Source organism: Rhodococcus jostii NBRC 16295, assembly GCF_001894825.1.
GTDB lineage: Bacteria > Actinomycetota > Actinomycetes > Mycobacteriales > Mycobacteriaceae > Rhodococcus_F > Rhodococcus_F jostii.
The window spans coordinates 57,672-113,141 of the sequence record NZ_BCWY01000029.1; the positions used below are offsets into that span (position 1 = coordinate 57,672).

Consider the following 55,470-nt stretch of genomic DNA (forward strand, 5'->3'; position numbering starts at 1 on the left):
GTGAGGATCGCGATTTCTCTGACCCGGGACGTCATCTCCGTCCGATACCGCACCGCACTTCCGAGCTCTTGCAGGGCCGAACCGAGGCCGGGCACGTGCAGCATCAGTCCGAAGGGCCCGTTGAGCCGGCCTTCACCGTCCCGAAGGGCGAACAGCTGTGGTCCCTCCGCGCGGGGGCCCGTCACGATGCTGTCGTACAACGCATTTTGCTCGGCGTCCAGCTCGGCGGGCGCCAGGGTCTTGATCCGTGAATCTGGCATGGAATTACCATCTTTCAGAAAAGTGGCCGGGTAGGCGCGATGATGAGACACAGAGTATGCCGCACCAGGCTCTGCACTCCTCGGTCGACACCGAATCACATCCCGAACCGAAGCTATTCGTCTGATGGATGCCGCGCATACGGGACTGGGGGTTCCCGAATATTCCCTGATTCGCCACTCTTGAGCCACGGCCCACGGTGGTAGTGGGCTCCGATACCAGACGAAGAGGTGACGTCGACGTGACAGCCCCGGTGGGGAACTCTGCCCGATGCGAGGTCCAGTCCTGCCCCGACATCGAGTTCGGTCGCTTCGACGGCCACATCCTCCGACTCGATTTGTCTCTCCCGATCGGCGTTGATGCCCCCGCTGTCGTGCTTTACCTGCACGGCGGCGGCTGGATGATCGGATCTCGCAAGAGTCGTGCCGTGCGGGCGGAACGACTCGCTCGGCACGGGTTCGCTGTCGCGAGCATCGACTACCGTCCCTCCACCGCGGCACCCTTCCCTGCCCAGATCGTCGATGTGGGCGCCGCGATCGAGTGGCTGAAAGGCCCTGGACAAGCCTTCGGACTCGACTCGAATCGTCTCGCCCTCTGGGGCGCGTCGGCGGGCGCCCACTTGGCGCTACTGGCCGCCGCCACTCCCACCATTCCGCGCGTGCAGCATCGCCTTCCGAGTCCGGCCGCGAACGTGCGGGCCGCCGTCGGCTTCTTCGGATGCTATGACCTCACCTCCCGGGGCGACGACGATCGCCCGGACGCCGGTTCCGGGATACCGCGCGAGATCCTCGAACAGGAATGGCCGCCGGGGGTCCCCGCACCGCCTTCGTCTCGGTACCTGAGAGCTCGACTGCTGGGGGTCGACGAATCGACGTTGAGCGATCGTGACCTGGCCACCATCAGCCCGTTCGCGAAGGCGCATCACATCCGCGTGCCGATCTTTCTCCTCCACGGAACACGCGACTCGATCACGTCCGTGCAGCAGAGCCGACGGATGGCTCGTGAACTGCGACGCCTCGGCGGGACGGCGCGCCTGAGTCTTCTCGAGGGTGCCAATCACGAGGACGCCGCGTTCGACACGGACGCCACCATCGCCAAGGTCGCCGCCTTCCTCCGCGAACACCTGGGCCCGTTCTGCACCCCGCCACTTACTTCCAAACATGTTATCCAACAAGGAGATTGATTCGATATGACCGCTCGCGTAGTTGTCGTCGGTGGTGGACCGTCGGGCCTGACGGTTGCGACCGAACTGTCACGGGCCGGGGTCGAGGTCGTTGTTCTCGAACGTCGAACGCAGCCGGTTCAGTCACGAGCCGGGACCATTCTGCCGAGAGTGCTGGAGCTACTCGATTCCCGGGGCCTGGCGCAGAAATTCATCGACCGGGCCGCGACCATTCGCTCCAACCCCCTGATACCCGTTCACATCTGGGCCGGGATGCAACCGGTCGACTGGCGGCATCTCGAATCGCGGTTCGGGTTTCGGCTGGTTCTTCCGCAGAACCACACCGAGGACCTGCTACTGGAGGAAGCACTCCGACTCGGAGTCGTCGTCAAGCACGGCGTGACTGTCGAATCCGTAGTCCAGCACTCCGACACGGTGACCGTGAACGCAGCGACCGAGGACGGACCCGTCAGCCTGTCCGCCGACTATCTGGTCGGCGCCGACGGCGGACGCAGTACGGTGCGGTCCCAACTCGGACTCGGTTTCGAGGGACACGGGCCGACATTCACCGGAATCGTGGCAGACCTGAGGATGGAAAGGCCGTGGCCCGAAGCGCGGCGGATGATCGACAACGACAAGGGCTGGATCACCTCGTTTCCGTTCGGCGAGAACGAGTCGATCACCCGGTTCAACATCGTGCACGCCGAACGCAGGCATGCCGCTCCGGGGGAACTGGTGACCGCCGACGAAGTTCGCCGATGCCTCACCGATGTTCTGGAGAAGGACCTGCCGTTCGACGAATTGGTGTGGGCGTCTCGCTTCACCGACTCCCTGAGAATCGCAACCAGATTCCAGCAGGGCCGAGTGTTCCTCGTCGGCGAATCTGCCCGCATCCACTACCCCGCGAGCGGCGTCGGGATGAACTTCTGCATCCAGGATGCATTCAACCTCGGGTGGAAGCTCGCCGCCGTCATCAACGGACACGCAGGACCGGCACTCCTGGCGACCTATGAGACCGAACGCCGGCCGGTCGCGGAGGCACTGCTGCGCAGTGTCGCGGCACAGTGCTCGGTCCAGTTCGACTTCACACCGGAGGGGGTGGCGTTCAAGCGAATGTTCGAACGCGACCTGTTACCGATTCCGGAGGTCAATCGCCGAATCGGACTCGAACTCAACGGGCTGTCCTTCCCCTATCCGACCGATTCACACCACCATCCGATGGTCGGGCACCGCTGCCCCGATCTGGATCTCGTCACCGGGAACGGTCCGACGAGGATGGGGGAAATGCTGCGCGAGAATGCCCTCGTCCTCATCGACGCCACCGGGGCAGGCACCTACTCGGCCCTCGCACTGGAGGGCCTGCCGGTTCGCGCCCACACCGGCCACGTCGTCCTCGCTCCCACCGGGCTCGACGACGTCAAGAGCCTGCTGGTCAGGCCCGACGGCTACATCGCGTGGGCCGGTGCCGACGCCCCCGCGACGGAGGATGCGCAGCTGGCGATCAAGCGCTGCCTCGCCGTCGAGTGAGCTGCCCGGGGGTGAGGGCACTCACCTGAGTGAGCGAACGAGTTGCGCTCTGAGCCAGCGATGTTCGGGATCCGCGTTGTACATCGGGTGCCACCACAGTGCATGGTTCAGCGGGGCGAGATTCAGAGGGAAGTCCACCGGCCGAATTCCCATTCCGCTCATCCGAGTCGCCAGTCGCTCCGGCAGGAGGGCGATGCGATCGGTGTGGGCGACGAAATACGGTAGAGCCAGATAGTTTTCGCCGACGACCTGCACGTACGGCTCGACTCCCTGCGCCCTTACCTGATGCAGCGGTGTCGTCGCGGCGTGGGGATGCGTCTGAAACACCGCCCACGGGTACTCGGTCAGCTGATCCAGCCGTACTGCGTCCCCGATGTGCTCGTTGTCCTCGGCCACCATACAGACCCACCGGTCGGAGAAGAGATCGACCGACGGCAGGTCGCTGACGAAGCCACGGGGCACGACCAGTGCATCGGCAGTCCGCAGGCTGTCCGATGCACGGTCGACGATCTCGGGTCTCAACTGCACGAAGTTGATGCGTAGGTGCGGGGCCTGCGCCAACAGATCACGGGTGATCGTGTCACCGACGGCAGCGAGCATGTAGTCGGACATGATCAGGGTGAACTCGCGGCTGGACCGTTCGATCTCGATGCCCGGCTCGGCGTCGAGCACCCGGTCGACTGCGGAGATCGCGACCGTCGTGCGCTCGACCAAGCTGCGGGCGAGCGGGGTGAGTTGATAGGAGTTGCCCACCCGAGCGAGTAGCGGATCCCCGAAGTACCTGCGAAGCCGCGCGAGCGCCGCACTCATCGCCGGCTGGCTCAGTCCGACTTCGATCGCTGCTCGGCTCACGCTTCGCTCGCGCAAGAGCGCGTCCAAGGACACGATGAGGTTGAGGTCGAGCTTGGCACGGTTGCCGGAGATCCGCTGTATCGAGCTCATGGATGCAGACTATATGCGACCCGGCATTCCCAAATAACCTCGGGAAAATGAGACTGATGGAAGTCAATCTTCCTCTCTCCGAACAGGACACTCATGGACCCGAGTCATGCCCGACCACGCCGCACACTCCTACGGGGAGCGACGGTCGTCAGCGTCGATCCGGATATCGGAGACTTCGACCGAGCCGACATCCTGATCAGTGATGATCTGATCGCAGGAATCGATTCGCGGATCGACGTCGAGCCGGAGGTCGAGGTCGTCGACATCGACGGAATGATCGCCCTTCCCGGATTTGTCGACACGCACCGCCACACCTGGCAGAGCGTCATGAGGCACGGATACGCCGAACTCGACCCCCTCCAATATTTCGACGAAATGCTCCGGGGAATCGGAGCGGCGTATGTGCCCGAAGACGTCAGGATCGGAAACCTCCTCGGTGCAGTATCGGCGTTGAGTGCAGGCACGACCACCGTCTTCGATTGGTCCCACATCCAGAACTCGCCCGAGCATTCCGACGCTGCGGTGGCCGGCCTGCAGGAGTCGGGCATCCGTGCCGTCTTCGGACACGGATGGCCGCTGCTCGACGACGGCCAGTGGACCGAGAACAGCACACTTACCCACCCGGCCGACATCGAGCGGCTACAGAAGCAGTACTTCACCGATCCGAACGGACTCGTGACTTTGGCGATGGCGGCCAGGGGCCCGGAAATGACCGCGCCCGGGGTGTGGCAGGCCGATCTCGCCTTCGCACGCGAGCTGGGCATCCGCACGTCGGTGCATGCCGGCGCCTACAGCCACAACGAGCCGGTACACGCAGTGGACCAGTACGGCAGGGCCGGTCTTCTTGCCGACGATCTGACCTTCGTGCACTGTTGCCGCTCCTCCGACGCCGAACTCGAGATGATCGCCGAGGCCGACGCCACCGTGTCGATCGGCGTGCACTGCGAGCTCAACTCGCAAGGAATCGGTGACGTTCCCCTCGACCGCATGCTCGCCGCAGGCATCCGACCGAGCCTCAGTGGGGATACCGAAACCAAATGCAGCGGAGACATGTTCACCCAGATGCGCATGCTCTTCGGCTACCACCGTTCGTGGATGGGCGGCGGTCACAGCTCCGTCTCCCCGGCCCACGCGCAACTGTTTCTCAGAGATGTGCTCGCATTCGCCACCATCGAGGGCGCGAGAGCACTCGGGCAGGACGATCGCATCGGCTCGCTCACTCCGGGTAAGCAGGCCGACATCATCCTTGTCCGTGCAACGGACCTGAACCTGACGCCTGTGCTCGATCCCGTGGCGTCTGTGGTTCTCGCCGCTCACGAGGGCAATGTCGATTCGGTTCTCGTCGGTGGGCGATTCGTCAAACGCGCCGGAGTCTTGCTCGGGTGCGATCGGTCCGCTCTCGTGCGCTCGGCGGCGGCATCGCAACAACGGATCCTTGCGAGACGAGCAGGCAGATAGCACGTGCACGCTTACGAACAGGACATATTCATCACACGAATTCCCTCCATCACGACTGACTGCTTCCCGGATAACCCGAGAACAGGAACAGTGATGGTCATCACCGACGCAACAAAGGAGCAAGGCATTGACCATGTCACGCGTGGACGAATTCCGGCGCGGGTGGCCGACGCTGTCAGCAGCCGCCGTGGGTGTCGGGACCGGGGTGTCCGGGCTCGCCATCTACTCGGCAGGGCTGTTCACCAGTGATCTCGGTAGGGAGATCGGCCTCAGCGCTGCGATGTACGGGCTGTCCATCACCTTGCTCACCTTCGGGATGGCGCTCGCCGCACCGATCGTCGGGTACGCCGTCGACAAGTTCGGAGTCAAGGCACCGACAATCGCCGGAGCACTGTGTCTGGCAGCCGGATTCGCCGCACTGGGAACTGTCGTGCACTCGGTGCCGGCATACCTGACAGCGATGGCAGCGATCGGATTCTTCGGCGCAAGTTCCGGACCGATTGCATTCACCCGGGTAGTCAGCAGCTGGTTCGACCGCGCCAGAGGCCTCGCACTCGGCATCACGATGATGGGAATGGGACTGTCCGGCGCCATCATTCCAGTCGCCATCGGCCGCATCATCGACGTCGAAGGATGGCGGCTCGGTTACCTCACGTTGGCCTGCATCGCGCTCGCCGGAACGCTGCCCACCCTCTTCCTCCTGAAGGTTGCGCCCCGAACCGGAAGTACACCTGGCACGCCCGAACAGTCCGCCGACGACGGCGAGGACTTCTCGACCATCCGAAAGGACCCCCTCTACTGGCGGCTGATCCTCACATTCGGCCTGATGTCGGTCGCATTCACCGGGCTCGTTCCCTATCTCGTGCCCATGCTGCGGCAGTACGGGATGAGCGTCGGCGGTGCGGCATCGATCGCATCGATCATGGGACTCGCCGTCATCCTCAGTCGACTGGTGATCGGACTGCTCATCGACATTCTCCGGCCTACCGCGGTCGCAGCCTCACTCTGTCTGCTGTGCGCCACCGGCGTCGTGCTGTTCGCAGTGGGCGGAGTCGGATTCGCCCCTGTCCTGGCCTTTACGCTGGGGTGCATGCTCGGTGCCGAGCTGGACATGGTGGGCTACTTCACGTCCCGGTACTTCGGACTCGCCGCCTTCGGAAAGGCCTACGCGGGCCCCTACATGGCATTCGTCCTCGGCGGTGGCATCGCGCCCCTGTGGGTCGGCGCCGTGGTGGGCCGAACGGGGAGCTACACCGCAGTCCTCTACGGGGTCGCCGCGCTGACGGTGCTCTGCGCCGTCGCCTTCGTGGCCCTGCCCTCCCCGCGGGGCGCGAGGTACGTCGCCCCCGACCCTTCCGAGGCGAGTACGCCATCCGCCTCGGTTCCCGCGGACCGCTAGCGGCTACATCGTCTCGACGACGGTCCCCAGGTCGTGCACGTGCTCTTCGTCCGGCGACGTGGGGCTCGGGGTGATGTCACCGCGTGCGGTGTGTGCCATCGAGATCGCCTCACCTGCGGCGAAGGCCACGGGTACGGCCACGACAACGGACAGCAGGGCTGCTCCTGCGTCGAACACCAGGCGTGCGACTCCGAACGCGCAGTTCGCTGTCTGTCGGATCGTCATCGTCCGCCTTCCTTCACCCGAGCCCACAGGACGTAGCGGACCACTCCCCTTTGCAAGATCATTACCCGTTCGACGTTACGAGGGGCCTGGACTACTCGCGAGTACCAAACCGACCATCTCGAACGGTTTTCCTCGTCGGCCGTCGAATCCGGGTCCGGAGGCAGGGAAAGACAGGCACACATCCAGGTAATTCGGCCGGTGCGCCCGGCCCGCACGGGAGGCCACGCTGTAACCAGCGACACACACGACGAGCGTACTGGAGTAACGACGGCATGGACCCACACACCGGACACCGGGGATATCACCTGGTTCAGACGCTCCGTCCGCATCCGGCACGGCCGGGGCAACTCGCATTGGATGCCGCTTCGACCAGGATCGGAATCCCGTGCACCCTCGGCGCGGGCGACCACTCCGCCTTCGACAGCTCCGGCCTCGTCCAATGGGCGTACCGACAGGCGGGAGTGCCAGTTCCCCGCACCACCTACGAGCAACTCCGGCACGGGACAGCCGTCGACGAGAACAGCCTGCAGCCCGGTGACGTCATCCTCTTCTACGGGGGCGGCCACGCGGGACTGTATGCAGGCAACGACACCGTCGTCCATGCACCCGCCCCGGGACGGCCGGTCGCGCGAGTAGCCATGAATTCCATGTCGTTTCACGCAGCGCGCCGATACTGACGACGGGAACGCCCCCGGCCGACCCGAACAGGGTGGCCGGGGCGTTGTCGACTACACGCTGACCCGGGGTCAGTGAGCTGCGTTGTACGCTTCCTCGATCTGCGCAGGGATACGCCCACGTGCGGACAACTCGTAGCCCTCCGCCGTCGCCCATTCCCGAATTTCCTTGGCCTTCTGACGCCCCTGCGGCGGAACCACTGCAGGAGTGGACCGACGCTTCCTTCCCCCGACCCGAGTTGCATGCTCGATGTAGTAGTCGAGAGTCTTGTGGAATTCCCTGGCGTTCTTGAGCTTCAGATCGATCTCGTAGTCGACGCCGTCGACAGAGAACGGAATGGTCTCCCCCTTGCCGTTCTTGATCGGAGTCCCGTCGATGTCGTCGATGCGTTCGACAACAACTTTGCGCGCCACAGTTCCACTCCTTCATCGTCGATAACCCGGGGAACACTACGTCGAAGTATTGTTCACCTGCCAATCCCCGACAGAGTTTTCCGATTGGAGCACCCTGTCATCCGGGTATCCGAGGGACATGACACCGAAGGACACATCCGGACCGAACACCACGAGCACCGACAGCGGCGCCCCGGGCGCGGACAAGGACGTGATGTCCGATCCCGCCGAGGACGACAAGGGTGCGGGCGCCGACTGGAGCGGCGAAGGTGGCGCGACCCCTGAGGGGCCCGCCACCGACACCGACGGCGAGCCGTCGACTGAAGACTGACACGGACACGGACGACTAGGTCACCAGGGGATCTGTCCCAGGACGACACCGATCACCAGCATCGACAGCGACACCAGCGCCGCCCGCCACAGCACCTTCTTGTGATGGTCCGCCAGCGGAACACCGGCAAGGGTCACGAGCAGGAGGATGGCCGGGACGAGGGGGCTCTGCATGTGGAACGTCTGGCCGGTGATGGAGGCACGGGCCATCTCGACCGGCTCGATGCCGTACGTGGCCGCCGTCTCGGCGAGGACGGGCATCACGCCGAAGTAGAAGGCGTCGTTGCTCATGAAGAACGTGAACGGCAGGCTCAGGATGCCGGTGATGACGGCCAGGTGCGGTCCGAGCGCGGACGGGATGATCTCGAGCAGCCACTGCGCCATCGCCTCGACCATTCCGGTGCCCTGGAACACGCCGGTGAGAACGGCTGCGGCGAACACCATCGCGACCACGGAGACGATGCTCGACGAGTGGCGGGTGATCGCTTCCTGCTGTTCCTTGACCCGCGGGAAGTTCACCGTCAGCGCGATGGAGGCGGCCACCATGAACAGCACCGGAATCGGCAGCACGTCCATCACCAGCACGACGAGCAGCGCCACCGTCACGAGCGCGTTGAACCACAACAGCTTCGGTCGCAGCGTGGGCCGCTGGGGGTCGAGCCCGTCGACGAAGCCCTGGCCGTCGTCCGAGCCGGCGTCGCCGGAACCGCCGCCCGTGCCGGGTGCGTCACCGTTGCCGCCGGACTTGGCGAGGCTGCGGCCGGAGCCGGCCGAGACGAGGAGGCGCTCGTCGGTGAGCACGAGCGTGCCGATGCGGCGGCGTTCGCTGTAGCCGAGCTGGATGGCGAACAGCAGCACCACGACCAGTCCGACCACGAGTGACGGGATCATCGGGACGAACACGTCGGACGGTGAGATATTCAGCGCCGCGGCCGCCCGGACCGTCGGGCCACCCCACGGAACGATGTTCATCGCGCCGTTCGCCAGGCCCGCGACCACCGTGAGCACCACGGGGCTGACCTTCAGCTTCATGTACAGCGGCAGCAGTGCGGACGTCACGATGATGAACGTCGTCGACCCGTCACCGTCCAGCGACACCACCATCGCGAGCACCGCGGTACCGACCACGAGCCGCATCGGGTCGTTGCGCACGAGCCGGAGGATGAGTTTCACCAGCGGATCGAACAGGCCGACGTCGATCATGATCCCGAAGAAGATGATCGCGAAGAACAGCAACGCGGCGGTCGGCGCGAGCGCCTTGATCCCGTCGGTGATCATGTCGCCGATGCCGAGACCCGCCCCGGCCGCGATACCGAATGCGACCGGGACGGCGATCAACCCGACCACGGGAGTGGCCCGTTTGGACATGATCAAGAACATGAACACGGCCACCATCAGAAAGCCGAGTGCTACCAGCATTGCCACTCCTCGTCCGAGCTTGCGTCGCGATGTGATCGCGATTACAGCAAGTGTCGGGGGGAAGGGCGCTCACAGTCACTGTTGCGTTCTTAGAGAAGGTTGTGTTCTTTGTGGTGGCAACTACCGGTGACCCCGGAGATGATCGCGCAGCGTCTCTGTCTCATACTGCGCGCGGAACAGCCCCCGCTTCTGCAGGACGGGGATCACCTCGTCGACGAACTCGCCGAGGCTGCTCGGGTAGAGCGGAGGCATCAGATTGAACCCGTCCGCCCCGCCGCGGCGGAACCACACCTCGATCTCGTCGGCGACCGACTCCGGGGTGCCGATCATGGTGCAGTGCCCGCCCCCGGCCGCCAGAGTGCCGAGCAGCGACCGCACGGTGGGCCGATCCTTCTCGATGATCCGCAGGATCGTGTCGTATCGGCCCTGCGGTCCGGTGAACTCCGACAGCGGCGGCAATGCCGGAACGGGTGCGTCCAATTCCCAGGCGCTGCAGTCCTGCTGGACGAACATCGACAGCTGTGCCAGCGACTGCTCGACGGGCAGGAGCGCGTCGAGTTCCGCCTTCTTGCGGTGCGCCTCCTCGGTGGTCGATCCCACGTACGTCACGAGACCGGGCATCACCGTCACCGAGTCGGCGTCACGGCCGGCCGCGCGGATGCGCCGCTTCACGTCCGCGTAGTAGCTCTGCGCGGCCGTGAGGTCGTAGGCGACGGCGTAAATGCCCTCGGCGCAGCGGGCGGCCAGGTCACGCCCCTGATCGGACGCGCCCGCCTGGAACAGCACCGGACGGCCCTGCGGTGAGCGCGGCACGTTCAGCGGACCGTCTACCAGAAAGTGCTTGCCCCGATGCTCGACCGGCTTCACCTTGGCCGGATCCGCGAAGATGCCCTCCCGGTCGAGCACGAGCGCGTCCGGCTCCCACGAATCCCACAGAGCGAGTGCCACATCGACGAATTCCGCGGCACGCGAATAGCGATCGTCGTGCGGCGGCATCTCCTCGAGTCCGTGATTGCGCGCCTCGGCGTCGAACATGGACGTCACCACGTTCCAGCCGGCACGGCCGCCGCTGATGTGGTCGAGCGACGCCAGCATCCGGGCGGCGTGGAACGGCGTGTAGAACGTGGTGGACACCGTCGTCACCAGCCCGACCCGCTGCGTTGCCCGCGCCATCGCGGACAGCGCGGTGAGCGGTTCGAGGAACCACATGCCTCCGGACGCGGGGTCGCGCACCGAATGTCCGTCGGCGAAGAACACCGCGTCGAGGCAGCCCCGCTCCGCGGTCTGCGCCAACTCCTCGTAGTAGGCGATGTCGCAGAGCCGCTCCACCTGGGACGACGGGTGCCGCCACGCGGCGCCGTGGTGCCCGCAGCTGAAGAGGAACGCGTTGAAATGCAGTTGCCGGGTGCCGGTCATGTCAGTCCTTGACCAGTCCGCCGTCGACGACGAGGTTCTGGCCGGTCACCGCACGCGACCACGGGGACGCGAAGAACAGCACCGCGTCGGCGAACTCGTCCGGGGTGGTGACCCGCTGCAACGGGGTGCTCGCCGCAATGAGGTCGAACACCTCGTCGGGGGTGGCGGCGCTGGCGTCGGTGGTGCGGAGCAGCCCGCCCGAGACCATGTTGACGGTGATGCCGTCGGGTCCGAGGTCGGCGGCAAGGGTGCGGGTCAGCGACAGCGCCGCGGCCTTGGCGGCCGTGTAGTCGTGGTACGGGACGACGGGGTTCTGGAAGAGGTTGGTCCCGATGTTCACGATCCGGCCGAACCCGAGCGCACGCATGCCCGGCAGCGCAGCCTGCGTGGTGTGCAGGGTCGCCTTCACGCTGCCGCGCAACTGCGCGTCGAACGCGTCCCACGTGATGACGTCCGCCTTGTCCCGGGCGTCGCCGTTGAAGGAGAAGTCGGCGAGGGCATTGTTGATCACCGTGGTCACCGGTGATCCGAAGTGCTCCTCCGCGGCAGCGAACAGCGTCGCCACCTCCGCGGAATCGGTGACATCGGCACGGAGGGCGACCGCGCGGTCCGGGCCGAGTGACGCCGCGAGTTCCTCCGCCGCATCCCGGCTGTTCCGGTAGTTCACGACCACGCGCGCGTTCTGCGCCGCGAACGACCGCACGATGGCGGCGCCCAGGCCGCGCCCACCGCCGGTCACCAGGACGATCTGCTTGTCGAGCTGCATTGCTGTCACCTTCCGTTCGGTCGGCGACGAGACATCGGATGAGCGCATACGGCCGTCTCCGCGACATCCCTTCGCCGGCATTACCCAGTTCAGGTTCGACGGGTGTGTTCTCAGCCGCTCGGATCGTCTCCGGGCAGCACCCCGTGTCACTCGCGAACAGTGTAAGCCCAATCACCGTTTCCATTTCTTGATTGTGCACAACCTGGTTGTGTGCAACTATTCAGTGGTGACCGACAACCTCGCCCTCGACCGCCAGGTGTGCTTCGCCCTGTACTCGGCTTCCCGAGCCATGACGGCGAGATACCGGTCGATGCTCGACACGTTGGGAGTGACCTACCCGCAGTACCTGGTGCTGCTGGTGCTCTGGGAACGGGACGGTCGCGGAGTCCGTGAGATCTGCGACGCCCTCGACCTCGACACCGGCACTCTGTCGCCGCTGCTCAAGAGGCTCGACACCCTGGGCCTGGTCGAACGGCGGCGCGACTCGGCGGACGAGCGCCGCGTCGGAATCCACCTCACCGAGAAGGGTGCGGCTCTCCGCGCCGCCGCGGAGGGCATTCCCGCGGAACTCGCCCTCTCGACGGGCATGGACGTCGACGAACTCGTCGCCCTCCGCGACACCCTGTCGCGGCTCACCGAATCGCTCCACAGCGTCAACACCCCTACAGGAGAGAAGTAACCATGAACATCGTCTACACCGCCGAAGCCCTCGCCACCGGAGAAGGCCGCAACGGACACGCCCGCACGTCGGACGGCCGGCTCGACCTGAACCTCGCCATCCCCACCGAGATGGGCGGATCCGGCGACGGCACCAACCCCGAGCAGCTGTTCGCCGCCGGATACGCGGCGTGCTTCCACTCCGCACTCCAGCTGGTCGGCCGTCAGGCCAAGGCGAATGTCGCCGACTCGGCCGTCGGCGCCCGCGTCGGCATCGGCGCCACGGACGGCGGCGGATTCGGTCTCGCCGTCACCCTCGAGGTCTCGCTCCCCCACCTGCCGCGCGAAGAGGCGCTCGAGCTGACGGAGAAGGCGCACCAGGTGTGCCCGTATTCCAACGCCACCCGCGGCAACATCGACGTCACCCTCGAGGTCACGGAAGACTGAGAATCCCGCGCGGGCGTCGGGTCACCCGAACTTGTACTCGACGCCCGTCAGGTTCTCCGACAACGACCAGAGCGCGCCGGCGGTCTGCTCGTCCCGGGACTTCTTGTTGGAGCCCACCACTTTCGGGTGGCCACGCTGCTCGAACAGTCCGTCCGGCCCGATGTAGCTTCCGCCGATCACGTCGGGGGCGGTGGCCGCGTACAGCATCGGCAGCGCTCCCATCTCGGCGGACTGCGCAAAGATCCGATTGCCGACGGCCATCAGCTTGTCCTGCACGGACTCGGTGTGCGCCTGCAGATTGGTCGACGCGTATCCGGGGTGCGCGGCCACCGCCTTGACGGGAGACCCCACTGCGGCGAGCCTGCGCTGCAACTCGTACGTGAACAGCAGATTCGCGAGCTTCGACTGCCCGTACGCGCTCCACCGGTTGTACTTGCGGTGTTCCCAGTTGAGATCGTCGAGGTGGATCGTTCCCGCCTGATGCGCCGCACTCGACATCGTGGCGACACGATCGGTGATCTTGTCGAGCAGCAGTCCGGTCAACGCGAAGTGCCCGAGATGGTTTGTGCCGATCTGCATTTCGAAGCCGTCGGCGGTCTTGCGCTGCGGCACCGCCATCACACCGGCGTTGTTCACGAGCACGTCGACGGACTCGACGCCCGCCGCGAACTCCTGCACGGAGGCGAGGTCGGAGAGATCGAGACGGCGCACCTCGGCGTCGGCGCCGATCGATCGCGCGACCACCTCCCCCTTGTGGGTGTTACGGCAGGCGAGCACGACGTGCGCCCCCGCCTTGCCCAGAGCCCGCGCCGCCACCTCCCCCAGACCGCTGTTGGCGCCCGTCACGACGAACGTGCGGCCGCGCTGATCGACGATGTCCGAAGCTGTCCACTTGGTCATGGGGTCAACCCTACGGACGTCGGGACGCGGCGTGAACCCGTCACCACGCCTGCATCCCGACCAACGGCAGGTTGAGGAAACTCGGCCGGTCCGGCGACAACGCGACGTGCTGCGGCTTCAGGTGGCTGTCGGCCAGCATCGGTCCGAGCGGCAGATACCGGGGAATGCTCCCAGCGTACACGTCGACTCGCAGCCGGTGCCCCGGCGCGAGCACCGCGTCGGTAGGCACGAAGTTGATGTCCACCGGCGTCACCTCGCCCGGCACCAGCGGCTGCCGGGACTCCACCGTCAGATAGTGGTGGGGCTCGGTGTAGTCGCCGTTCGCGGACTTCGTGCTCTTCGAATCGTCCACGGCCCGCAGGGAAGCGGTGAGGGCACCGTTGGTGAGCGGTGTCGACGTGCCGTCGGGCGCGACGTCGTTCAGGGTCACCGCCCAGAACCCGTCCCGGGTGTCGAGCACCGTTTCGAGATGCAGGTTGACCGGACCCGACAGCTCGGTCGGCTGGGTGACGGGTGCACTGGTGAACGTGAGACCCTCGGCCTCGTTGAAGCGGGAGTCCTTGCTGCACACCGATCCGAGGACGACGGCGGCGCCCGCGGTGCCCTGTACGCCGTCGCGGGAGCAGAGCCCGCGCAGCCCCGGTGCGACGGTGAGTTGCGCTGCGTCGCCGGGTTTCGCCGCGACCAGGCTGCCGTCGTGCGCGGCGTGCCCGGCGGTGCCGCTGGCGGCGCCCGACAGGTACATCCGCTGATAGTCGACGCCGGCGCGCGGGAACTGATCGGTGGTGGTCCAGCCGTTGCCCTGCTGATACAGCGTGACCGGGCCGTACCCGTCGATTCCGTTGTCGACGCCCTTGAGCCACTTGTCGAACCACGCGCGTTCGAGGACGTCGAGTCGCGGCGGCGCACCCTGCTCGCCGAAACCACCGCCGAACGAGATGTGGTAGGCGTCGCTCATGATCAGCTGCTTCTCGCCGGCCGGCAGCGGGATGTCGTTGTAGACGCGCGGCTCACTGTTCGCGAAGATGTCGTGCCAGGCGCCGTACAGCATGGTCGGCACCTGAATGTTCCCCGCCTGCGCCTTGCGCTCCTCGTAGAACTGGCCGTCCTGCGCCACCCGCAACGTTCCGGCGTCGAGATCGCCGATGTTCGTCGCGGTCATGGCCGCGATCAGCGCGGGGAACAGCGTCAGCGGATCCCGCAACCGGTCCTGCAGCCACTGCTGGTCGAAGCGGCCCTGCGCGAGAGCCTGGACGTCGGGGACGAACTTGAGACCGTTGACCAGCGACAGCCACAGCGGCATGAATCCCACCCCGAGCCCGGCACCGGTTCCGACGATGTCGCGCAGCAGGTCGTTGCCCGGTTCGGTCGGGAAGATCGCCTTCAACGCCGTCGGCTGATGCCCCGCGGCCTGCAGCGAGTTGATTCCCGAGTACGACACCCCGGCCATGCCGACCGTGCCGTCGGACCAGCCCTGTTTGCTCATCCAGTCGATGATCTCGACGGAGTCCTGCTGTTCGAGCGGGCCGAGCGCCTGCCATTCCCCCTGAGAGAACCCGGTGCCGCGCGCATCGACCACCACCTGGGTGTAGCCGTTCCGGACGAGGTCGCGGTTGATGCCGAAGACGCGCATGCCGCCACCGGAGAGAACCTTCGCCGCTTCGCCGACACCGTCGAACGGTGTGCCGGCGAGGTCGAAGGAATTCACCAGGTCCACCACGGTGTCTTCGAGCCCCGGCACCGCGAACACGGAATCGACGACGTTGCCGACCAGTTTCGTGTACGGCGTGACGTTGAGGATCGAGGGCATCCTCGTGTCGATCGGCGTGCCGGAGGCGTCCGCGGGTCGATAGACGTTGGCCTTCAGCACCGTTCCGTCGCTCATCGTGATGGGAACGTCCCAGTCGATCGCGATCACCGGGTATTCGGGTGGTGCATCGACCGTCGCGTTCCACTGTGCACCCGCCGCCCCGCCCGTCGGATCCGCCGACGCCGTCAGGCCCGGGACGACGGCGAACCCCGCCGCCACCACCAGAGCCACTGCCACTGCCCCCGGGCGAAACGCCCCTCGACGCACGATCACTTCGAACCCCCGTGAAATCCTCCGATGACGCGCCTCAGCGACCAGTCAGGGTGGTCCGCGTCACAAACTTACCGGATAGTAACCATGAGTCCCCCGGCGGTCAACGACGGATTTCCGCACCCTCTCGACTACCGTGACGGAGTGCCCGACGCCCCACTTCCCGTCCGCGACGGCCTCAACCCGACGCGGCTGAGAATGCCGGACACCGGCTCGTGGCCCACCGTGCTCGAATACCTCGTCGCGCGGTTTCCGCACGACGAGAGCCGCCTGCGCGAAAAGGTCGCCACGTCGGAAGTGGTCGACGAGCGCGGGCTGCCCATCACCGCGGCCACACCGTTCGCGCCCCGCAGATTCGTGTACCTGTACCGGGATCCGCCGGTCGAGAAGCGGGTCCCGTTCGAGATCGAGATCCTCCACCGCGACGAGAACCTCCTCGTCGTCGACAAACCGCACTTCCTGGCCAGCACCCCGCGCGGCGCGTACATCGCCGAGTCGGCGCTGGTCCGGTTGCGCCGGGACCTCGACCTGCCGGAACTGACACCAGCGCACCGACTCGACCGCTTGACCGCCGGGGTGCTGATCTTCACCGTGCGACGGGAGGTCCGGCGCGACTACCAGTCGCTGTTCGATCAGCGCCGGGTGATCAAGGAGTACGAGGCGGTCGCCCGGTACGACCCCGATCTCGCGCTGCCCGCCACCGTCCGCAGTCGCATCGTGAAGGAGCGGGGCGTGCTGAAGGCGTACGAGGCGGACGGTCCCGCCAACAGCGAGAGCCGCATCGAACTTCTCGAGGTCCACGGCGAAACCGCGCGGTACCGACTGCTGCCGCACACCGGCAAGACGCACCAGTTGCGGCTGCACATGAGCTCGCTCGGCATCCCGATCCACGGCGACAACTTCTACCCCGACTTCTACGACGTTGCCGCCGACGATTATTCGACGCCGCTGCGGCTGCTGGCCCGGTCCGTCGAGTTCGCCGACCCGATCTCGGGGGACCTTCGCCGCTTCATGAGCCGGCGCACTCTCGACTGGCCGGGCTGACCTCGCGTTCTTTCCCTCACCCCGGTCAGGCGGAAGGATGGTGACATGAGCACCGCGACGTCCGTCTCCGAAGTGGAACGCAAGTACGAGGCAACATCCGAGCAGCAACTTCCGGCCCTCTCGGGGCTTCCGGGTGTCGACGGTGAACCACGACGCGACACCGTCCAGCTGTCCGCCCTGTATTACGACACGGGCGAACTCCTGCTGCTCCGCGCCGGAATCACCCTCCGCCGCCGGGAAGGCGGCGACGACGCCGGCTGGCACCTGAAGATCCCGGCGGGCGCGGACGAGCGGACCGAGTTGCAGCTGGAGCCCGACGCCGGTCACCCCGAGACGGAGGTGCCCCGGGAATTCGCGGAACTGCTCACCGCCGTCACCCGCGGCGCCGCACTGAACCCGGTCGCGCTCATCAGCACCGACCGCGAGCGGCAGCGGCTCGTGGACGCGGCGGGGACGACGCTCGCCGAGGTCGTCTCGGACGTCGTGATCGCCGCCGTCCCCGAGGCGGGCACCGGATCCGACGAACGGGTGTGGCGCGAGATCGAAGTGGAGCTCGCGGCCGGTGACCGAAACCTGTTCGACGCCATCGACTCCCGGCTGACCGATGCCGGGATCACCCGGTCGGACGCGCCGTCGAAGTTGCGGCGGGCGCTCGGCGACGCGGTCACCGGCACCCCGCGTCCCGCGCGCGGGAAGAAGTCCGCTCCACGGACGCTGCTGCTCGAGTACCTGGCGGCGCAGAAGGATTCTCTCGTGACGGCCGACCTCGGCGTGCGGCGCGACCTCGAGGAGTCCGTCCACGACCTCCGGGTCGCGGCCCGGCGAATCCGGAGCATCCTGCAGGTGTACGGGGCCGACCTGCGCGACCAGCAGACCGTCGACGAGTTGATCGTCGAGCTCCGCTGGGTGGGTCAGGCCCTCAGCTCCGCCCGGGACACCGAGGTGCAGTGGAGCCGACTGGTGGATCGGCTGGGCGGCGCCGAGGAGATTCCCGACCGCGAGGTCGTGCGGGCGCGCCTCGACGAGTACTTCTCCGGTCTCGCCGCGACGGCCCGGCCTGCGGCTCTGGCCGCCCTGAACTCCCAGCGCTACCTCGACCTGCTCGCCGGCCTCGACACCTTCCTCGCCGCCGTCGAGGCGTCCGAGGGCACAGGCCCGTCGAAGAAGAAAGTCGCGAAATCCCTGCGCACGATGTCGAAGTCCGTCCGCAAGCGCGTGCGGAAGGCGACGGCCGCAACCTCCCGGGGCGAGCGCGACGAACTGACACACCGAGCGCGCAAGCGCGCCAAGCGAATGCGCTATGCAATCGAGTCGACGAGGTCGCTGGCACCGAAGGCCTCCGACCGCGCACACACGAAGTTCAAGGGCTTTCAGGACGTGCTCGGCGAGTACCAGGATGCCGTCGTCGCACGGGACCACATCCTCGCGATGGTCGCGGAGGATCAGCACTCCGCCGAGTCGAGCCTGGGCCTCGGAATGCTGCTGCAGCGTGAACTCGATCGCGGCGACACCCTGGCGCCGCAACTGAAACCCGAGTGGAAGACCGCGAGGAAGGCAGCCCGAAAAGTCTGGAAATAGGGCACAGTCGGGGAGTACGCACCAGCGTGACCGAAGGGAGCCAGACGTGAGCACACCCGCCAGTCATTCCGTCGTCGTCGGCCTGGACGGATCCGACGCCTCCACCGCCGCCGCCCTGTGGGGTGCCGCAGTCGCGTCGAAATGGGGTGCCACGCTGTCTCTCGTGCACGCGTTGCCGCAGGACGGCCCGCTGTACAGCCCCGCGGCGATCATGCTGGAATCGCAATTCCTCAGCCAGCTCCGGGAAGACGGCGAGGCCATCATCGAGACGGCGAAGAGACTGCTCGGACCGAAGTTTCCGGGCCTGGACATCGAGACGACCATCAGTCCCGGTCCGGCCGGCACGGCGTTGCTCGAATCCGCCGACTGGGCCCGGTTGATCGTGCTCGGATCCACGGGAGCCGGAGCGTTCCGGTCGGTGCTGCTCGGCTCGACCGCGCTGCACGTGACCAACCGCGCGGGGTGCCCGGTGACGGTGCTCCGGGGCGACGTCTCCATTCCGGACCAGCGTCCCGTGGTGGTCGGTGTCGACGGGAGCGACCTCAGCCGCGACGCGGTGGCCCACGCATTCGAGGTCGCGTCCTTCTTCGAGGCACCGCTGATCGCCGTCCACACCTGGCAGGGCTCCCCCACGCTCGGCGCGGGCGGCACCGGCATGCTCGTCGACTGGGATGCGGTGAAGCAGGAGGAGGAGGCGCTGCTCTCCGAGGGCCTCGCGGGCGAGTCGGAACGCTACCCGGACGTGGCCGTGACGAAGGTGGCCGAGCAGGGCGCCGCGGCGGACGTCATCCTCCGGCACGCGACCGACGCCCAGCTGATCGTCGTCGGCAGCCACGGCCGAGGGCCGCTGCTCGGCGCGCTGATGGGCTCGACGAGTCAGAATCTGCTCCACCACGCCACCTGCCCGGTCATGATCTGCCGGAACGAGTGACGAGCGCTACGAGATGCCCGTCCCCACCAGCTGGCCGATTCCGTAGGTGACGATCATCGCGAGCGCCCCACCCAGCACGACGCGGAGCACGGCCCGGGTGCGCTTGGCGCCGCCGAGCGCGGCGCTGACCGTGCCCGTGAGTGCCAGCGCGACCAGCACGGCGACGAACGCCACCGGAATGCGCAGGTGCACAGGCGGTAAGAGGATCGCGAGCAGCGGGATGAGCGCGCCGAGCGTGAAGGACAGCGCCGACGACGCCGCGGCCTGCCACGGGTTGGTCAGATCGTCCGGGTCGATGCCCAGTTCCACATCCACATGCGCGGCGAACGCGTCGTGATCGGTGAGTTCACGCGCGACCGTCCGGGCGGTCTCGTCCCGCAGACCCTTCTCCTCGTACATTCCGACGAGTTCCTCGAACTCGGCGTCCGGCGTTTCGGCGAGTTCGCGACGTTCCTTCGACAGCAGCGCGCGTTCGGTGTCGCGCTGGGTGCTCACCGATACGTACTCGCCGAGGGCCATCGACACGGCACCGGCCGCGAGACCCGCGAATCCGGCGGTGAAGATCGCCGATCGCTCGGTGGTGGCCGCGGCCACCCCGACCACCAGGCCGGCCGTCGACACGATGCCGTCGTTGGCCCCGAGGACACCGGCCCGCAACCAGTTGAGGCGGCTCGCCAGACTGGGTGCGTGTGGCTCTTCGGGATGCCGCGCGGGCTCGGCCCGCTCGGCGTTCTCTGCTGACATGTGTTCAGGCTAAAGCGAAAAGGCCTGGTCGGGTAGCCAGGCTAGGCTGCGCTCGGCAGTGGTGGCCGGTTCACCGCACACCAAAACCAAGCAGTTGCTAGGTTTAGGGCGCGCCTCCCTCACACGCTTGGAGATCCTCATGGCGATACCCGCCACCAGCACCCCCCGACGTCCCTGCGCCGCACTGGTCACGGGCGGCACCGGCGGCATCGGATCCGCCATTGCCCGACAACTCGCCACCCTCGGTCACGACGTGGCCATCACCTACCGATCCAACGCCGACGTCGCCGCGGACCTCGTCGGCGAACTGGAAGGCCGTGGCGTCGCCGCCCAGGCCTTCTCCGCCGACCTCACCGACCAGCCCCGCGTCGCGAGCGTCGTGAAGCAGACCGTCGAACACTTCGGCGGCCTCGGCATCCTGATCCACGCCGCCGGACCGCACGTTCCCATGATCCACCTGTCCGAGGTCGCACCCCGCGACTACGCCGAGCACCTCCAGCAGGAGGCGGTCGCGTTCTTCACCGTCGTCAGGGCCGCCCTCCCCGCGCTGCGGGAGGCGTCCGGTTCCGTCGTCGCGGTCACGACAGCGGCCACCAGCCGGTTCCCGGTGCGCGACGGACTCTCGCCCGGCACCAAGGGCGCGATCGAACAACTGGTCAAGGGATTCGCCGCCGAGGAGGGCCGCTACGGCGTCCGATTCAACTCGGTGGGCCCGGGAATGCTCACCGACGGCATGGCCGAGCGGCTGATCAGCTCCGAAGAACTCGATCAGCGCGCACTCGACGCCGCCATGAGCCGGATACCGTTACGCCGATTCGGCACCGCCGTCGACGTCGCCGAGGCGGTCTGTTTCCTCGCGAGCGACCGGGCCGGGTTCGTCACCGGACAGAAGCTCGACGTCGACGGCGGATACACGGTGTGATCACCGGCCATGTGTAATGGACGCGTATGACTGACGCCGAAGACACCCGCCCGACGCCCCGCAGGCGTCGTGTCGAATGGGTGATCGGCGGCCTGCTCGTCGTCGTGCTCACGGTGGAGATCGTCCTCATCTGGCCGGACCTCTCGGAGAGCGTCCAGAACCTCGGCGACCTCCACTGGGAATGGGTGGCCGCCGCCGTCGTGGCGTCGCTGGCGTCGATGTCGAGTTTCGCCCGCGTCCAGCGCTGCCTGCTGGGCGTCGCGGATGTGCACATCAAACAGCGGCAGTCCCTCGCGGTGACGTTCGCCTCCAACTCGATGAGCGTCACGCTGCCGGGCGGGCCGGTTCTCGCGACCACGTTCACGTACCGCCAGACGCGACTCTGGGGTGCGTCACCGGTCGTCGCGACCTGGCAACTGGTGATGGCCGGTGTGCTCCAGGCGATCGGCCTGGCGCTCGTCGGACTGGGGGGCGCACTGCTCGTCGGGGCCAAGACCAACCCGTTCTCCCTGATCTTCACATTCGGCGGCCTGTGCGCCTTCCTGGTCGTGGCCCAGTACGCGGCATCGCGACCCGACGCGCTCGAAGGCGTGGGGATCACCGCGCTGCGCGGCGTCAACAGGCTTCGAAAGAAGCCGCCGCTGACCGGGGTTCGGCAGTGGAAGCACATCGTGAACCAGATGAGCGCCGTGCGAATGGATCGCCGCGACACCGCCCGCGCATTCGGGTGGTCGCTGTTCAACTGGATCGCCGACGCGTCCTGTCTCGCGTTCGCGTGCTACGCGGTCGGCGCTCACCCCGGGTTCGCCGGCCTCGCCGTCGCGTACGCGGCGGGGAACGCCGCCGGTTCGGCGATACCGCTGCTGCCTGCGGGGCTCGGGGTCATGGACGCCGTGCTCGTCCCCGCGCTGACCGCCAGCGGCATGACCGGCGCCGAGGCGGTGTCCGCGATCGTCGTCTACCGCCTGGTCAGTTTCCTGCTGATGGCCGCCATCGGCTGGGTCGTCTTCGCGGTCCGCTTCCGGGGCGCCCAGCAGGACGAGGAGGGGCCCGACCTCGAACCGCTGTGGCGTCGCGGCGGCAAGTGAAATCCGTCCCGCTGAGAGAGAATGCCCGGCCGTAGCGGCCGTCGACAGTCCTACGGTCGAGCCGTGACGGAACCGGACACGCAGGAGAAGCAGGTTGTCGTCGTCACCGGCGCAGCCTCGGGAATCGGGGCGGGAATCGCCCGGCACGCACACACGCGCGGGATGCGGGTGGTGCTCGCCGACATCGACGCCGCCGCGCTGGAACGGCTGGCCGCAGACCTGGGCGGGACCGCCCTCACCCGCACGACGGATGTCGCGGACTCCGGATCCGTCGACAGGCTGGCGGATCTCGCGTTCGACGCGTTCGGCCGGGTGGACCTGCTCTTCAACAATGCGGGGATCATGCGAGCCGGATTCCTCTGGGAACTGCGCGAATCCGACTGGGACGCGGCCCTCGGCGTCAACGTCACGGGCGTCGTCAACGGGATCCGGTCGTTCGTTCCACGCATGATCGAGCAGGGCGGCACCGGCCGCGTCGTCAACACGTCCTCCGTCGGCGGATTCGCGCCCGGCCCGATGATGTCGCCGTACAGCGCATCGAAGTTCGCGGTCGTCGCGATCACCGAATGCCTGCAGATGGAGTTGAGCATGGTCGGCGCTCCGGTGTCCGCAAGCGTGCTCGCGCCGGGGCCCGTCGTCACGTCCGTCTTCGACAACCCGTTCGGGGCCGTCTCCCATCCGGCCGTCGATCAGATGGTCGCGCAGATGCGCGCACTGCTGACCACCGACGGACTCGACGCGGACACGTTCGCCGAGAAGGTCTTCGAGGGCATCGACCGCGGCGACTTCTGGCTCGCACCGCAGGGTGAGCACCTCGACACGATGGTGCGCCAGCACACCGCCACCATCCTCGAACGTCGGGAACCAGTAATCCGGCCGTCGTTCCGCTGAGCCGGTGCGACGAACCGCCCACCGAGCGGGACATTCGACGGACACCGACCGTTAGTTCTGCTACCTTTTGCCGCACCAAGCAATTGCTTGCTTCTCTCTCTCGTCAAAGGGGCGGTCATGCGAATTCGATCCTCGGCTCTCACTGCGGCGCTCGCCGTGACGGCACTTGCGGTCACCGGATGCGCCGGGTCGGGCGCGGACGTGGCCGACGCCGCCGGCAGCCCGTACCGGGTGCTCGTGACCGGCGGCATCAGCGGGCAGGGCGCGCTCGCTGCAAATGCTCAGACATCCGTGCTCTCAGCGAAGGCGAGCGCCGAGGCGGTCAACAGGGCCGGCGGCGTCGGTGGCCGGCAGGTGGAGATCACCGTGGTCGACGACGCGGGCGACGCCACCAACGCCGTGTCGAAACTCCGGGAGGCGATCGCGTCGGGCAACAAGCCCGACCTCTTCCTCAACTCCGGCCCGTCGACCATCACCACCGCGACACTGCCGATCCTTGCGCAGAACAAGATCCTGTCCTTCAACATCGGGCCGACCGAGGATTCGGCGAACCCGGAGAAGTACCCGCTCAACTTCGACCTGGCGTCGGGACCGGCCGAAAACGCCGAGACCATCACGCGATACATCAAGGGCAAGGGATACCAGTCCGTCGGTGTCGTCCACAGCAGCAGCGCCTACGGCGAGGTCTTCGGGCAGGCGATGGAAGACGCGTTGAGCGGTGCGGGCGTGAGCGGCACCGGTTCCGAAGAGTACGACACCGCGGCACTGGACATGACGGCGCAACTGCAGTCGCTGAAGAACCGCGGCACCCAGGCGCTGGTCGTCGACGCCTACGGTGCGCCGCTCGGATACCTGCTCACGAGCCTTCAGCGACTCGACTGGAACATCCCGCTCATCGGAAACACCTCGGTCGCAGGGACGTCACTCGTCTCCAAGCCGGCACCGGACGGTGTGCTCGGCACGCCGGCCACGGCGAATCTCGTCATGCACGTCATGTCGAGCACGGTCTACGACGCGCAGGACACCGCGGTCAACACGATGGTCGACAACATGAAGGCGATGGGCGACATCCCGTCGACGCTGATCCTCGCCGACAACTACGACGCGCTGCCCCTCGTCGCCGCCGCCGCGAACAAGGCCGGCTCGTCCGATCCCGAAGCGCTCGCCGACGCCCTCGAGAACCAGGAAGTTCTCGACAGCGCGGAAACCGCGTTCTCGCCGTCCTATCACTTCACGGTGGAGTCGCACGCGTCGAAGCCGGGCGACGAAGCGTACAAGTTCGTACCTCCGAGCCCACTCCTCAACGGCCAGTACGGAAATCCGAGCGCCTGACACGTCGACCACAGGAGATCCCGGTGACCATAGTCTGGTCGGGCCTCGCCCTGGGCGCGGTCTACACGCTCGTGGCGATCGGCTACAACATCGTCTTCATCTCGTCCCACACGTTCAATTTCGCCCAGGCCCAGCTGATGATGGTGGGAACCTTCGTCGCCTACACCGGACTGGTCACCCTCGATCTGCCGGTACTCGTCGTCGCGGTGATCGCGACGGTCACGGTCGCGATCCTGGCCGGATTCGAAGAGATCATCGCGGTCCGGCCGGTGCGCGATCACCAGAATCAGCTCGTCACCACTCTCGGGGCGGCGACGTTGATCAACGGTGCGACACAGCTGATCTGGGGAAGCGAACCGCTCACCGTCCCGTTCTTCGGTTCGAACGATCCGATCACGATCCTCGGCGGACGCGCCTACCCGGTCGAGGTGGTGCTGCTGATCCTGGCCGTCGTCGCGGTGGTCGTCCTCGGTCAGGTCGGTAAGCGGACCATGACGGGTCTCGCGCTCCTCGGGATCTCCGAGGACCGCGAGGCCGCCCTGCTCCGCGGCGTGAACGTGCGGGCGCTCGCGCTCGGAGCGTTCGCCTTCTCGGGTGCGCTCGCCGGGTTCCTCGGGCTCTTCGTCGGTCCCAAGACGTTCGCGGTGGCCACGCTGGGTTCGGCGCTGGCCATCAAGGGCTTCGTCGCCCTGGCGATCGGCGGGTTCGGGTCGCTGCCGGGCGCACTGGTCGGCGGTGTCACCGTCGGGCTCGTCGAATCGTTCGCCGCGCTCGAGATGGGAAGCCAGTACAGCAACATCGCGGTCTTCGTGGTCCTGATCGCGATCCTCATGGTGCGCCCGGCCGGCTTGTTCGGCAGGGTCCGGGAACGGGTGGTGTGAACATGCTGGTGTGGCGTCTGATTCGTTCGGTTCCGGGTTGGCTGTTCCCGCTCGCCGCCGGGCTCCTCGTGCTGTTGTTGCCGGAGTTCGGTCTCGGCTTCGCGCTGTCCCGCCAGGTGCAACTTGCCTGCATCCTGGCGCTGGTGGTCAGCGGACTCAACCTCAGCCTCGGTTACGCGGGTGAACTCGCACTCGGCCAGGCCGCGATGTACGCGGCCGGTGCGTACACCGCCGGGTTGATGTCGATCGCCGGGTACACCGACATCGTGCTGCAGTTGATCGCCTCGGGTCTGGTGGCACTGGCGGTCGGCATCGTCACCGGCATCCCCGGGCTGCGGCTCGGCAGCTGGTCGCTGGCGATGACGTCGTTCTTCCTCGTCCTCCTCGTCCCGGACATCATCGCCGTCTTCGGGGACGCCACCGGCGGCCGGAACGGTCTCAGCGGGATCGAACCGGCGACCCTGTTCGGTGAGGTGATCGACGCCGACCGGTTCTATGTGGTCGTCGTTCTCGTCGCCATCCTCTGGTTCGCGGTCATGCGCAACCTCGTCGTCTCCCGCCACGGCATCGCGTTCCGCACTCTGAAGCAGAGCCCGGTACTGGCCTCGTCGGTGGGCATCTCGGTATTCCGGATGAAGCTCCTCGGCTACGCGATCGGCGCGTTCCCCGCCGGGCTGGCAGGCGCCCTGTTCGCCAACATCGACATGTACGTCTCACCGGAGGCGTTCGGATTCACGTTCGCCACAGCGGTTCTGGCGGCCTGCATCCTCGGCGGAGCGACGAGCGTCTACGGTGCGGTAATCGGCGCGGCGATCATGCAACTCGGCCCGAACCAGTCCTCCGAGTTCCAGCAGTACGCCCTCGTCTTCTACGGCGGATTCCTCATCGTCGGCGGCGTCCTCCTCAGCGGTGGCCTGGCGAAGGTGGCGAAGCAGGTCACGGCACGGCTCGACCGGAAGGCAGGCCTGACCGGTCGCGGTGCACCGGTTCGCGGGACGGACACCGCTCGGCCCGCGACGGCGCCGATGTCGGGGCAGACACTCGTGGTCGACGGCATCTCGAAGGCCTTCGGCGGCAACCAGGCGCTCGACGACACATCCCTCCGGGCGGAACCCGGCAGCGTCACCGCACTGATCGGGCCCAACGGCTCGGGCAAGACCACCATGCTGAACATGATCTGCGGCTTCTACCGTCCCGACAGCGGACGAATCCTCATCGGCAACAAGGAAGTCCAGGGCATGGCCCCGGAACACGTCGCCAGAGTGGGTGTGGCACGAACCTTTCAGACGCCCAACATCCCCGACGGCGTCACGGTGCTCGAGGCCGTGGCCTCGGGCCGGTACAGCACCGACCGGGTGTCGATGCTGCCGACGGTGTTGCGGCTCCCCCGCTACCGCACGGTCCGTGCCCGCGACCTCGCCGAGGCGGAACGCGCACTCGAGACGGTCGGCCTCGCGCACCTGCGAGACGAGACGGCCACCTCACTTCCCCTGGGGATGCGGAGGCTGCTCGAGGTCGCACGATCGATGGTCGCCGAGCCGCGACTGCTCCTGCTCGACGAAGTGGCGTCGGGTCTCGACGAGGACGAGGTGGAGCGCCTCGCCGACCTGATCCGGCGACTCGGACGCGCCGGCTGCACGATCGTGCTGGTCGAGCACAACTTCCGTCTGGTACTGGCACTCGCCGACACCATCGTCGTGCTGGCTCAGGGCCGCGTGATCGCCGCGGGCCTGCCGTCCGAGATCGAACACGACCCGCGCGTACTCAGCGAATACCTCGGCGTCGTCGCCGAAGACACAGAACTGGCCGGAGAGGCGACCTGATGAGCGAGCACACTTCGAAGCCCCTCCTGAGCCTGCGGAATCTGCAGTCGGGCTACGGCGACCTCCGGGTGGTGTGGGACGTCTCCCTCGACGTGTGGCCAGGGAAGGTCACCGCACTGCTCGGGCGGAACGGCGCCGGGAAGACCAGCACCCTGAGGGCCATCTCCGGACTGAACAAGATCACCTCCGGCACCCTCGAGTTCGACGGCCGCAACATCGCGAAGATGGCGCCGCACCGGCGAGTTCGCCAGGGAATGGCGTACGTGCAGGAGGGGAAGCGGGTGTTCCACCGGCAAACCGTGGAACAGAACCTGATCCTCGGCGGCTACGTTCGCAGGATGCGACGATCGGCCGTCCGCGACGAGGTGGACCGAATCTACGAGCTGTTCCCCGTCCTCGGCCGGAAACGTAACCTCCTCGCGGGCGCCATGTCCGGCGGGCAGCAGCAGATGCTGGCGATCGGACAGGCGCTGATGGCGAAACCCACCCTGCTCCTGCTCGACGAGCCGTCCGGCGGCCTCGCACCCGTGATCGTCAACGAGGTGATGGAACGCGTGACGGCCCTCAAGGAGACCGGGTTGGCGGTGCTCCTCGTCGAGCAGGCGGTCGACGCGGCGATGAGCGTGGCCGATCACGTCACGGTTCTCGACGTCGGACGCGTCGTCCTGGATGCGGATGCCGGCGAGATCGACGACCGGGCGGTGCTGCGCGACGCGTACTTCGGGCGCATCGGCGGCTGACGGGCTAACCGCCGAGTCGCCGGAAGACGAGACGGACCGCCAGCCCGAGGTGGGCCATCACCTCGTCGACCGAGATCCGGCCCGCCACCCAGGACACCAGGCTCGACATCCAGACGTCGCCGATCACGCGGATGGCGTTCAACTGGTCGTCGGAGATCCGCTCCACCCCGATGGTCTTGGCGAACATCTCGGTCATCAGGGCGCCGAATGCGTCCAGTTCGGCCGACGCCGACGCGTCCGCGAACATGAATGCGCGGACCAGCGCCTCGTAGCGCGGCCGGTCCTTCTCGAGCACTTCCGTGTTCTTCCGGAGGACGAACAGGATCCGCTCGGACGGCGTGTCACCGGGGATCGCGACGTCCTCGAACCGGGACCGCATTCCCTCGAACACCATCAGCAGACCCATCACCAGCATGTGGTTCTTCGACGGGAAATAGCGGTACACGGTGCCCAGGGCGACCCCCGCCCGGTCGGCGATGGCCCGCATCTGCACGGCGTCGTACCCGCCCTCGGAGGCAAGTTCCATCGCCGCGGCGACGATCCGCTGGTAACGCTCCCGCTGCGGGGCCTTCGCCCCACGCGAGGGCAGCTGCCCGGTGCGAAGCAACGACAACAGTCCGTCGCGGCCCGCGGTCAGCGGCTCTTCAGCACTGCTCATGGACGTCAGCCTAGCGACAGCCACCTCGGCGTCGTCGGGCGACGGCACCGGTTCCGGTGGTCCCGACGTCCGGGATGCGCAGCGCTCCCGCGGATACACTGACCTCGACCGCCGGAGGCTGCCCGTGCCCAGAGTTCATGTCGGACCCGAGGACCGCGTGATCCGGCTGCGCGACGGCCGCCTGATGGGTTGTGCGGAATACGGCGACCCCGGTGGATTCCTCGTCGTCAACGCCCACGGCGGCCTCGCCGGGCGTCTCGACGTCGCGGCCGCCGACCGGAGTGCCCGCGACGCCGGAATCCGGCTCCTTTCCCCCGACCGTCCCGGGATCGGCCTGTCCGATCCCCAGCCGGGCCGGACGATCCTCGACTGGGCCCAGGACGTCGAAGACCTCGCGAATCACCTCGACGTCGACCGTTTCGGTGTCATGGGGTGGTCGATGGGCGGACAGTACGCACTCGCCGTGGGATCCGCCGCGGCGTCGCGTGTGACGAGTGCCGCGGTGATCGCCGGGGCTCTCCCCCTCACCGAACCGGGGGTGTTCGCGCAGCTTCCGGCCGGCGACCGCGTCTTCACCCGGCTGTCCCGGCACGCTCCGCTCGTCGCCCGGATCTGTTTTCGCGTCATGGGTGCCGTCGCACTGCACGCGCCGGTGCTGTTCCGGCGGCTCGGCGCCCGCGACCTGGGCGCCGCGGACGCCGCCGTACTCCGCGGCGAGCCCGTCCGGAACTTCTCACTGATGTCCGGGGAGGCGCTACGGACGGCACCCGGGATAGTCGAGGACTACCGCGCGTGGATGCGGCCGTGGGGGTTCGCGCCCGAGGATCTGACCGTGCCGGTAGACGTCTGGGGCGGAAGCGAAGACGAACTGGTGCCGACGCACTGGCCGCCCGAACTCGCCCGCCGAATCCCCGGCGCCACCCTGAACATCCGCACGGGTGGGCACTTCATGGCACACCTGCATTACGACGAGATCTTCGCCACCCTGCGTCGCCGCTCGGAGTCCGTCTGACCCGGGAGCCTGACCCCATGTGAGTGCGAATGTGTGCTCGGACACACATTCGCACTCACGTGGGGAACAACGAAAAAACTCCGCTGTCGACGTTCTCGACAACGGAGTTTCATTGAATCGTGGTGGCCAGGGCCGGGATCGAACCGGCGACCTTCCGCTTTTCAGGCGGACGCTCGTACCAACTGAGCTACCTGGCCGGACGGCACCCGAACCGAATGCCTATCGCACGGTGTTGCCAATACCGGGTATTGGCAACACACTTGCGACCCTGACGGGACTCGAACCCGCGACCTCCGCCGTGACAGGGCGGCGCGCTAACCAACTGCGCCACAGGGCCTTGCTTGTCCTGCTGTGCTTTACAAGTATAAAGCGATACTGCGTGTCACTTTTTACTGCCGTCGAACCATACCGCATGCTCGACACCGGTCAAACGTACCCCCTACGGGATTCGAACCCGCGCTACCGCCTTGAAAGGGCGGCGTCCTAGGCCGCTAGACGAAGGGGGCCCGTCGGATTTCTCCGAACCAGTACCTCAACGGCGTTCCGTTGGGAGCTTGGATAGCTTAGGACACGGATCGAGAATTTCCCAAATCGCCAGGTCAGACTACGAATCGGGCAGTTCTGAGCCCGAATCCGGCCATCCTTCCCTCGCAAAGCTCTCCAGCCATTCGGGTGACGCCATCGCGGTGAGGACCACTTCGAGCGATTCCGTGAACCGCTCGCCGAGGTCGCCCTCCAGCGCAGTCATGTCGGACATGTACCGCTGGCCGGCAAGCGACGCCGCCAGGACCCGGGTGAACTTCTCGGAGTCGGCGTCCGCGCGCAGCAGACCGTCGCGCTGAGCACGGACGGCGAACTCGTGCGCGGTCCGCCCCCAGACCTGCGAGCCGCCGGACTGTACGTCCGGATAGAACTCGGGTTCGACGATCAGCCGGAACTCCGCCCGGACGATGACACTCGAATGGAACAGCTTCGCGAGATCGAGAACGAAGCCGTGGAGGGCCTCGAAGGGCCCGATGTCCGTGCGACGCGTCCACCGGTCGGTCAGGGCAGAGAACTGCTCGATTCCGGACTGGAGGACTGCTCGGGCGAGTTCTTCCTTCGATTGGAAATGGAAGTACATCGCCCCTTTGGTGGCGTTCGAGCCTTCGAGAATCGTGTTGACCGACGCTGCCGCATAACCGCGCTTGGCGAACTCGATCGCGGCCGACTCCACCAGCGCAGCGCGAGTGCGTCGCGCACGCTCCTGTTGACGTGCCATTGCGGTGGATCCCTCTCCCAGATGTAGTAACCCCACTCTCTCGCCCTGCGAGGACGAGCCTGAAGCCATACATAACAGTATCCCCGTTTTGAAAAAACCGACACAGCAGTCTTCAAGTCAATAAAATGCGCGTAACAAACTTGAGGAACTTTATGGGTTCGATACCAGACCGCTGCCAAAAACACACCAAGTGGTATAATTTGGGTCGGCTCGGGTGCGCTGCAGGGGGTGCGCACCCGAGCCGACCCTTTTCACCTCCGCGCGGCGCGCCGTGTCGGGGGTGCTGTTTTCTCGGCCACAGTTCGCGCACTAGACTCTGGCCCCGCGCCCCTATAGCTCAGTTGGTAGAGCTACGGACTTTTAATCCGCAGGTCGTAGGTTCGAGCCCTACTGGGGGCACTCTCCCCTTACTCGGCACCATGCCGAGTAAGGGGAATGACCGTCCACTACCCGCCCGGCGCATCCTCCGCCGAAGGCATGCCGATCAGACGCCGAACCGCCTCGACTGCGGTCTGTCGTCGCTGTTCCACCGACCTTCCGCCGTCCCACTTCCGGCCGCCGCTGCCGGTGGTGGCGAGTGAGCGGGCGATGTCGGTGATCACGAGCAGCAGTTCGCCGGCGTTCCACGACGGATCGATGAACCCCTCCTGCTGCCCGCGGCGGATTTCGTCCGCCTTGGGCCGCAGCGTGCGGATCCGCGCATCACTGTCGGCGATCTCCTCGTGCATCTCCAGGTCGGCCCACTCCTGCAGTCGCGCGTTCTCCGGGTGCGCCACATAGTCGTCGAACAACCGGCCCGCGTACCCCGGCAGATCGTCCCCCCGCAACGCCGTCTGTTCCGTCGTCTCCGCAATCCATTGCTCGATGACGGCGGCGAACAGCGCCTCCTTGCTGTCGAAGTACGCGTACAAACGGTCCTTGCTCGCGCGGGCAGCCTCCGCGATTCGGTTGATCCGGGCCCCCGCGACTCCGTAGCGGGCGAACTCCTCCTTGGCCGCCGCGAGAATCCGGTCTCGCGTGGCTTCTCCCGCTGATCGCATGCCGACATCCTAAATTGCCCGTTGCCGAACCATCTGGTTCGGCGTAGCCTCCGAAGCCGCCGAACAGTTTGGTTCGGAAACCGCGTGACCTGCTTGTCAGCACCCGACCCGAGGACTGCCCATGGATATCGATCAGGCCCGCCGCACGTTCCACGCGCTTCGCGAGCGGGACAGCGGAGTCTCCCCCGACGACCTCGACTCCGTCTGGGCGGCGCTCGACACCGTCCGGGCCGAAGACATCCTCGGCAGCTGGAAGGGCGACGACTTCGCCACCGGGCATCGCCTGCACGAAAAGCTGTTCGCGAGCCGCTGGCACGGAAAGACGTTCGTCTCGCTCGAGGACGCCAAACCCCTGATCTGCCGCGACTCCGACGGCAACCTCTTTTCCGACGTCAAGAGCGGCAACGGCGAAGCCAGCCTGTGGAACATCGAATTCCGGGGCGAGGTCACCGCGACCATGGTCTACGACGGCGCACCCATCTTCGACCACTTCAAGAGGGTCGACGACGCCACCCTCATGGGCATCATGAACGGCAAGTCTGCACTGGTCCTCGACGAAGGCAGGCACTACTACTTCCTGCTCGAAAGGGACTGAGATCCGTACGACCGAGATCCGCCCGGTGTCAGAGCCTGGACGTCGCGAAACCCGGGGAACAGCAATGCAGATCACGGCAGCGGTCTCACGAGGCCCCGAGTCTCCGTTCACGCTGGAGACGGTCCGACTCGACGAACCTCGCGAGGACGAGGTTGTGGTGCGCATCGTCGCCACCGGCTTGTGCCACACCGATCTGTTCACCAAGGCGGCACTTCCCGGAGCCGTCGGCCCCGTCGTTCTCGGGCACGAGGGCGCCGGGGTCGTGGTGGACGTCGGATCCCGCGTGACCGGGGTGGCCCCCGGCGATCACGTGATCCTCAGCTACCGGCACTGCGGTGACTGCCGCCAGTGCCGCACCGCGGGTCCGGCGTACTGCGAGAACGCGCACCGGCTGAACAGTTCGGGCCGACGGACGGACGGGTCGGCCACCGTCACCCAGCACGGCGAACCCGTACGCGCCGCCTTCTTCGGCCAGTCCAGCTTCGCCGAGCACGTCCTCGCGACCGCCGACAACGTGGTCGTCGTCGACGAGTCCGTCGACCTGGCCGCCGCGGCTCCGCTCGGCTGCGGGTTCCAGACCGGTGCCGGTGCCGTGTTGAACGTGCTTCGACCGGACGGTGATTCGAGCGTGGTGGTGTTCGGCGCCGGGAGCGTCGGGTTCGCCGCGCTGCTCGCGGCGCGGTCGGTCGGCGTCGCAACGCTTCTCGCGGTCGATCCGGTGCCCGCACGGCGTGCACTCGCGGAGGAGTTCGGCGCGACGGCGATCGATCCGGGGACCCAGGACGTGGTCGCCGAGATCCGTGCCGCGACCGGTGGCGGTGCCACCCACACCCTCGACACGACGGGGAACTCGGTCGTTATCGGTCAGGCGCTGGCGTCCCTGCGGGCGCGGGGCAGCGCGGTCGTCGTCGGACTCGGCGCGCCCGAAGTGACCGTGAACGTTCAGGACCTGATGCTGAACGGCAAGACGCTCCGCGGCTGCGTCGAGGGCGATTCGACCGTGCAGCAGTTCATTCCGCAGTTGCTGGCGCTCCACGCGGAAGGAAAGTTCCCGTTCGACCGCCTCGTCACCCGGTATCGATTCGACGACATCAACCGTGCCGTCGCCGATCAGGCCGCGGGCACGGTGATCAAGCCCGTACTGGTGTGGTGAGGTCCTACGGAGTGGCAGGTGACGGTCCGGCGGGCGGCCCGTCGCCGCCCGCCTGCACGTCTTTCGTTTTCGCGTCTCTCCGCATCTCGGCGAGATCCTCACCGCGCTTGCGGTAGGTGAAGCTGACTCCGGCGACGCCGAGGAACAGCACCACCCCGATGATCGCGCCGGCGAGCGACCCACCGCGGAACCCGGGGGCGTCCACGTCCATGATCCGCTCCCCCGCATGCGCCGCGCTGTTGCCGCCGAGCACCACGCTGAGGGTCAGCAGGTTGGGAATCACCACCAGCACCCCGACGATCAGCAACACGATCTGCATCGGCTTGAAGCGGCGCCGGCGGAACAGCCGCCACGCCCAGCGGAACAGCAGCAGGGGCAGCAGGGTGCACACGGTGCCGAACAGCAGGCCCCACAGGATGCCGCCCGCGAAGCTGCCGTCGGCCAGTCCGCCGACGTTCTGAGCCCACGCCCGCGGAAGGTAGGCGGCGAGGATGAAGTAGGCGATGACCAGGACCACCAGAAGGACAGCCACGCCGATGGCCTTCTTGGCCCACGCCGGCAGCCCCGATTTCGCGGGTGTCGTGGTGGATGCGCTGTTCTCGGTCGTCATGACTGGTCTCCCTGCGTCGGCAACGGTTCTTCGTCCAGCACCTGCTCGGCCAGTCGCTTCGGGGCGACCAGCGTGTACGACGTCCTGATCCACTCACGCAACTGCTCCCACCGTGGCCCGTCCGCGTCCGTGACGTCCAGTGCAACCCAGCCGTGTCTACCGAGACCGTATCCCGCCGGCTCCGCGCCGGGTTCGGTGGCGACCACGGCTTCGGCCTCGCCGACGGTCAGCTTCACCGTCAGCCGGGTGGCCTCCACATCACTGAACACGAAGTTCTTCCCCCTCACCCGGAACGTCGGGTGCCCGTCCCATTGGGCGACGTCCACCCGCACGGCTTCGGGCAACTCGGCGACGATCTCTTCCAGGCGGCTCATGTTGTTGCCCATGTGACGATTGTCGGCAGCACCCCGACGTACCGCAACAGGCATAACGGACACCGGGGATTCACTGGGGTCGGAAGTCCGGGGGTGTCGACGCCGCCCTCAGTCGCCGTTCCGGCGGAACATGACGACGGACAACACGAGCGCGACCACCAGCAGCGCCCCGACGAACCCCGCGGTCCCCACCCAGCCTGCCGCCGCGTAGGCCACGCCTGCCGCGGCCCCGGCGACGCTGGAACCGAGGTAGTAGGCGAGCAGATACAGCGCGGACGCCTCCGCCCGATGCTGGGTGGCGAGCCTGCCGACCCATCCGCCGGCCACCGAGTGGGCACCGAAGAAACCACCCGTGAACAGCGCCATACCGAGAAGCACCAGCGGGAGCGAGTCGGCCACGGTGAGCGCGAGCCCGACCGCGGTCGTGCCCACCGCACCGAGAAGCACCCGGCGACGGCCGATCCGGTCGGACAGCGCGCCCGCCGCGGCCGAGGTGTAGGTGCCGGCCAGATAAAGCAGGAAGACCAGTCCGACAACACTTTCGGGAAGACCGAACGGCGCGGCGCTCAGCCGGAAGCCGAGGAAGTTGTAGACCGAGACGAATCCGCCCATCAGGATGAACCCGAGCGCGAACAACGTTCGCAACGCCGGATCACGCAGATGGGCAACCACGTTCGCGAGCACAGTTCTCGGGTCGACACGCTGCGGAGTGAAGAACCGCGACGCGGGCAGCGTGCGGATCATCACGACGGCGAACACCAGCGCCAGGACCGCCGACGCTTCCATCGCCCACCGCCACGAACCGACATCGACGACGGCCGACGGCACCAGTCGTCCGACGAGACCACCGATCGTCGTTCCCGCCACGTAGCGGCCCATCGCCGCACCGAGATCCTTCGGGTGCACCTCCTCGGCGAGGTACGCCATCGCCACCGCGGGTATCCCGGCGAGCGCGACGCCCTGGATCGCCCGGCCCGCGAGCAGCAACCCGATGTTCGGGCTCAGCGGCAGCAGCAGACCCACGATGCACGTCACCAGCGCGGACAGCACCATCACGCGGGTCCGCCCGTACCGCTCCGACATCACACTGGCCGGGACGATGGCGACCGCCAGCAGTCCGGTGGTGACCGACACGGACAGGGCGGACACGGCCGGGGACACGTGGAAGCCGTCCGCGTACGCGGGCAGCAGCGCCTGCGCCGAATACATGGAGATGAACGTCGTGAGGCCGGCCGCGAAGAGGGAGAGCGTGATGGTTCGGTAGCCGCGGGAGCCCCGTTCGTGCGGGCTCGGGGTGCCGGCCCGGACGGTCGCCGGGGCGGATGCGTCGCTGATCGAACCAGTGCTCATTCATTACCTCCGCTCATGAGCATGCTGCTCGGGGAAGCTGAGCGGAACCCGGGGTGGCGATGTTCACACCTGGGGTGAAACATTTTCCCAGCATATTGACAGCCTGATGAACGTGCTGCAGCGCAACCCCCGACACGGCTCGAGATATGCCGCGGAATCTGTGGAACTCGACAAAACTGTGATCGTCCACAACTGTCCGCGCGTCGCTGTGATGATCTCTCCCTGGGATGATTACGCTGGTCACCGCACACGAAACCACATCAGTACACTGTCATGTAACGGTTTGCCGCGTCGCGGCGACTCATCCCGGAAGGTCCATTACGGATCGGTAACTTAGACGGTTCCCGGGCCGCCGACGGCGTTTACCAACCTACTTACGGTGCCGTAGGCTGAACAAAGTCAAATTGAGCTACCTGGAGGCATTACACATGGCGAGGGATCTGACCCAACTCGAACTGCTGCAGGAGTTGTCGCCGGTTGCAGAAGAGAACGTCAACCGCCACCTCTCCATGGCCAAGGAATGGCATCCCCACGACTATGTTCCGTGGGACGAAGGACGCAACTTCGCCGCGATGGGCGGCATCGATTGGGACCCCGAGCAGTCGCAGCTCGACGAGGTCGCCAAGGCCGCGATGATCACCAACCTCCTCACCGAGGACAACCTGCCGTCGTACCACCGCGAGATCGCGGAGAACTTCTCGCAGGACGGCGCCTGGGGAACCTGGGTCGGCCGCTGGACCGCCGAGGAGAATCGTCACGGCATCGTGATGCGCGATTACCTCGTCGTGACCCGCGCCGTCGACCCCGTCCAGCTCGAGCAATTCCGCATGGAGCACATGACGAACGGCTTCGCCTCGCCCGCTGACGTCGACGCCGGCTTCCTCCACTCCGTCGCGTACGTCACGTTCCAGGAGCTCGCCACCCGCGTCAGCCACCGCAACACCGGTAAGGCGTGCAAGGAACCGATCGCCGACAAGATGCTGCAGCGCATCGCCGCCGACGAGAACCTGCACATGATCTTCTACCGCAACATGTGCGGTGCGGCCCTCGACCTCGCACCCGACCAGGCGCTCGAGGCCATCAACATGATCGTCCAGAACTTCCAGATGCCCGGCGCCGGCATGCCGAACTTCCGGCGCAACGGCGTGCTCATGGCCAAGCACGGCATCTACGACCTCCGCCAGCACCTCGAAGAGGTCGTGATGCCCGTTCTGCGCAAGTGGAACGTCTTCGAGCGAAACGACTTCACCGCGCGCGGCGAAGAGATCCGCGAGAGCCTCGGCAAGTTCCTCGAGAACCTCGAGGGCCAGGCCACCAAGTTCGAGGAGCAGCGCGACCGCATGCTGGCCCGCGAGGCCAAGAAGCGCGAGCAGAAGGCGTCGTAGCGCAAACAGTTATCCTGTGCCCGGTACCGGATTCGGTACCGGGCACAGTTTTGAATCCAGCACTTTCCCAGAGGTCGTCAATGTCATCCCTTCGAATCGGATCGCTCGAGCTGCGCAGTCCGGTGGTTCTGGCCCCCATGGCCGGCATCACCAACGTCGCGTTCCGCACGCTGTGCCGTGAGCTCGAGACGGAGCGCGCGGGCAGCACGTCCGGCCTGTACGTCTGTGAGATGGTGACGGCGCGTGCCCTGGTGGAGAGGCAACCCGCGACCCTGCACATGACGACGTTCGGCCCGACCGAGACACCGCGTTCGCTGCAGCTGTACACCGTCGATCCCGACACCACGTACGCGGCGGCCAAGATGATCGTGGACGAGAACATGGCCGATCACATCGACATGAACTTCGGCTGCCCGGTCCCCAAGGTCACCCGCAAGGGCGGCGGCGCCGCCCTGCCGTACAAGCGCACACTGTTCGGCCGGATCGTCGCGGCGGCGGTGAAGGCGACCGAGGGCACCGACGTCCCGGTGACCGTCAAGTTCCGCGTCGGCATCGACGCCGAGCACCACACGCATCTCGACGCGGGCCGGATCGCCGCCGGCGAGGGCGCCGCCGCGGTCGCGCTGCACGCGCGCACCGCCTCGCAGCGCTACTCCGGCACCGCCGACTGGAACGAGATCGCCCGCCTCAAGGAACATGTGACAGACGTGCCGGTCCTCGGAAACGGCGACATCTTCGCTGCCGAGGACGCGGCCCGCATGATGGAGCAGACCGGGTGCGACGGCGTCGTCGTCGGCCGCGGATGCCTCGGCCGGCCGTGGCTGTTCGCCGAGCTGAGCGCGGCGCTGAACGGAAACCCGCAGCCCACTCCCCCCACCCTCGGCGAGGTGGCCACCATCATCCGCCGGCATGCCGAACTGCTCGCCGATCACCACGGGGAGGACAAGGGTCTGCGTGAACTGCGCAAGCACGTGTCCTGGTACCTGCGGGGCTTCCCCGCCGGGTCGGAGCTGCGCGTCGCGATGGCCCTCGTGAGCACCCTCACCGAACTCGACGACCTCCTCGTCCAACTCGATCCCACCATCCCGTTCCCCAAGGACGCCGAGGGACCGCGCGGACGGCAGGGATCACCCGGCACGGTCGCGCTCCCCGAGGGCTGGCTCGACGACCCCGACGACTGCCTCGTGCCCACCGGCGCCGACCTCATGCATTCTGGTGGTTAGCGGCACGAACGCGCGTCACCTCGCTACATGTGCGGAGCCCAGGCGTTCGATAAGTACTATGGCTGGAATCCGTCGGGGCCGACGGAGGTCCGAGTCGGCGGAGAGGTCAGGTTGCATCGGTGGGTGATGATCACAGTTCGGACTCACCGACTCCCGAATCCCGGGCCCCCTGGGAGCGTCCTCTCGCGGACCGGAGCTACCGAGAAGCCCAGTCGGGACGACGGCGGCGGCTCCCGCAGCGACAGCCACCTCCCGAGCGCCGGCCTCCCGAACCTCCCGCGCCTCCCGAGCGCCGCGCACAGGTAGAACGCACCGAACCGTCCCGCCACGACAGCGGCCGGATCGGTCGTCGCGCCGCGGGCGGTCCCACCGAAGCCCTCTCCGTGGCAGACCTGGTAAAGAAGGTCTCCGGAGACGACCCGAGCAAACCGGATGAACCGAACAAGCCGGTCGACCCGAACAGACCGGACGATCCGGACAAGACGGAGACCATTCCCCCGATCGACGAGCGGCAGCCGCCGCCTCCCGGGGTTCCGCCACGCAAGACCACTGCCGCGCCTCCCCCGCCGGAGCCGCCGCCGAGCGCTCCCGAGCCCGAGTGGGTCGCGGATTCCGCCGAGACCACCGCCGCACCGCAGGTGGTCGGCAACCCGGGTGTCACCCGCCTGGCCCTGAGCAAGACCCGGAAACGGAAACGCCTCCGCGCGGCAGGACGCGCCGTCGTCGCCCTCGTGGCGGTGGTCGCGCTCGCCGGAACCGGCATCGTGTGGGGTTACCTCCGCTCAACCGAGGGCAAGTTCGACCAGATCGCGGCCCTCGACACCGAATCGACCGACATCGTCGACGCCGTCGGGCAGACCGGTGACGAGACCTATCTGATCGTCGGCACCGACACCCGCGCCGGTGCGAGCGGCGAGGTGGGTGCCGGCACCATCGACGATGCCGAGGGATCTCGCGCCGACACGGTCATGCTCGTCAACATCCCCGCCGACCGGAGCCGGGTGGTCGCGGTGTCGTTCCCCCGCGACCTCGACGTCGAGCGGCCGGTCTGTCAGGGCTGGGACAACGACAGTGGCACCTACACCGACGAGACCTTCCCCGCCGCAGACGGCGACAAACTGAACGCCACCTACGCGCTCGGCGGACCGAAATGCCTGGTGAAGGTGATCCAGAAGATGTCAGGCCTGAAGATCGGCCACTTCGTCGGCATGGACTTCGCCGGTTTCGAGTCGATGGTCAACGAGATCGGCGGCGTCCGGGTCTGCACCACGCAACCGCTCGAGGACGACGTGCTCGGCACCGTGCTGCCGCAGCCGGGCACCCAGATGCTCGACGGAAAGACGGCGCTGAACTTCGTCCGCGCCAGACACGTCGAGGCGGAGGGCAACGGCGACTACGGCCGCATCAACCGTCAGCAGAGATTCCTCTCCGCCCTGCTACGGGGTGCTCTGTCCAGTCAGGTGCTGCTCAATCCCGGCAAGCTGAACGGCTTCATCAACGCCTTCACCCGCGACACGTTCGTGGAGAACATCGACACGAAATCGCTGGTCACGCTCGGTCGCTCCCTGCAGAACGTCGACGCGGGCGCCGTCACGTTCCTGACGGTCCCCACCGCGGGCACCACCGAGTGGGGCAACGAGATTCCCCGCACCGACGACATCAAGGCCATCTTCCGCGCCATCATCGACGACGAAGCGCTGCCCGGCGAGAAGCGGGCGGAACCGCTGCCGTCGTCCGCCCCCGAACCGCAGGCCGCGCCCACACCGCCGTCGGTCCAGGCCGTCGACCCGTCCAGCGTCACCGTCCAGGTATCGAACGCATCGGGTGAGTCGGGCCTGGCCGCGACCGTCGCCGACTCACTGGCCGCCGAGGGTTTCCAGATCTACAACGTCGGCAACTACACGGGCACCAGCGGCGAGACCGTCATCCGGTTCTCACCCGGCCACGAGGCCGAGGCGGCCACCCTCGCCTCGTCGTTCCCGGGCGCAGTGCTCGAGTCGACCACCGGACTCGGGACCGTCGTCGAGGTAGCCCTCGGTTCGAGCTTCTCCGGCACCGTGCAGACGCCGAGTCCGATCGACACTCCGCTCGACATGTCGGACGTGCGGGTCGGCCAGCCGGAAGACGTGGAAATCCCCGCCGACCTGGCCGTGGTCAACGCAGGCGACACGTCCTGCGACTGAGCGTCCGATCAGCAGTGTCGTTCACCCCGCGTTCACCGTGTGATCGTGACTTGGTTTCCCGTGCACCGTAGGCTGTGACCTCATGCGCGTGGCTTACAACGAACAGATGACCGAGCTTGCCGACCTGCTCGGCGAGATGGCGGGGCTTGCGGGGGTCGCCATGGAGCGCGCCACCCAGTCGCTGCTCCAGGCCGACCTCTCCCTTGCCGAGCAGGTGATCGGCGAGCACGACAAGATCACCGAGCTCAGCACCATCTGCGAGGAGCGGGCCTTCGCCCTCCTCGCCCTACAGGCACCGGTCGCCGGCGACCTCCGCTCCGTCGTCAGCGGAATCCAGATCGTCGCCGACATCGACCGCATGGGGGCGCTGGCTCTCCACGTCGCCAAGATCGCGCGCCGCCGACATCCCAACCACGTGCTCCCCGAAGAGGTCAACGGGTACTTCGCCGAGATGGGACGCATCGCGGTCTCCATCGGCGCCGCTGCCCGCGAGGTTCTCGAGACCCGCGACCCCGAGCGGGCCGCCCGCCTCCGCGAGGAGGACGAGGCGATGGACGACCTCCACCGGCACCTGTTCACCGTCCTGATGGACCGCGAGTGGAAGCACGGTGTGGCCGCCGCGGTCGACGTCACCCTGCTCGGCCGGTTCTACGAGCGTTTCGCCGACCACGCCGTCGAGGTGGGCCGTCGTGTGATCTTCCTCGTCACCGGCAAGCTGCCCGACGACACCGACCACGCCGTGGCCGACGCTGACAGCCTCACCTCGTACCCGGAGCAGTAGACTCCCACAACCCTTTTCGCGCGAACGGGACGCTCGTACGGACTGACCGTACGGGCGTCCCGTTCGTTCAGCCGAGGTTCACAGTCCGCAGACACGACAACGCCCCGACCGAAGATCCGGCCGGGGCGTTGTCGTGTGCGTTGCTCTATCCGAAGCGGCCCGAGATGTAGTCCTCGGTGGCCTTCTGCGTCGGGTTGGAGAAGATCTTCTCCGTGTCGTCGATCTCGACGAGACGTCCCGGCTTTCCGGTGGCCTCGAGGTTGAAGAACGCGGTCTGGTCACTCACACGCGCCGCCTGCTGCATGTTGTGGGTGACGATCACGATGGTGAAGTCCTTCTTCAGCTCCGTGATGAGGTCCTCGATCGCGAGGGTCGAGATCGGGTCGAGCGCCGAGCAGGGCTCGTCCATCAGCAGGACGTCGGGCGAGACGGCGATGGCCCGCGCGATGCACAGACGCTGCTGCTGACCGCCGGAGAGTCCGCCGCCCGGCTTGTCGAGACGGTCCTTGACCTCGTTCCACAGGTTGGCGCCGCGCAGGGACCGCTCCGCCACCTCGTCGAGACGCTTCTTGCTGCGCTCGCCCTGCAGCTTGAGTCCGGCCACCACGTTGTCCTTGATCGACATCGTCGGGAACGGGTTGGGCCGCTGGAACACCATGCCGATCGTCTTGCGAACGCCGACCGGGTCGATGCCCGAACCGTAGATGTCCTCACCGTCGAGCAGGATCGAACCCTCCACGCTCGCACCGGGAGTCACCTCGTGCATGCGGTTCAGCGAGCGCAGCACGGTCGACTTGCCGCAACCGGACGGACCGATGAAGGCAGTCACGTTCCGCGGGGGGACGGACAGCCCGACATCGGCGACGGCGTGGAATTTGCCGTAGTAGATGTTGACGTCCTTGAGATCCAGACGCTTGGCCATTACCGGCTCCCTACTGATTGGTGTTCGAGATCGAGTGGATGAATCACTTGCTGCGGACCTGTGAGAAGTGCCCGATGACCTTGGCCGCGACGTTGAGGATGGCGATGAGGAGGATCAGCGTCAGCGCCGCACCCCAGATGCGGTTGGTGCCGGCATCGGTCGGGTTGTTCATCTCGGCGACCATGACGCCGGGCAGCGTGCCCATCTCGCCACCGAACAGGTTGAAGTTGATGAAGGGTGCATAACCCACGAGGATCAGCAGCGGTGCGGTCTCGCCCATCACCCGCGCCAGGGCCAGCATGACGCCGGTGATGATGCCCGGAAGCGCGGTGGGCAGCACGATCTTGGCGATCGTCTTCCACTTGGGAACACCCAGCGCGTACGACGCCTCACGCAGGTCCTGCGGAACGATGCGGAGCATCTCCTCCGTGCTGCGGACCACGACGGGCACCATCAGCAGCACGAGGGCGAGCGCCACGGCGAATCCAGACTTGGGGAAGCCGAACGTCGCGATCCAGAGGGCGTAGATGAACAGGGCGGCCACGATCGACGGGACACCGCTGAGGATGTCGACCATGAAGGTGGTCAGCTTCGCCAGCCGCGACTTCCGGTCGGCGTACTCGACGAGATAGATCGCGACGAACAGTCCGAGCGGAATGGACAGCACCGCGCAGACGAGGCCCTGCAGGATCGTGCCGATCAGCGCGTGATAGATACCGCCGCCCTCGGCCGAGGACGTGAGTCCGCTGAGTGAGTGGGTGAACCAGGTGGCCGACGTCAGGGCGGGAAGTCCCTTGATGACGGCGGTGACCAGGACCCACACCAGTGGGATCAGCGCGACGAGCACTGCCAGCGTCACCAGGACGGTGGCCGTGAGGTCGGTGATGCGTCGGCGGGTGCCGACCCCCTGGAAGGTGGGGGCCTTGACCGGCTTGTCGAGGGTCGCGGTCATGGGTCAGTCCTTCTTTCCTGCGATCACGGCGCGGGCTGCGGCGTTCACGACGAAGGTGAGCACGAAGAGCACCAGGCCTGCGGCGATGTAGGCGCCGGCCTGAATGTTGTTGTTGAACTCCGCGTAGCCGAGGGCGATCTTGGACGCGATGGTCGCGCCGCCGTCGAACAGCGACCAGCCGAAGGGCTGCGACGTGGTGCGCAGGATCAGGTACAGCGCCATGGTCTCACCGAGGGCGCGACCCAGGCCGAGCATCGATCCGCTGATGTAGCCGGACTTGCCGAACGGAATGATCGTGGTGCGCACGACCTCCCACCGCGTGGCGCCCAGCGCGAGGGCCGCCTCGATGTGGGTCGTCGGTGTCTGGACGAACACTTCGCGTGTCACGGCGGTGATGACGGGAAGGATCATGACGGCGAGGACGATGCCCGCGGTGAAGATGGTGCCGCCGCCGGTGATCGAACCGCTGCCCGTAGCGAACAGCGGGAACCAGCCGAGCTTTTCGTTGAGCCACACGGCGATAGGCTGGATTGCCGGTGCGAACACCAGCAGGCCCCAGAGGCCGTAGACGATGGACGGCACCGCGGCGAGCAGGTCGATGACGTATGCCAGTGGGCGCTTGAGCCAGTTCGGCGAGTACTCGGTGAGGAAGATCGCGATGCCCAGGGCAACCGGCATCGCGAGCACGAGCGCGAACAGCGACACCAGAACCGTGACCTGGAAGAGGTCGAGCACACCGAACGCCATCGCGTTGATGTTCTGCGTCACCCATTCGCGGCTGGTGAGGAAGTTGACCTGGTTCCTGCTCAGCGCGGGAACCGCACGCCAGATGAGGAAGATGCCGATCGCGGCGATGAGGATGGAGATGAAGATCGCCGACGTGGTCGCGAGGGTCTTGAAGATCCGGTCGCCGGGCCTCGCGACGGCCTTGCCACGGGGTACACCCGTCGGGGTCGGAGTGTCGGCCTTGGTGGTACTCAACTCGGCCTCCGGGGTGCCGTTCGGACCGCCCACCCCGGCCCCGCCGGAAGCGGAGCCGGAGGCGCGAGGTGCTGATTCGGTGTGCGCTTCACTCATCTGCGCTCGCAATCTTTCATTCTCAGAATATCGAGTCATGGGCGGGTCCGAACGACTTACCGTGTGAATCAGCCGATTGCGGCGACCGACGCGTTCAGCTTCTCCTTCATGGAGTCGGGCAGCGGCACGTAACCCTGCTCCGCCAGGTTGCTCTGGCCCTCGTTGGCGGCGCTGGTCAGGAACGACTTGACGGCGGCGGAGGTGTCGGCGTCATAACCCTTCGAGCACACGATCTCGTAGGTGGCGAGCACCAGCGGGTAGGCGCCGGCTTCCTTGGTGCCGAAGATCGAGGCGAGGTCGAGCGTCAGGTCGCCCACGCCCGAACCCTTGAACTGCGCACCCTCGATGGCCTTCGCTGCCGACTCGTCGGACAGCGCGACGGGGCCCGAGCCGGTGTCGATCTGCGCGGCCGACAGCTTGTTCTGGTCGGCGTAGGACTTCTCGACGTAGGTGATCGAGCCGGGGGCGGAGGCCACTGCCTGCGCGACGCCGGCCGAACCCTTGGCGCCCTCACCGATGCCGCCGGTGAAGTCGGAGCCGGCACCGGTGGTCCAGGCACCGTTGGAGGCGGCCGTGAGGTACTGCTGGAAGTTGTCGGTGGTTCCCGAGGAATCCGAGCGGATGATCGCGGTGATGTCCTGGTCCGGCAGGGTGGCGCCCGGGTTGAGGGCGGCGATGGCCGGGTCGTTCCACTTCTTGATGGTGCCGTTGAAGATCTTGGCGGTCACTTCGCCGTTCAGCACAAGGTCGTCGACGCCGTCGAGGTTGTAGGCGACCGCGACGGGTCCGAAGACGAGGGGAAGGTTCCACGCCTCGCCACCGACGCAGCGGGCCTTGGCCTGCTCGGCCTGCTCGGCCTTGATCGCCGAGTCGGAACCGGCGAAGTCGATCTGGCCAGCGATGAACTGGGTACGTCCGTCACCGGAACCGCTGGGGTTGTACGCCAGGTTGACGGTCTTGCCCTTTTCCTGGCAGACGGAGATGTAGGTGGAGACGAACTGGTCCATGGCGTTCTTCTGGGCCGAGGAACCGGCCGAGGAGAGGTTCGCCTTGCCCTCGCACGTCGCGGTCGACGCTGCTGCGTCGACGCCGCTCGACGCCGCGTTGTTGTCGCTGCCACACGCGGCCAAGGTCATGGCACCCAGGGCCACTGCACCGAGCAGGGCGCCACTGCGCTTGAGATTCACCTAGTCCTCCGGAAATACCGTCTCGCCCACGATCGGGCGGCGACATGAGGCGCGGATTTCTCGAATCCTGCACCGGGCAACACGGCGCTGCCCACGGAGAAACCTAGGGGTAGCTAATGTCCAGTTGGACCACGATCGGTGAACGGAAAGTGAACAGACCGAGCATTTGCCCATATTTCCCAGACGAACGGCGGGTGCCGCAGTAGAGGAGTGCCTCAGGCTCGCGCGTACGCGACGTCCGTGTGGAACCGCTCGAACCCGAGCCGGTCGTAGGTGTGCAGCGCCGACGCGTTGTCTCCCTCGACGTACAACAGCACCGCACCGAGCCCACGGTCGCGCAGGTAGTGCAGCCCGGCGAGCGTCAGCAACCGGCCGAGGCCACGTCCCTGGGCGTCGGGGCCGATCGCGACCACGTAGACCTCACCGATGGCGGGCTCGTCGCCCTGCTTCGGGTGCACTTTGGTCCAGTGGAACCCGAGCAGTCGGTTCTCGTCCGACGCGGCGAACGCCATGAACAGTCCGGCCGGGTCGAACCAGGCCTCCGCACGACGTTCGGCCACGTCACGTTCGGTCCACGACCCCTGCTCGGGATGCCACGCGAAGGCGGCAGCGTTGACCCGCAGCACCTCGGGATCGTCCTCGACGCCGCGGTAGACGCGGAGCGAAACATCTTCCGGCACAACGAGTTCCGGGAGGTCCGTGCCCGCAAGTGGACGTCGGAGTTGCAGCAGCTCGCGCGCACCGGTCAGGCCGAGCCGCCGCGCCACCGCCTGCGCCGCAGGCAGGTTGCCGTGCGCCCACACCCGTGCATCCGGACCCCCCTCGGACAGGACCTCGGTGACCAGCCGGCCACCGATTCCCCGGCCACGCGCCTCGGGATCGACCGCGAGTTCGGCCATCGCCGGATGGTCGCCGTGGCCCGGGTGCAACTGCGCGTACCCGACGATCCGATCGGCGTCGGTCTCCACGAGGTGCCGCACACCGACGCCGCCGGCACCGGACACGGCATGCACGCCCTGCTCCGACACGGGCGCGGTTCCGTCCGCTGCCGTCGCGCGCTCCAACAGGGCCGACACGTCCGCGGCCTGCTTGCCGTCGAGTCGATCTGTCCAGGACTGCACGGAAGCACTCACGGGAACGCCTGCCCGTCGGCGGATTCGAAGTCCGCGTCGTCGGCATCCAGGTCGTCGACGGGCGCCACGGGCGCTCCCGACTTGCTGCGGGTGGGACGGACGGCCTTGTAGCCGACGTTGCGGACTGTACCGATCAAGGATTCGTACTCGCTGCCCAGCTTCGCCCGCAGACGACGCACGTGGACGTCGACCGTGCGGGTGCCACCGAAGAAGTCGTATCCCCACACCTCCTGCAGCAACTGCGCGCGGGTGAAGACGCGACCCGCGTGCTGCGCCAGGTACTTGAGGAGTTCGAACTCCTTGTAGGTGAGGTCGAGCGGACGGCCGCGCAGGCGAGCCGTGTACGTACCCTCGTCGATGACGAGCTCGCCGAGCGTGATCTTGCCCGAGGCCTCCGGGCTCGCGACGCCTCCGGTGCGTCCGACCAGCAGTCGGAGGCGGGCGTCCACCTCGGCGGGGCCGGTGCCCGGGAGCAGGATGTCGTCGAGGCCCCAGTCGGAGTTGACCGCCACCAGGCCGCCCTCGGTGAGCACTGCCACCACGGGAACCGCCGAACCAGTGCTGCCCAGCAACCTGCAGAGGCCGCGCGCCGCCGCGAGATCGGTGCGCGCATCCACCAGCGCGATGTCGGCAGAGCTCGCTTCCAGGAGAGAGGACACCTCCGTCGGGGCAGGCCGCACCGAATGCGCCAGCAGGGCGAGGGCAGGCAGCACTGCCTCGGGGTTGGGGTCGGAGGTAAGAAGCAGTAGCTCCACACAGCCTCCCATCTCGTCGCCGTCGTACCCGACCGGCCGACGGATCGTTCATCCGCCGGTCCAGGTAGATCGACACTGAAGGTATCGACACTTTTGTCGGTGACAGAGTAGCGCGCCGCCGTCGGCGTCCGTTGCACCGAACCCCCGACAACCGGCGACGAGGTCGCACCGACACCGCCCGCGACGGTGTCCGTCACAATGGGGCCGTGCGGAAACTCATCATCGGAATCGTCTTCCTCGTGGCTCTCGGTCTCGTCGTCGACTTCGGTTCGGCGGCGTACGCGGAGTACCGGGTGTCGAGGGAACTGCGGGCCGGCGCCTCACTCACCGCGGATCCCGAAGTCACGATTCACGGCTTTCCGTTCCTCACCCAGGCGTGGGACGGGAAATACGAGAACATCGAGATCCGCGCACAGGGAGTACAGAGTGACGAGGTCGGTGAGGTGACGATCGAGTCCACCCTGCTGGGTGTCTCCGCTCCGCTGTCCGACCTCGTCGACGGCTCCGTCCAGACCCTGCCGGTCGATCATCTGTCCGGTCGCATGCTCATCGACGCCACCGACCTCGGACGGTTCCTCGACATCCCTGACCTGCAGGTTTCGGCACCACCGGCCAGCAAGTCCGACGGCACCGGCGGCTCCGGCGGCTCCGGGATGCCGACCGCGGGCGGCGTCGTCCTCACCGGCACCGTCCCCGTCGGGCCCATCGACACGACCGTCAGCGTGCAGGCCGACCTCGTCCTCGACGGCGGTCAGGTGAAGATCGTCGCCAGCGACTTCTACTTCGGGCCCGAGGGCCACGCCGACTTCACCATCCCCGAGCCCCTCGCCCCCGCGATCCTCGGTCTCTTCACCCGGACGATCGACCCCCGGGAACTGCCGTTCGGCGTCCAGCCGACGGAGGTCTACGCGGAAGGTTCGCAGATCGTCATCGAGGGCGTCGGCAACAACGTCACGATCGATCTGAACGAACTGCAGAGCCGATGACCGGAATCACACTGTTACTGATCGCACTCGTCGCCGCTGTCGCGTTCGGGCTCGTGTGGCAGCGCCGCCAGGGGACGGTCCGGGGTACCGGCGAGGCGTCCGCGGTCGTGACCGACGAACGGCGCCGGCTCCTGGAGGAGGCGGGCGTCGGGCCGGGATCGCCGGATCGCCCCCGGGCAGCCACCGTTCTCCATTTTTCCGCCGACTGGTGCGGACCGTGCGCGGCAGTGCGCAGAGTGGTGGGACAGGTCGTCGCGGACCTCGGCGGCGAGCCGGAACCGCCGGTCGAGGTGGAAGTCGACATCGACGAGTATCCCAGTCTTGCCAAGGAACTCGGCGTTCTGTCGCTGCCGACGACGTTCATTCTGGATGCCGACCTGCAGCAACGCTTCCGGGTGTCCGGGGTGCCCTCCGCAGCCGACCTGCGGGCCGCGCTCGGACCCCTCACCCGGCCCCCGGCTTCAAATTCCTGAAGAACCGGGTAAACTCGTCGTCGTGCAATCCAGCCACGAGCTCATGCTCACCCGTCGCCGCACAGTAGACCTGTGCCGCCTCGGGGCTTGTTGCTGTACCTGTTGCTGATCACCAGGGCTGTCGCTTTCTGCTGACACCGCGCACTCCGCGCCCGTGATCGAACCCGATGACGACGTCATTCGTCGTTACTCGGCGCCAGGCAAGCATCAGGACTCACCGCAGGAGCACTTCTCATGTCCACAACACTCGAGCTCGAGCAGGTCGACGTTCGTGGCCCCCGGTTCGCCGCCTGGGTCACCACCGCAGTCCTCGTCGCCGTGCTCGTCGTGTCGACGTTCTCGCTGGTCGCAGCAGGAATTCTGCTGGCGCTGCAGGCGGTCGTCTTCGCGGCGGGTGCAGCCACCGGGCCGCGGCGCAGCCCGTACGGCCGGATCTTCGGCACCCTCGTGGCGCCGCGTCTCGCCCCTGTCAGTGAGCGCGAACCCGTCGCTCCGCTCCGGTTCGCGCAGCTCGTCGGGTTCGTCTTCGCCGCCGTCGGCACCGTCGGCTTCTTCGCCGGCTCCGGCCTCGTCGGCGCCGTGGCCACGGCATTCGCCCTGTTCGCGGCGTTTCTCAACGCCGCGTTCGGCTTCTGCCTCGGCTGCCAGATCTATCCGCTCGTCGCACGGCTACGCCCCGCCTCCTGAACGTTTCACACCGAGAACCACCGCACGATCCACCCGACACAAGTAAGTACACATCGAAAGGAACACCATGGCTCGCTCCGATGTCCTAGTCTCCGCCGACTGGGCTGAGCAGAACCTCAACGCCCCCAAGACCGTTTTCGTCGAGGTGGATGAGGACACCAGCGCATACGACGGCGGCCACATCGAAGGCGCCATCCGCCTCGACTGGCGGAAGGACCTGCAGGACGGCGTCCGTCGTGACTTCCTGAACCAGCAGCAGTTCTCCGATCTCCTGTCCGCCAAGGGCGTCGCCAACGACGACACCATCGTTCTCTACGGCGGCAACAACAACTGGTTCGCGGCGTACGCGTACTGGTACTTCAAGCTGTACGGCCACCAGGACGTCAAGCTGATCGACGGCGGCCGCAAGAAGTGGGAGCTCGACGGACGCCCCCTCTCCAAGGAGACCGTCACCCGCGAGGCCACGCAGTACAAGGCCGACGCACCCGACCTGACGATCCGCGCGTTCCGCGACGAGGTCATCGACGCCATCGGCAACAAGAACCTCGTCGACGTGCGTTCGCCCGACGAGTTCTCCGGCAAGATCCTCGCCCCCGCGCACCTGCCGCAGGAGCAGGCGCAGCAGCGTGGACATGTCCCCACGGCGATCAACATCCCGTGGAGCACCACCGCAAACGAGGACGGCACCTTCAAGTCGGACGACGACCTGGAGAAGCTGTACTCGGAGAAGGGCTACGACGAGTCGAAGCCCACCATCGCGTACTGCCGTATCGGCGAGCGCTCCAGCCACACCTGGTTCGTGCTCAAGGAGATCCTCGGCAAGTCCGACGTCAAGAACTACGACGGCAGCTGGGTCGAATACGGCTCGCTCGTCGGCGCACCCATCGAGTTGGAGGTTCACTGAGCCATGTGTGGAGCACCTGTACAGACCCAGACCCTGCCCGCGGGCGTCGACGTCGAGAAGGAAACGGTCATCACCGGCCGCGTTCTCGCCGCTGACGGCCAGCCGATCGGTGGAGCGTTCGTGCGTCTCCTCGACGGCGGCGGAGAGTTCACCGCCGAGGTCGTCGCCTCCGGCACCGGTGACTTCCGCTTCTTCGCCGCCCCCGGCGACTGGACCGTGCGTGCACTGTCCAGCTCCGGCAACGGCACCTCCACGGTGAGCCCGACCAGCGCCGGCGTGCACAACGTCGACGTCACCGTCGGCGAGTAGTCACCAGTCGAATACACCAGAAGGCCCCGCTCCGATCCGGAGCGGGGCCTTTCTGTCGTGCGGAACTAGTTGCCCGAGGTAGCGGCCGGCACCTCCGCGGCCTTGCGGTCCTTCTCTGATTGCGCCAGCGCGGTGATCCAGTCGACAACCTTCTCGCTCTCCCAGTACCACGGGTCGTTCGGGTTGTTGTTCCAGTAGAACAGGTGCTGGATGAAGCCGAGGAAGATGTACGGCTTGATCACGAGTGCGAAGACGTCCCTGTTGTCCTCGACGAACCCGGGACCCTCCGCGGCCAGCTTCGCCTTCACCACGTCCGAACCGGGGCCCATCGCCCAGTTCAGCGCCTCGACCATCTGCTCCTGGGACACCTGCATGTCCTGGTCCGGTCCGTCGGGGTCGTAGGTCTGGTCGGCGACCTTGCGGAGAACGTCGAGGAAGGATTCGTCCGAGGCGAACCAGTCTTCGTGTGTGACGATGTGCACGATCGACCGCGCCGCCATGCTGGACACCGCGTTTGCGAAGTCGGAGACGGTCTGGCCCGGATTCAGCAGGGTGAAGTGCATCTGGCCGAGCACGCCGAGCGCCAGTTCGAGGACGGCGATCTCCTGCGGCGCGTCGCACGCGATGTCGTATGGTCGGCACGCGTAGGTGATCTTGCCGTCGAGAGCGCCGTAGTCGGCCGGCCCGGACGACATGAAGCCGCCCCCGGGCGGTCCCGGCTCGCCCATCGAGGGCGTCCCCGCGGGACGGTACGGGTCGCCGATCAATGCGACGCCGGCGATGTCATCGGCGGTAACCAGAGCGTTGCTGTCGCGGTGGCCGAGCTCGCGTGCCACCCGTTCGACCACCTCGGCGCCGACGCTGTATCCGAGGAGGACGTACTTGGTGGCGTCGCCGCACTTCGCCTTGTTCTCGTCGAGGATCCTGTTCGTCGACGCGACACCGGCCGCCATCGAATCCTGGTATGTCGGAACAGGTTGTAGCAGCCCGAGTCCGTACGTGGACGGGTACGGAACGTACATCCATCCGACCGTCCCCGGATCGTCCTTGTTGGCCTCGCCGGTCGGCACGGTCACGTTGCCGACCCAGTTCGACCACAGCTGACGATTCTCGTCTGCCAGAGGGTTGCGGTCCTCCGTCGAGTCGGTGGCGCCGGAGACGGCGACGATCATCACGTCGGGGCAGTCGGCGGCGTAGTTGTTCGGGTCGACGCGGTCCGCGTCCGAACTCCCGGAGCCGGCGCTGCCGGTGTCCGGTGCCGCGACTGCGAGACCGGGAGCCCCGAAGACGGAGGCGGCGAGCAGCAGCACCGTCGCCGTGACCGCGGCTCGCGCCAGACCGGTAACGGCAGGGGTCGATCGAAGCATGGGACCTCCGGAGGGGGCGGGAGACGAGACGACCGGACAACGATGTCCGGAACCAGACCGGGTGGTCGCCTTCGAGAACCGTAGCGCCAGTCACCGTAAGACGCCTCCCGTTTCGACCGTTCGACGGGTTCGGTTTAGGATGTCCCCGTGGTTATCTTCTTCGAGGTACTTCTTGTCCTTGCCGCCGTGTTGATCACGTGGTTCTCGCTCTACACGATCTACCGCCTGGTCACCGACGAGTCGTGAGTCAATCCCCGGACGCAGGCGCAGATCCGCCTTCCGAGCACCCGACTACGAGCGCGCCCGCTGGGGACACCCCCACCGTGCGTCGTGGTAGCGGTGACGCCGCAGTCGCGGACGCCATCGAGCGTTCCAAGTCGACGGCATCGCGGAACATCCCGCAGCTTCCGGACCTTCCGCTGCCCGAGGACACTGCCAATCTGCGCCTCGGCCCGGATCTGAACAGCGAGCTCCTCGCAGTACTGCCCCTCGTGGGTGTGTGGCGCGGCGAAGGGGAAGGCCACGACCCTGACACCGGCGACTACCACTTCGGGCAGCAGATCATCGTCTCCCACAACGGTGGCAACTACCTCAAGTGGGAATCCCAGTCCTGGGTTCTCGACGTCGACGGCGCGTACGTACGCCCCGACCTCAACGAGACCGGCTTCTGGCGGATCAGCGGCGACGGCATCCCCGGCAGCACCAACGAAGAGGTCGTCGAACTCCTCCTCGCCCACAGTTCCGGCATCGTCGAACTGTTCTACGGCCGGGCCCTCACGCAGTCGTCGTGGGAGCTCGCCACCGACGTCGTGATCCGCAGCACCTCCGGTGTTCTCGTCGGCGGCGCCAAGCGCCTGTACGGCATCGTCGAGGGCGGCGACCTCGCCTACGTCGAAGAACGCATCATCGCCGACGGTGAACTGCGCCCCCGCCTCTCGGCGCGTCTGTCCCGCTACGTCGGTTAGGCGTGCGCTTCGCGCCCGTGAGTACTTATCAACCGCCCGCGGTTAACAAGTACTCACGGCTGGAGTTATCCCCAACCTGAGGGTTATCCACAGGCGAAGTGATTTCGCGTCTTTTCGCGCGTTTCCTGTCGGTCTGCCTACGCACCGTCCCTGTCATGACGACAGCGACGATCGACTTCAAACCCGAGTTCCAACGGGTCCTCGACTACCAGCACGGCCTCGTGACGGCCCGCCAACTGCGTGGATTGGGTATCTCGACCCGCCAGATCCAACACCTCGTCGAGTCCGGCCAATGGTCGGCGGTGCTGCACGGCGTCTACGCCGTCACCAACGGTCCACTCGACCGGCCGATGACCTTGTGGGCAGCGCTGCTGTTCGGCGGTCCCCGGGCGATACTCAGCCATCGGACGGCGGCCGAGGAGTGGGGGCTGATGCCCGTCGACCCTGCCGAACCCATTCATGTCACCGTGCCCTACGGATTGTCGGCGGAGCCGCAGGCGCCGACGTACCGGAAGTCCGGCAGCCGATGCGACCGTCCCGTTCCACGCGAAGGCGATCTCCTCCATCCCGGAGTCGTGGTGCACCGGTCCCGGGCGCACGCCCACATCCTCGTCCCGACACTTCCGCCCCGAACCTCCCGGGCCGACACCGTCGTCGATCTCGCCGTTGCGGAGCCGTCCGCGGTGGAGGCGCAGCGGGTCATCGTGTCGGCGACCACCAGCAGCAACATTCCGGTGCACGAGCTGCTGCGACGGATCGAGCAGCGTCCACCGCGGAGATATCGCAAGGCGCTGACCGACGCGCTGACGTTCGTCTCCGGCGGCGTCCAGTCGATCCTCGAGCACCGATACGCCGTTGACGTCGAGACCGCTCATGGCTTGCCGGCCGCACGGCGGCAGTCGCCGGTACTCGTCGACGGGCAGACGCTCTACGAGGACGTCGACTATTCGGACGCCGGCGTACCCCTCATCGTGCGACTGGACGGGTTGCGGTACCACTCGTCGCGGTCCGTGGCGCTGCGCGACCGGCGTCGCGGCAACGCGGCGGAACTGGCCGGCAAGGCGACCTTGGTCTACGGCTGGGAGGAGGTCACGAGGCGTTCGTGCGACGTCGCGGCCGAGGTTCGGGCGGTCCTCGAGCGGGGAGGCTGGGCCGGGTCGAACCCGTGCCCCCGCTGCCGTGAGTACTTGTTAACCGCGGGCGGTTAACAAGTACTCACGGGCGCGGAGCGCAAAGCGGCCCCCGAGCCTTTCGGTGCTGGTGCACCGGTCCCGATCTGGACCAGACCGGGGGCTCGGGGGCCGGGTAGCTGCCTGGGATTCGCTCGCCGCTCGCGCGGTCAGTGAATTCCGTCAGCGGTAGCGGCTAGCTGGCAGCCACCTCACGCGTCCGTCTGTCATTCAATTTCAGACCACCTCCTTCCTCGTGTACTGAAGAAAGTACGCCGCACTCACGGAGTCGGCAACGCATTTTCGCTCTCAGCTTTCTCCACCCGTACCACCAGGTCAGCACTGGTATCCTGCGGAAGCTGGTGAGTGACCACCACGACGGCACGCTGCGCAGGCACAAGTCCGCCGTCGCGTGCGAGCAGTCGCCGGAGCAGGTCGGCGCCCGCGTCGGCGTCGAGGTGTTCGGTCGGTTCGTCGAGCAACAGCACCCGCGCGGGCGACAGCAGGGCCCGGGCGAGGAGCAGCCGGCGACGCTGTCCGCCGGACACCGCCCGGCCACCACCGGCGAGGGTCGTGTGCACGCCCTCCGACAGCCTTGACACCCAGCCGCCGAGCCCGACGGACTCCAGGACGGCGAGCGCCTCCGCTTCGTCGAGGTCGCCGCGCGCCACCCGCAGATTCTCGAGCACGGACGTGTCGAAGAGGTGCGCGTCCTCGGCGAAGAATCCGACGTTCCGGCGGAGCGCGTCGGACCTGATGCGGTGCAGGTCGAGTCCGTCGACCCGGACCGTCCCCGATGCCGGAGGGAGTAGCCCGGCCAGGGTCATCAGGGTGGTCGTCTTCCCCGACCCACTGCCCCCGACGATCGCGACGCGGGCGCCCGGCGGCAGGTCGAGGTCGAGCGGCGCGGTGACGTGTCCGCCGGGCCAGCC

General features: G+C 67.0%; 56 protein-coding genes, 4 tRNA genes and 1 riboswitch (1 of these 61 cut by a window edge). Of the genes, 33 read left to right on the forward strand and 27 right to left on the reverse strand.

The window, feature by feature from the left end:
• A protein-coding gene (locus RJ1_RS19755; protein WP_073362952.1) for a carboxymuconolactone decarboxylase family protein crosses the window boundary here: on the reverse strand, positions 1 to 260 show its start. It extends 328 nt beyond the left edge of the window; the window shows 260 of its 588 coding nt (coding positions 1-260); the start codon lies at positions 258 to 260; the stop codon falls past the left edge of the window.
• A gap of 239 nt (positions 261 to 499) precedes the next feature.
• On the opposite strand from RJ1_RS19755, the gene RJ1_RS19760 reads away from it, so the two are divergent.
• Both RJ1_RS19760 and RJ1_RS19765 read left to right on the forward strand, forming a co-directional pair.
• Complete coding sequence (locus tag RJ1_RS19760; protein WP_073362955.1) at positions 500 to 1,441, forward strand: alpha/beta hydrolase; 942 nt, start codon at positions 500 to 502, stop codon at positions 1,439 to 1,441.
• A gap of 6 nt (positions 1,442 to 1,447) precedes the next feature.
• A complete protein-coding gene (locus RJ1_RS19765; RefSeq protein ID WP_073362958.1) occupies positions 1,448 to 2,947 on the forward strand; it encodes an FAD-dependent oxidoreductase in 1,500 nt (499 codons plus the stop codon).
• A gap of 21 nt (positions 2,948 to 2,968) precedes the next feature.
• Here the strand turns inward: RJ1_RS19765 and RJ1_RS19770 are convergent, their stop codons facing one another.
• Positions 2,969 to 3,889 carry a LysR family transcriptional regulator gene (locus RJ1_RS19770; RefSeq protein WP_073362960.1) on the reverse strand — a complete coding sequence of 307 codons (921 nt, stop codon included), beginning with the start codon at positions 3,887 to 3,889 and terminating at the stop codon, positions 2,969 to 2,971.
• A gap of 93 nt (positions 3,890 to 3,982) precedes the next feature.
• Between RJ1_RS19770 and RJ1_RS19775 the strand changes: the two genes are divergently transcribed.
• Both RJ1_RS19775 and RJ1_RS19780 read left to right on the forward strand, forming a co-directional pair.
• Entirely contained in the window at positions 3,983 to 5,347 is a 1,365-nt protein-coding gene (locus tag RJ1_RS19775; protein WP_073362962.1) for an amidohydrolase family protein, read from the forward strand.
• Positions 5,348 to 5,480: 133 nt separating this feature from the next.
• Positions 5,481 to 6,746: an MFS transporter gene (locus RJ1_RS19780; protein WP_073362965.1), complete on the forward strand. Its 1,266-nt coding sequence runs from the start codon at positions 5,481 to 5,483 to the stop codon at positions 6,744 to 6,746.
• 3 nt (positions 6,747 to 6,749) lie between these two features.
• Here RJ1_RS19780 and RJ1_RS19785 read toward each other — a convergent pair whose 3' ends face one another.
• On the reverse strand, positions 6,750 to 6,971 hold the full coding sequence (locus RJ1_RS19785; protein ID WP_073362967.1) for a hypothetical protein: 222 nt from the start codon (positions 6,969 to 6,971) through the stop codon (positions 6,750 to 6,752).
• Between the two features lie 272 nt (positions 6,972 to 7,243).
• On the opposite strand from RJ1_RS19785, the gene RJ1_RS19790 reads away from it, so the two are divergent.
• Positions 7,244 to 7,648, forward strand: coding sequence for a C40 family peptidase (locus RJ1_RS19790; protein ID WP_073362970.1), 405 nt, complete (start codon positions 7,244 to 7,246; stop codon positions 7,646 to 7,648).
• A gap of 69 nt (positions 7,649 to 7,717) precedes the next feature.
• On the opposite strand, the gene RJ1_RS19795 is transcribed toward RJ1_RS19790, so the two are convergent.
• A complete protein-coding gene (locus tag RJ1_RS19795; protein WP_073362972.1) occupies positions 7,718 to 8,059 on the reverse strand; it encodes a histone-like nucleoid-structuring protein Lsr2 in 342 nt (113 codons plus the stop codon).
• 118 nt (positions 8,060 to 8,177) lie between these two features.
• Between RJ1_RS19795 and RJ1_RS19800 the strand changes: the two genes are divergently transcribed.
• Positions 8,178 to 8,369: a hypothetical protein gene (locus RJ1_RS19800; RefSeq protein WP_073362975.1), complete on the forward strand. Its 192-nt coding sequence runs from the start codon at positions 8,178 to 8,180 to the stop codon at positions 8,367 to 8,369.
• Between the two features lie 20 nt (positions 8,370 to 8,389).
• Here the strand turns inward: RJ1_RS19800 and RJ1_RS19805 are convergent, their stop codons facing one another.
• The 3 genes from RJ1_RS19805 to RJ1_RS19815 form a co-directional block, all read right to left on the reverse strand.
• Positions 8,390 to 9,787 (reverse strand): CitMHS family transporter, encoded by a 1,398-nt coding sequence (locus tag RJ1_RS19805; protein WP_073362977.1) that lies wholly within the window; start codon positions 9,785 to 9,787, stop codon positions 8,390 to 8,392.
• Between the two features lie 120 nt (positions 9,788 to 9,907).
• A complete protein-coding gene (locus RJ1_RS19810; protein ID WP_073362980.1) occupies positions 9,908 to 11,203 on the reverse strand; it encodes an LLM class flavin-dependent oxidoreductase in 1,296 nt (431 codons plus the stop codon).
• 1 nt (position 11,204) lies between these two features.
• On the reverse strand, positions 11,205 to 11,969 hold the full coding sequence (locus RJ1_RS19815; protein ID WP_073363101.1) for a 3-oxoacyl-ACP reductase: 765 nt from the start codon (positions 11,967 to 11,969) through the stop codon (positions 11,205 to 11,207).
• Positions 11,970 to 12,018: 49 nt separating this feature from the next.
• A riboswitch (TPP riboswitch) is annotated at positions 12,019 to 12,123 on the reverse strand.
• Between the two features lie 72 nt (positions 12,124 to 12,195).
• On the opposite strand from RJ1_RS19815, the gene RJ1_RS19820 reads away from it, so the two are divergent.
• Both RJ1_RS19820 and RJ1_RS19825 read left to right on the forward strand, forming a co-directional pair.
• Positions 12,196 to 12,648 (forward strand): MarR family winged helix-turn-helix transcriptional regulator, encoded by a 453-nt coding sequence (locus RJ1_RS19820; RefSeq protein WP_073363104.1) that lies wholly within the window; start codon positions 12,196 to 12,198, stop codon positions 12,646 to 12,648.
• A 2-nt stretch (positions 12,649 to 12,650) separates the two neighbouring features.
• Entirely contained in the window at positions 12,651 to 13,073 is a 423-nt protein-coding gene (locus RJ1_RS19825; protein WP_073362982.1) for an organic hydroperoxide resistance protein, read from the forward strand.
• A gap of 21 nt (positions 13,074 to 13,094) precedes the next feature.
• Here RJ1_RS19825 and RJ1_RS19830 read toward each other — a convergent pair whose 3' ends face one another.
• Both RJ1_RS19830 and RJ1_RS19835 read right to left on the reverse strand, forming a co-directional pair.
• Complete coding sequence (locus tag RJ1_RS19830; RefSeq protein WP_073362985.1) at positions 13,095 to 13,973, reverse strand: oxidoreductase; 879 nt, start codon at positions 13,971 to 13,973, stop codon at positions 13,095 to 13,097.
• Between the two features lie 40 nt (positions 13,974 to 14,013).
• Positions 14,014 to 16,056: a CocE/NonD family hydrolase gene (locus RJ1_RS19835; protein WP_073362988.1), complete on the reverse strand. Its 2,043-nt coding sequence runs from the start codon at positions 16,054 to 16,056 to the stop codon at positions 14,014 to 14,016.
• A gap of 84 nt (positions 16,057 to 16,140) precedes the next feature.
• Between RJ1_RS19835 and RJ1_RS19840 the strand changes: the two genes are divergently transcribed.
• The 3 genes from RJ1_RS19840 to RJ1_RS19850 are packed head-to-tail and all read left to right on the forward strand — an operon-like array spanning position 16,141 to position 19,606.
• Positions 16,141 to 17,097: a pseudouridine synthase gene (locus tag RJ1_RS19840; protein ID WP_083400505.1), complete on the forward strand. Its 957-nt coding sequence runs from the start codon at positions 16,141 to 16,143 to the stop codon at positions 17,095 to 17,097.
• A 45-nt stretch (positions 17,098 to 17,142) separates the two neighbouring features.
• Positions 17,143 to 18,675 carry a CYTH and CHAD domain-containing protein gene (locus RJ1_RS19845; protein ID WP_073362991.1) on the forward strand — a complete coding sequence of 511 codons (1,533 nt, stop codon included), beginning with the start codon at positions 17,143 to 17,145 and terminating at the stop codon, positions 18,673 to 18,675.
• A gap of 46 nt (positions 18,676 to 18,721) precedes the next feature.
• Positions 18,722 to 19,606: a universal stress protein gene (locus RJ1_RS19850; RefSeq protein WP_073362993.1), complete on the forward strand. Its 885-nt coding sequence runs from the start codon at positions 18,722 to 18,724 to the stop codon at positions 19,604 to 19,606.
• 6 nt (positions 19,607 to 19,612) lie between these two features.
• On the opposite strand, the gene RJ1_RS19855 is transcribed toward RJ1_RS19850, so the two are convergent.
• Positions 19,613 to 20,350, reverse strand: a complete 738-nt coding sequence (locus RJ1_RS19855; RefSeq protein ID WP_073362996.1) for a VIT1/CCC1 transporter family protein — start codon at positions 20,348 to 20,350, stop codon at positions 19,613 to 19,615.
• 139 nt (positions 20,351 to 20,489) lie between these two features.
• Between RJ1_RS19855 and RJ1_RS19860 the strand changes: the two genes are divergently transcribed.
• The 7 genes from RJ1_RS19860 to RJ1_RS19890 all read left to right on the forward strand — a co-directional run bounded on the left by RJ1_RS19860 (position 20,490) and on the right by RJ1_RS19890 (position 28,027).
• Positions 20,490 to 21,272, forward strand: a complete 783-nt coding sequence (locus RJ1_RS19860; protein ID WP_073362998.1) for an SDR family NAD(P)-dependent oxidoreductase — start codon at positions 20,490 to 20,492, stop codon at positions 21,270 to 21,272.
• A gap of 26 nt (positions 21,273 to 21,298) precedes the next feature.
• Positions 21,299 to 22,360 carry a lysylphosphatidylglycerol synthase transmembrane domain-containing protein gene (locus RJ1_RS19865; protein ID WP_073363000.1) on the forward strand — a complete coding sequence of 354 codons (1,062 nt, stop codon included), beginning with the start codon at positions 21,299 to 21,301 and terminating at the stop codon, positions 22,358 to 22,360.
• A gap of 63 nt (positions 22,361 to 22,423) precedes the next feature.
• The gene (locus tag RJ1_RS19870; RefSeq protein ID WP_073363003.1) at positions 22,424 to 23,251 is read left to right on the forward strand and encodes an SDR family NAD(P)-dependent oxidoreductase; all 828 of its coding nucleotides are present in this window, start codon (positions 22,424 to 22,426) and stop codon (positions 23,249 to 23,251) included.
• A gap of 117 nt (positions 23,252 to 23,368) precedes the next feature.
• On the forward strand, positions 23,369 to 24,583 hold the full coding sequence (locus tag RJ1_RS19875) for an ABC transporter substrate-binding protein (protein ID WP_073363006.1): 1,215 nt from the start codon (positions 23,369 to 23,371) through the stop codon (positions 24,581 to 24,583).
• A 23-nt stretch (positions 24,584 to 24,606) separates the two neighbouring features.
• Positions 24,607 to 25,464, forward strand: coding sequence for a branched-chain amino acid ABC transporter permease (locus tag RJ1_RS19880; protein WP_073363009.1), 858 nt, complete (start codon positions 24,607 to 24,609; stop codon positions 25,462 to 25,464).
• 2 nt (positions 25,465 to 25,466) lie between these two features.
• The gene (locus RJ1_RS19885; RefSeq protein WP_073363012.1) at positions 25,467 to 27,287 is read left to right on the forward strand and encodes a branched-chain amino acid ABC transporter ATP-binding protein/permease; all 1,821 of its coding nucleotides are present in this window, start codon (positions 25,467 to 25,469) and stop codon (positions 27,285 to 27,287) included.
• A complete protein-coding gene (locus tag RJ1_RS19890) occupies positions 27,287 to 28,027 on the forward strand; it encodes an ABC transporter ATP-binding protein (RefSeq protein ID WP_073363015.1) in 741 nt (246 codons plus the stop codon). Before RJ1_RS19885 ends, RJ1_RS19890 begins: the two co-directional genes overlap by 1 nt.
• A gap of 4 nt (positions 28,028 to 28,031) precedes the next feature.
• Here RJ1_RS19890 and RJ1_RS19895 read toward each other — a convergent pair whose 3' ends face one another.
• Complete coding sequence (locus RJ1_RS19895; protein WP_073363017.1) at positions 28,032 to 28,685, reverse strand: TetR family transcriptional regulator; 654 nt, start codon at positions 28,683 to 28,685, stop codon at positions 28,032 to 28,034.
• Positions 28,686 to 28,842: 157 nt separating this feature from the next.
• Between RJ1_RS19895 and RJ1_RS19900 the strand changes: the two genes are divergently transcribed.
• Complete coding sequence (locus RJ1_RS19900) at positions 28,843 to 29,697, forward strand: alpha/beta fold hydrolase (RefSeq protein ID WP_073363109.1); 855 nt, start codon at positions 28,843 to 28,845, stop codon at positions 29,695 to 29,697.
• Between the two features lie 120 nt (positions 29,698 to 29,817).
• Here the strand turns inward: RJ1_RS19900 and RJ1_RS19905 are convergent.
• The 4 genes from RJ1_RS19905 to RJ1_RS19920 all read right to left on the reverse strand — a co-directional run bounded on the left by RJ1_RS19905 (position 29,818) and on the right by RJ1_RS19920 (position 30,958).
• Positions 29,818 to 29,894: transfer RNA gene (locus tag RJ1_RS19905), tRNA-Phe, on the reverse strand.
• 66 nt (positions 29,895 to 29,960) lie between these two features.
• Positions 29,961 to 30,034, reverse strand: a tRNA-Asp gene (locus RJ1_RS19910).
• A gap of 96 nt (positions 30,035 to 30,130) precedes the next feature.
• Positions 30,131 to 30,203: transfer RNA gene (locus RJ1_RS19915), tRNA-Glu, on the reverse strand.
• Between the two features lie 98 nt (positions 30,204 to 30,301).
• Positions 30,302 to 30,958, reverse strand: coding sequence for a TetR family transcriptional regulator (locus tag RJ1_RS19920; protein WP_073363020.1), 657 nt, complete (start codon positions 30,956 to 30,958; stop codon positions 30,302 to 30,304).
• A gap of 326 nt (positions 30,959 to 31,284) precedes the next feature.
• Here RJ1_RS19920 and RJ1_RS19925 point away from each other — a divergent pair.
• A tRNA-Lys gene (locus RJ1_RS19925) sits at positions 31,285 to 31,357 on the forward strand.
• Positions 31,358 to 31,404: 47 nt separating this feature from the next.
• Here RJ1_RS19925 and RJ1_RS19930 read toward each other — a convergent pair.
• Entirely contained in the window at positions 31,405 to 31,998 is a 594-nt protein-coding gene (locus tag RJ1_RS19930; protein WP_073363023.1) for a TetR/AcrR family transcriptional regulator, read from the reverse strand.
• Between the two features lie 121 nt (positions 31,999 to 32,119).
• Between RJ1_RS19930 and RJ1_RS19935 the strand changes: the two genes are divergently transcribed.
• Together RJ1_RS19935 and RJ1_RS19940 are read left to right on the forward strand one after the other, a co-directional pair.
• Positions 32,120 to 32,593 carry a DUF4334 domain-containing protein gene (locus RJ1_RS19935; protein WP_073363025.1) on the forward strand — a complete coding sequence of 158 codons (474 nt, stop codon included), beginning with the start codon at positions 32,120 to 32,122 and terminating at the stop codon, positions 32,591 to 32,593.
• 64 nt (positions 32,594 to 32,657) lie between these two features.
• Positions 32,658 to 33,746, forward strand: coding sequence for an NAD(P)-dependent alcohol dehydrogenase (locus RJ1_RS19940; protein WP_073363028.1), 1,089 nt, complete (start codon positions 32,658 to 32,660; stop codon positions 33,744 to 33,746).
• 4 nt (positions 33,747 to 33,750) lie between these two features.
• Here the strand turns inward: RJ1_RS19940 and RJ1_RS19945 are convergent, their stop codons facing one another.
• From RJ1_RS19945 to RJ1_RS19955, 3 genes are all read right to left on the reverse strand, one after another.
• Complete coding sequence (locus tag RJ1_RS19945) at positions 33,751 to 34,356, reverse strand: hypothetical protein (RefSeq protein WP_073363031.1); 606 nt, start codon at positions 34,354 to 34,356, stop codon at positions 33,751 to 33,753.
• Positions 34,353 to 34,742, reverse strand: coding sequence for an MmcQ/YjbR family DNA-binding protein (locus tag RJ1_RS19950; protein WP_073363033.1), 390 nt, complete (start codon positions 34,740 to 34,742; stop codon positions 34,353 to 34,355). The genes RJ1_RS19945 and RJ1_RS19950 overlap by 4 nt, the downstream gene beginning before the upstream one ends.
• Before the next feature lie 96 nt (positions 34,743 to 34,838).
• Entirely contained in the window at positions 34,839 to 36,080 is a 1,242-nt protein-coding gene (locus RJ1_RS19955) for an MFS transporter (protein ID WP_073363036.1), read from the reverse strand.
• Between the two features lie 428 nt (positions 36,081 to 36,508).
• Here RJ1_RS19955 and RJ1_RS19960 point away from each other — a divergent pair, with 428 nt between their 5' ends.
• From RJ1_RS19960 to phoU, 4 genes are all read left to right on the forward strand, one after another.
• Positions 36,509 to 37,465 (forward strand): acyl-ACP desaturase, encoded by a 957-nt coding sequence (locus tag RJ1_RS19960; protein WP_073363039.1) that lies wholly within the window; start codon positions 36,509 to 36,511, stop codon positions 37,463 to 37,465.
• A gap of 80 nt (positions 37,466 to 37,545) precedes the next feature.
• Positions 37,546 to 38,688 (forward strand): tRNA dihydrouridine synthase DusB, encoded by a 1,143-nt coding sequence (dusB, locus tag RJ1_RS19965; protein WP_073363042.1) that lies wholly within the window; start codon positions 37,546 to 37,548, stop codon positions 38,686 to 38,688.
• Between the two features lie 119 nt (positions 38,689 to 38,807).
• Positions 38,808 to 40,871: an LCP family protein gene (locus RJ1_RS19970; protein WP_073363044.1), complete on the forward strand. Its 2,064-nt coding sequence runs from the start codon at positions 38,808 to 38,810 to the stop codon at positions 40,869 to 40,871.
• An 82-nt stretch (positions 40,872 to 40,953) separates the two neighbouring features.
• Positions 40,954 to 41,652, forward strand: a complete 699-nt coding sequence (gene phoU / locus RJ1_RS19975; RefSeq protein WP_073363047.1) for a phosphate signaling complex protein PhoU — start codon at positions 40,954 to 40,956, stop codon at positions 41,650 to 41,652.
• 145 nt (positions 41,653 to 41,797) lie between these two features.
• On the opposite strand, the gene pstB is transcribed toward phoU, so the two are convergent.
• The 6 genes from pstB to RJ1_RS20005 form a co-directional block, all read right to left on the reverse strand.
• Positions 41,798 to 42,574: a phosphate ABC transporter ATP-binding protein PstB gene (pstB, locus tag RJ1_RS19980; protein ID WP_073363050.1), complete on the reverse strand. Its 777-nt coding sequence runs from the start codon at positions 42,572 to 42,574 to the stop codon at positions 41,798 to 41,800.
• Positions 42,575 to 42,617: 43 nt separating this feature from the next.
• Complete coding sequence (pstA, locus tag RJ1_RS19985) at positions 42,618 to 43,526, reverse strand: phosphate ABC transporter permease PstA (protein WP_073363053.1); 909 nt, start codon at positions 43,524 to 43,526, stop codon at positions 42,618 to 42,620.
• Between the two features lie 3 nt (positions 43,527 to 43,529).
• Positions 43,530 to 44,603, reverse strand: coding sequence for a phosphate ABC transporter permease subunit PstC (gene pstC / locus RJ1_RS19990; protein ID WP_073363055.1), 1,074 nt, complete (start codon positions 44,601 to 44,603; stop codon positions 43,530 to 43,532).
• A gap of 68 nt (positions 44,604 to 44,671) precedes the next feature.
• Entirely contained in the window at positions 44,672 to 45,790 is a 1,119-nt protein-coding gene (pstS, locus tag RJ1_RS19995) for a phosphate ABC transporter substrate-binding protein PstS (protein WP_073363058.1), read from the reverse strand.
• A 215-nt stretch (positions 45,791 to 46,005) separates the two neighbouring features.
• The gene (mshD, locus tag RJ1_RS20000; RefSeq protein ID WP_073363060.1) at positions 46,006 to 46,923 is read right to left on the reverse strand and encodes a mycothiol synthase; all 918 of its coding nucleotides are present in this window, start codon (positions 46,921 to 46,923) and stop codon (positions 46,006 to 46,008) included.
• Positions 46,920 to 47,678: a winged helix-turn-helix transcriptional regulator gene (locus tag RJ1_RS20005; protein ID WP_073363063.1), complete on the reverse strand. Its 759-nt coding sequence runs from the start codon at positions 47,676 to 47,678 to the stop codon at positions 46,920 to 46,922. The genes mshD and RJ1_RS20005 overlap by 4 nt, the downstream gene beginning before the upstream one ends.
• Positions 47,679 to 47,884: 206 nt before the next feature.
• Between RJ1_RS20005 and RJ1_RS20010 the strand changes: the two genes are divergently transcribed.
• The 5 genes from RJ1_RS20010 (at position 47,885) to RJ1_RS20030 (ending at position 51,037) form a co-directional block, all read left to right on the forward strand.
• Positions 47,885 to 48,664, forward strand: coding sequence for an LmeA family phospholipid-binding protein (locus tag RJ1_RS20010; RefSeq protein WP_073363065.1), 780 nt, complete (start codon positions 47,885 to 47,887; stop codon positions 48,662 to 48,664).
• Positions 48,661 to 49,137 carry a thioredoxin family protein gene (locus RJ1_RS20015; RefSeq protein ID WP_073363068.1) on the forward strand — a complete coding sequence of 159 codons (477 nt, stop codon included), beginning with the start codon at positions 48,661 to 48,663 and terminating at the stop codon, positions 49,135 to 49,137. The genes RJ1_RS20010 and RJ1_RS20015 overlap by 4 nt, the downstream gene beginning before the upstream one ends.
• 234 nt (positions 49,138 to 49,371) lie before the next feature.
• Positions 49,372 to 49,824 carry a DUF4395 domain-containing protein gene (locus RJ1_RS20020; RefSeq protein WP_073363071.1) on the forward strand — a complete coding sequence of 151 codons (453 nt, stop codon included), beginning with the start codon at positions 49,372 to 49,374 and terminating at the stop codon, positions 49,822 to 49,824.
• A gap of 67 nt (positions 49,825 to 49,891) precedes the next feature.
• On the forward strand, positions 49,892 to 50,728 hold the full coding sequence (locus RJ1_RS20025) for a sulfurtransferase (protein WP_073363074.1): 837 nt from the start codon (positions 49,892 to 49,894) through the stop codon (positions 50,726 to 50,728).
• Positions 50,729 to 50,731: 3 nt separating this feature from the next.
• On the forward strand, positions 50,732 to 51,037 hold the full coding sequence (locus RJ1_RS20030) for a DUF1416 domain-containing protein (protein WP_073363076.1): 306 nt from the start codon (positions 50,732 to 50,734) through the stop codon (positions 51,035 to 51,037).
• 65 nt (positions 51,038 to 51,102) lie between these two features.
• Here the strand turns inward: RJ1_RS20030 and RJ1_RS20035 are convergent, their stop codons facing one another.
• The gene (locus RJ1_RS20035) at positions 51,103 to 52,404 is read right to left on the reverse strand and encodes a cutinase family protein (RefSeq protein ID WP_073363079.1); all 1,302 of its coding nucleotides are present in this window, start codon (positions 52,402 to 52,404) and stop codon (positions 51,103 to 51,105) included.
• Between the two features lie 242 nt (positions 52,405 to 52,646).
• Between RJ1_RS20035 and RJ1_RS20040 the strand changes: the two genes are divergently transcribed.
• Positions 52,647 to 53,369: a heme-binding beta-barrel domain-containing protein gene (locus RJ1_RS20040; RefSeq protein ID WP_073363082.1), complete on the forward strand. Its 723-nt coding sequence runs from the start codon at positions 52,647 to 52,649 to the stop codon at positions 53,367 to 53,369.
• A 155-nt stretch (positions 53,370 to 53,524) separates the two neighbouring features.
• Positions 53,525 to 54,577: a type IV toxin-antitoxin system AbiEi family antitoxin domain-containing protein gene (locus tag RJ1_RS20045; protein ID WP_143048896.1), complete on the forward strand. Its 1,053-nt coding sequence runs from the start codon at positions 53,525 to 53,527 to the stop codon at positions 54,575 to 54,577.
• A 242-nt stretch (positions 54,578 to 54,819) separates the two neighbouring features.
• On the opposite strand, the gene RJ1_RS20050 is transcribed toward RJ1_RS20045, so the two are convergent.
• Positions 54,820 to 55,470, reverse strand: a 651-nt coding sequence (locus RJ1_RS20050) for an ATP-binding cassette domain-containing protein (protein ID WP_143169557.1), incomplete at its 5' end; no start/stop codon positions are given.

Bases quoted from the DNA above. Each gene is read 5' to 3' on its own strand.
- dusB (WP_073363042.1), top strand. From the start codon at position 37,546: ATGTCATCCCTTCGAATCGGATCGCTCGAGCTGCGCAGTCCGGTGGTT.
- RJ1_RS19920 (WP_073363020.1), bottom strand. From the start codon at position 30,958: ATGGCACGTCAACAGGAGCGTGCGCGACGCACTCGCGCTGCGCTGGTG.
- RJ1_RS19770 (WP_073362960.1), bottom strand. From the start codon at position 3,889: ATGAGCTCGATACAGCGGATCTCCGGCAACCGTGCCAAGCTCGACCTC.
- RJ1_RS20025 (WP_073363074.1), top strand. From the start codon at position 49,892: ATGGCTCGCTCCGATGTCCTAGTCTCCGCCGACTGGGCTGAGCAGAAC.
- RJ1_RS19875 (WP_073363006.1), top strand. From the start codon at position 23,369: ATGCGAATTCGATCCTCGGCTCTCACTGCGGCGCTCGCCGTGACGGCA.
- RJ1_RS19800 (WP_073362975.1), top strand. From the start codon at position 8,178: ATGACACCGAAGGACACATCCGGACCGAACACCACGAGCACCGACAGC.
- pstC (WP_073363055.1), bottom strand. From the start codon at position 44,603: ATGAGTGAAGCGCACACCGAATCAGCACCTCGCGCCTCCGGCTCCGCT.
- RJ1_RS20045 (WP_143048896.1), top strand. From the start codon at position 53,525: ATGACGACAGCGACGATCGACTTCAAACCCGAGTTCCAACGGGTCCTC.
- pstA (WP_073363053.1), bottom strand. From the start codon at position 43,526: ATGACCGCGACCCTCGACAAGCCGGTCAAGGCCCCCACCTTCCAGGGG.
- RJ1_RS19895 (WP_073363017.1), bottom strand. From the start codon at position 28,685: ATGAGCAGTGCTGAAGAGCCGCTGACCGCGGGCCGCGACGGACTGTTG.
- RJ1_RS19955 (WP_073363036.1), bottom strand. From the start codon at position 36,080: ATGAGCACTGGTTCGATCAGCGACGCATCCGCCCCGGCGACCGTCCGG.
- RJ1_RS19940 (WP_073363028.1), top strand. From the start codon at position 32,658: ATGCAGATCACGGCAGCGGTCTCACGAGGCCCCGAGTCTCCGTTCACG.
- RJ1_RS20030 (WP_073363076.1), top strand. From the start codon at position 50,732: ATGTGTGGAGCACCTGTACAGACCCAGACCCTGCCCGCGGGCGTCGAC.
- RJ1_RS19855 (WP_073362996.1), bottom strand. From the start codon at position 20,350: ATGTCAGCAGAGAACGCCGAGCGGGCCGAGCCCGCGCGGCATCCCGAA.
- RJ1_RS19860 (WP_073362998.1), top strand. From the start codon at position 20,490: ATGGCGATACCCGCCACCAGCACCCCCCGACGTCCCTGCGCCGCACTG.
- RJ1_RS19825 (WP_073362982.1), top strand. From the start codon at position 12,651: ATGAACATCGTCTACACCGCCGAAGCCCTCGCCACCGGAGAAGGCCGC.
- RJ1_RS19885 (WP_073363012.1), top strand. From the start codon at position 25,467: ATGCTGGTGTGGCGTCTGATTCGTTCGGTTCCGGGTTGGCTGTTCCCG.
- RJ1_RS19780 (WP_073362965.1), top strand. From the start codon at position 5,481: ATGTCACGCGTGGACGAATTCCGGCGCGGGTGGCCGACGCTGTCAGCA.
- phoU (WP_073363047.1), top strand. From the start codon at position 40,954: ATGCGCGTGGCTTACAACGAACAGATGACCGAGCTTGCCGACCTGCTC.
- RJ1_RS19790 (WP_073362970.1), top strand. From the start codon at position 7,244: ATGGACCCACACACCGGACACCGGGGATATCACCTGGTTCAGACGCTC.
- RJ1_RS19765 (WP_073362958.1), top strand. From the start codon at position 1,448: ATGACCGCTCGCGTAGTTGTCGTCGGTGGTGGACCGTCGGGCCTGACG.
- RJ1_RS20035 (WP_073363079.1), bottom strand. From the start codon at position 52,404: ATGCTTCGATCGACCCCTGCCGTTACCGGTCTGGCGCGAGCCGCGGTC.
- pstB (WP_073363050.1), bottom strand. From the start codon at position 42,574: ATGGCCAAGCGTCTGGATCTCAAGGACGTCAACATCTACTACGGCAAA.
- RJ1_RS19775 (WP_073362962.1), top strand. From the start codon at position 3,983: ATGGACCCGAGTCATGCCCGACCACGCCGCACACTCCTACGGGGAGCG.
- RJ1_RS19830 (WP_073362985.1), bottom strand. From the start codon at position 13,973: ATGACCAAGTGGACAGCTTCGGACATCGTCGATCAGCGCGGCCGCACG.
- RJ1_RS19805 (WP_073362977.1), bottom strand. From the start codon at position 9,787: ATGCTGGTAGCACTCGGCTTTCTGATGGTGGCCGTGTTCATGTTCTTG.
- RJ1_RS19840 (WP_083400505.1), top strand. From the start codon at position 16,141: ATGAGTCCCCCGGCGGTCAACGACGGATTTCCGCACCCTCTCGACTAC.
- RJ1_RS19890 (WP_073363015.1), top strand. From the start codon at position 27,287: ATGAGCGAGCACACTTCGAAGCCCCTCCTGAGCCTGCGGAATCTGCAG.
- RJ1_RS19930 (WP_073363023.1), bottom strand. From the start codon at position 31,998: ATGCGATCAGCGGGAGAAGCCACGCGAGACCGGATTCTCGCGGCGGCC.
- RJ1_RS20015 (WP_073363068.1), top strand. From the start codon at position 48,661: ATGACCGGAATCACACTGTTACTGATCGCACTCGTCGCCGCTGTCGCG.
- RJ1_RS19945 (WP_073363031.1), bottom strand. From the start codon at position 34,356: ATGACGACCGAGAACAGCGCATCCACCACGACACCCGCGAAATCGGGG.
- RJ1_RS19935 (WP_073363025.1), top strand. From the start codon at position 32,120: ATGGATATCGATCAGGCCCGCCGCACGTTCCACGCGCTTCGCGAGCGG.
- RJ1_RS19865 (WP_073363000.1), top strand. From the start codon at position 21,299: ATGACTGACGCCGAAGACACCCGCCCGACGCCCCGCAGGCGTCGTGTC.
- RJ1_RS19810 (WP_073362980.1), bottom strand. From the start codon at position 11,203: ATGACCGGCACCCGGCAACTGCATTTCAACGCGTTCCTCTTCAGCTGC.
- RJ1_RS19845 (WP_073362991.1), top strand. From the start codon at position 17,143: ATGAGCACCGCGACGTCCGTCTCCGAAGTGGAACGCAAGTACGAGGCA.
- RJ1_RS19950 (WP_073363033.1), bottom strand. From the start codon at position 34,742: ATGGGCAACAACATGAGCCGCCTGGAAGAGATCGTCGCCGAGTTGCCC.
- RJ1_RS19815 (WP_073363101.1), bottom strand. From the start codon at position 11,969: ATGCAGCTCGACAAGCAGATCGTCCTGGTGACCGGCGGTGGGCGCGGC.
- RJ1_RS20020 (WP_073363071.1), top strand. From the start codon at position 49,372: ATGTCCACAACACTCGAGCTCGAGCAGGTCGACGTTCGTGGCCCCCGG.
- RJ1_RS19960 (WP_073363039.1), top strand. From the start codon at position 36,509: ATGGCGAGGGATCTGACCCAACTCGAACTGCTGCAGGAGTTGTCGCCG.
- RJ1_RS19785 (WP_073362967.1), bottom strand. From the start codon at position 6,971: ATGACGATCCGACAGACAGCGAACTGCGCGTTCGGAGTCGCACGCCTG.